The 57,671-nt window shown below is 33.6% G+C and carries 56 protein-coding genes, 5 tRNA genes, 1 pseudogene and 1 other annotated feature (1 of these 63 running past the window's edge); of the genes and pseudogenes, 53 read left to right on the plus strand and 9 right to left on the minus strand.

Going from position 1 to position 57,671, the window contains the following annotated elements:
* Positions 1-73: 73 nt before the first annotated feature.
* From SPD89_RS04795 to SPD89_RS04910, 24 genes and pseudogenes are all read left to right on the plus strand, one after another.
* Complete coding sequence (locus SPD89_RS04795) at positions 74-349, plus strand: hypothetical protein (protein WP_336260828.1); 276 nt, start codon at positions 74-76, stop codon at positions 347-349.
* Between the two features lie 59 nt (positions 350-408).
* On the plus strand, positions 409-3,012 hold the full coding sequence (locus SPD89_RS04800; protein WP_336260829.1) for an ABC transporter permease: 2,604 nt from the start codon (positions 409-411) through the stop codon (positions 3,010-3,012).
* Positions 3,013-3,106: 94 nt separating this feature from the next.
* Positions 3,107-3,808 carry an ABC transporter ATP-binding protein gene (locus tag SPD89_RS04805; protein ID WP_336260830.1) on the plus strand — a complete coding sequence of 234 codons (702 nt, stop codon included), beginning with the start codon at positions 3,107-3,109 and terminating at the stop codon, positions 3,806-3,808.
* A gap of 661 nt (positions 3,809-4,469) precedes the next feature.
* A complete protein-coding gene (locus SPD89_RS04810; protein ID WP_336260831.1) occupies positions 4,470-4,736 on the plus strand; it encodes a YabP/YqfC family sporulation protein in 267 nt (88 codons plus the stop codon).
* A gap of 24 nt (positions 4,737-4,760) precedes the next feature.
* Positions 4,761-5,972: a sporulation protein YqfD gene (gene yqfD / locus SPD89_RS04815; RefSeq protein ID WP_336260832.1), complete on the plus strand. Its 1,212-nt coding sequence runs from the start codon at positions 4,761-4,763 to the stop codon at positions 5,970-5,972.
* Positions 5,973-6,000: 28 nt separating this feature from the next.
* Positions 6,001-6,951, plus strand: coding sequence for a PhoH family protein (locus tag SPD89_RS04820; protein ID WP_336260833.1), 951 nt, complete (start codon positions 6,001-6,003; stop codon positions 6,949-6,951).
* Between the two features lie 45 nt (positions 6,952-6,996).
* On the plus strand, positions 6,997-9,126 hold the full coding sequence (locus SPD89_RS04825) for an HD family phosphohydrolase (RefSeq protein ID WP_336260834.1): 2,130 nt from the start codon (positions 6,997-6,999) through the stop codon (positions 9,124-9,126).
* Positions 9,126-9,587, plus strand: a complete 462-nt coding sequence (ybeY, locus tag SPD89_RS04830) for an rRNA maturation RNase YbeY (protein ID WP_336260835.1) — start codon at positions 9,126-9,128, stop codon at positions 9,585-9,587. Before SPD89_RS04825 ends, ybeY begins: the two co-directional genes overlap by 1 nt.
* The gene (locus tag SPD89_RS04835) at positions 9,577-9,936 is read left to right on the plus strand and encodes a diacylglycerol kinase family protein (protein ID WP_336260836.1); all 360 of its coding nucleotides are present in this window, start codon (positions 9,577-9,579) and stop codon (positions 9,934-9,936) included. The genes ybeY and SPD89_RS04835 overlap by 11 nt, the downstream gene beginning before the upstream one ends.
* A 174-nt stretch (positions 9,937-10,110) precedes the next feature.
* Positions 10,111-11,010, plus strand: a pseudogene (gene era, locus SPD89_RS04840) (GTPase Era); the annotation flags it as partial.
* Between the two features lie 107 nt (positions 11,011-11,117).
* Positions 11,118-11,258, plus strand: coding sequence for a YqzL family protein (locus SPD89_RS04845; protein ID WP_336260837.1), 141 nt, complete (start codon positions 11,118-11,120; stop codon positions 11,256-11,258).
* A 26-nt stretch (positions 11,259-11,284) separates the two neighbouring features.
* Positions 11,285-12,028, plus strand: a complete 744-nt coding sequence (recO, locus tag SPD89_RS04850) for a DNA repair protein RecO (RefSeq protein ID WP_336260838.1) — start codon at positions 11,285-11,287, stop codon at positions 12,026-12,028.
* Positions 12,029-12,113: 85 nt separating this feature from the next.
* Positions 12,114-12,295 (plus strand) — a binding site (T-box leader).
* Positions 12,296-12,999: 704 nt separating this feature from the next.
* Positions 13,000-13,887, plus strand: coding sequence for a glycine--tRNA ligase subunit alpha (gene glyQ / locus SPD89_RS04855; protein ID WP_336260839.1), 888 nt, complete (start codon positions 13,000-13,002; stop codon positions 13,885-13,887).
* Positions 13,880-15,949: a glycine--tRNA ligase subunit beta gene (glyS, locus tag SPD89_RS04860; RefSeq protein WP_336260840.1), complete on the plus strand. Its 2,070-nt coding sequence runs from the start codon at positions 13,880-13,882 to the stop codon at positions 15,947-15,949. The genes glyQ and glyS overlap by 8 nt, the downstream gene beginning before the upstream one ends.
* A 179-nt stretch (positions 15,950-16,128) precedes the next feature.
* Positions 16,129-16,758 carry a helix-turn-helix transcriptional regulator gene (locus SPD89_RS04865; RefSeq protein WP_336260841.1) on the plus strand — a complete coding sequence of 210 codons (630 nt, stop codon included), beginning with the start codon at positions 16,129-16,131 and terminating at the stop codon, positions 16,756-16,758.
* An 11-nt stretch (positions 16,759-16,769) separates the two neighbouring features.
* A complete protein-coding gene (locus SPD89_RS04870) occupies positions 16,770-17,591 on the plus strand; it encodes a pyruvate, water dikinase regulatory protein (protein WP_336260842.1) in 822 nt (273 codons plus the stop codon).
* A gap of 247 nt (positions 17,592-17,838) precedes the next feature.
* The gene (gene dnaG / locus SPD89_RS04875) at positions 17,839-19,638 is read left to right on the plus strand and encodes a DNA primase (protein WP_336260843.1); all 1,800 of its coding nucleotides are present in this window, start codon (positions 17,839-17,841) and stop codon (positions 19,636-19,638) included.
* Between the two features lie 27 nt (positions 19,639-19,665).
* Positions 19,666-20,778, plus strand: coding sequence for an RNA polymerase sigma factor RpoD (rpoD, locus tag SPD89_RS04880; RefSeq protein WP_336260844.1), 1,113 nt, complete (start codon positions 19,666-19,668; stop codon positions 20,776-20,778).
* 172 nt (positions 20,779-20,950) lie between these two features.
* A complete protein-coding gene (gene cccA / locus SPD89_RS04885; protein WP_336260845.1) occupies positions 20,951-21,319 on the plus strand; it encodes a cytochrome c550 in 369 nt (122 codons plus the stop codon).
* A gap of 117 nt (positions 21,320-21,436) precedes the next feature.
* Complete coding sequence (locus tag SPD89_RS04890) at positions 21,437-22,150, plus strand: tRNA (adenine(22)-N(1))-methyltransferase (RefSeq protein ID WP_336260846.1); 714 nt, start codon at positions 21,437-21,439, stop codon at positions 22,148-22,150.
* Positions 22,147-23,253: a Nif3-like dinuclear metal center hexameric protein gene (locus tag SPD89_RS04895; RefSeq protein ID WP_336260847.1), complete on the plus strand. Its 1,107-nt coding sequence runs from the start codon at positions 22,147-22,149 to the stop codon at positions 23,251-23,253. The genes SPD89_RS04890 and SPD89_RS04895 overlap by 4 nt, the downstream gene beginning before the upstream one ends.
* A 21-nt stretch (positions 23,254-23,274) precedes the next feature.
* Positions 23,275-24,591 (plus strand): DEAD/DEAH box helicase, encoded by a 1,317-nt coding sequence (locus SPD89_RS04900; protein WP_336260848.1) that lies wholly within the window; start codon positions 23,275-23,277, stop codon positions 24,589-24,591.
* Between the two features lie 12 nt (positions 24,592-24,603).
* Positions 24,604-25,494, plus strand: coding sequence for a deoxyribonuclease IV (locus SPD89_RS04905; RefSeq protein WP_336260849.1), 891 nt, complete (start codon positions 24,604-24,606; stop codon positions 25,492-25,494).
* Positions 25,495-25,570: 76 nt separating this feature from the next.
* Positions 25,571-25,921: a hypothetical protein gene (locus tag SPD89_RS04910; protein ID WP_336260850.1), complete on the plus strand. Its 351-nt coding sequence runs from the start codon at positions 25,571-25,573 to the stop codon at positions 25,919-25,921.
* 37 nt (positions 25,922-25,958) lie between these two features.
* Here the strand turns inward: SPD89_RS04910 and SPD89_RS04915 are convergent, their stop codons facing one another.
* Positions 25,959-26,282 (minus strand): hypothetical protein, encoded by a 324-nt coding sequence (locus SPD89_RS04915; RefSeq protein ID WP_336260851.1) that lies wholly within the window; start codon positions 26,280-26,282, stop codon positions 25,959-25,961.
* Positions 26,283-26,326: 44 nt separating this feature from the next.
* On the opposite strand from SPD89_RS04915, the gene SPD89_RS04920 reads away from it, so the two are divergent.
* The 10 genes from SPD89_RS04920 to SPD89_RS04965 all read left to right on the plus strand — a co-directional run bounded on the left by SPD89_RS04920 (position 26,327) and on the right by SPD89_RS04965 (position 33,959).
* The gene (locus SPD89_RS04920; protein ID WP_336260852.1) at positions 26,327-26,959 is read left to right on the plus strand and encodes an NfeD family protein; all 633 of its coding nucleotides are present in this window, start codon (positions 26,327-26,329) and stop codon (positions 26,957-26,959) included.
* A 115-nt stretch (positions 26,960-27,074) separates the two neighbouring features.
* Complete coding sequence (locus SPD89_RS04925) at positions 27,075-28,706, plus strand: Na/Pi cotransporter family protein (RefSeq protein WP_336260853.1); 1,632 nt, start codon at positions 27,075-27,077, stop codon at positions 28,704-28,706.
* Positions 28,707-29,047: 341 nt separating this feature from the next.
* Positions 29,048-29,122, plus strand: a tRNA-Asn gene (locus tag SPD89_RS04930).
* A gap of 3 nt (positions 29,123-29,125) precedes the next feature.
* Positions 29,126-29,199 (plus strand) — tRNA-Met (locus SPD89_RS04935).
* A 7-nt stretch (positions 29,200-29,206) separates the two neighbouring features.
* A tRNA-Ile gene (locus SPD89_RS04940) sits at positions 29,207-29,280 on the plus strand.
* Positions 29,281-29,292: 12 nt separating this feature from the next.
* Positions 29,293-29,385 (plus strand) — tRNA-Ser (locus tag SPD89_RS04945).
* 23 nt (positions 29,386-29,408) lie between these two features.
* Positions 29,409-29,481, plus strand: a tRNA-Phe gene (locus SPD89_RS04950).
* A 353-nt stretch (positions 29,482-29,834) separates the two neighbouring features.
* Positions 29,835-30,446 (plus strand): superoxide dismutase, encoded by a 612-nt coding sequence (locus SPD89_RS04955; protein WP_336260854.1) that lies wholly within the window; start codon positions 29,835-29,837, stop codon positions 30,444-30,446.
* 112 nt (positions 30,447-30,558) lie between these two features.
* Positions 30,559-31,782 carry an MFS transporter gene (locus SPD89_RS04960; RefSeq protein ID WP_336260855.1) on the plus strand — a complete coding sequence of 408 codons (1,224 nt, stop codon included), beginning with the start codon at positions 30,559-30,561 and terminating at the stop codon, positions 31,780-31,782.
* 89 nt (positions 31,783-31,871) lie between these two features.
* Positions 31,872-33,959 (plus strand): peptidoglycan D,D-transpeptidase FtsI family protein, encoded by a 2,088-nt coding sequence (locus SPD89_RS04965; protein ID WP_336260856.1) that lies wholly within the window; start codon positions 31,872-31,874, stop codon positions 33,957-33,959.
* A gap of 89 nt (positions 33,960-34,048) precedes the next feature.
* On the opposite strand, the gene SPD89_RS04970 is transcribed toward SPD89_RS04965, so the two are convergent.
* Positions 34,049-34,654: a hypothetical protein gene (locus SPD89_RS04970; protein ID WP_336260857.1), complete on the minus strand. Its 606-nt coding sequence runs from the start codon at positions 34,652-34,654 to the stop codon at positions 34,049-34,051.
* Between the two features lie 24 nt (positions 34,655-34,678).
* Positions 34,679-35,032: a hypothetical protein gene (locus SPD89_RS04975; RefSeq protein ID WP_336260858.1), complete on the minus strand. Its 354-nt coding sequence runs from the start codon at positions 35,030-35,032 to the stop codon at positions 34,679-34,681.
* A 161-nt stretch (positions 35,033-35,193) separates the two neighbouring features.
* Here SPD89_RS04975 and rpmG point away from each other — a divergent pair, with 161 nt between their 5' ends.
* The 3 genes from rpmG (at position 35,194) to SPD89_RS04990 (ending at position 37,282) form a co-directional block, all read left to right on the plus strand.
* Positions 35,194-35,343 carry a 50S ribosomal protein L33 gene (rpmG, locus tag SPD89_RS04980; protein WP_110395404.1) on the plus strand — a complete coding sequence of 50 codons (150 nt, stop codon included), beginning with the start codon at positions 35,194-35,196 and terminating at the stop codon, positions 35,341-35,343.
* 127 nt (positions 35,344-35,470) lie between these two features.
* The gene (locus tag SPD89_RS04985) at positions 35,471-36,040 is read left to right on the plus strand and encodes a 5-formyltetrahydrofolate cyclo-ligase (RefSeq protein ID WP_336260859.1); all 570 of its coding nucleotides are present in this window, start codon (positions 35,471-35,473) and stop codon (positions 36,038-36,040) included.
* 57 nt (positions 36,041-36,097) lie between these two features.
* The gene (locus SPD89_RS04990) at positions 36,098-37,282 is read left to right on the plus strand and encodes a rhomboid family intramembrane serine protease (protein WP_336260860.1); all 1,185 of its coding nucleotides are present in this window, start codon (positions 36,098-36,100) and stop codon (positions 37,280-37,282) included.
* Between the two features lie 3 nt (positions 37,283-37,285).
* Here the strand turns inward: SPD89_RS04990 and SPD89_RS04995 are convergent, their stop codons facing one another.
* A complete protein-coding gene (locus SPD89_RS04995) occupies positions 37,286-38,122 on the minus strand; it encodes a hypothetical protein (protein WP_336260861.1) in 837 nt (278 codons plus the stop codon).
* A gap of 81 nt (positions 38,123-38,203) precedes the next feature.
* Between SPD89_RS04995 and SPD89_RS05000 the strand changes: the two genes are divergently transcribed.
* Positions 38,204-38,398, plus strand: coding sequence for a YqgQ family protein (locus SPD89_RS05000; RefSeq protein WP_336260862.1), 195 nt, complete (start codon positions 38,204-38,206; stop codon positions 38,396-38,398).
* Between the two features lie 67 nt (positions 38,399-38,465).
* Positions 38,466-40,358: an LTA synthase family protein gene (locus tag SPD89_RS05005; protein WP_336260863.1), complete on the plus strand. Its 1,893-nt coding sequence runs from the start codon at positions 38,466-38,468 to the stop codon at positions 40,356-40,358.
* A gap of 385 nt (positions 40,359-40,743) precedes the next feature.
* Here SPD89_RS05005 and SPD89_RS05010 read toward each other — a convergent pair whose 3' ends face one another.
* Positions 40,744-40,923 carry a DUF2759 family protein gene (locus SPD89_RS05010; protein ID WP_336260864.1) on the minus strand — a complete coding sequence of 60 codons (180 nt, stop codon included), beginning with the start codon at positions 40,921-40,923 and terminating at the stop codon, positions 40,744-40,746.
* 173 nt (positions 40,924-41,096) lie between these two features.
* Here SPD89_RS05010 and SPD89_RS05015 point away from each other — a divergent pair, with 173 nt between their 5' ends.
* Positions 41,097-41,732: an MBL fold metallo-hydrolase gene (locus tag SPD89_RS05015; protein WP_336260865.1), complete on the plus strand. Its 636-nt coding sequence runs from the start codon at positions 41,097-41,099 to the stop codon at positions 41,730-41,732.
* 8 nt (positions 41,733-41,740) lie between these two features.
* On the opposite strand, the gene SPD89_RS05020 is transcribed toward SPD89_RS05015, so the two are convergent.
* Positions 41,741-41,911: a YqzE family protein gene (locus SPD89_RS05020; protein ID WP_336260866.1), complete on the minus strand. Its 171-nt coding sequence runs from the start codon at positions 41,909-41,911 to the stop codon at positions 41,741-41,743.
* A gap of 154 nt (positions 41,912-42,065) precedes the next feature.
* On the opposite strand from SPD89_RS05020, the gene comGA reads away from it, so the two are divergent.
* From comGA to SPD89_RS05060, 8 genes are all read left to right on the plus strand, one after another.
* Positions 42,066-43,094 (plus strand): competence type IV pilus ATPase ComGA, encoded by a 1,029-nt coding sequence (gene comGA / locus SPD89_RS05025; RefSeq protein WP_336260867.1) that lies wholly within the window; start codon positions 42,066-42,068, stop codon positions 43,092-43,094.
* Positions 43,051-44,109 carry a competence type IV pilus assembly protein ComGB gene (comGB, locus tag SPD89_RS05030; RefSeq protein WP_336260868.1) on the plus strand — a complete coding sequence of 353 codons (1,059 nt, stop codon included), beginning with the start codon at positions 43,051-43,053 and terminating at the stop codon, positions 44,107-44,109. Before comGA ends, comGB begins: the two co-directional genes overlap by 44 nt.
* Positions 44,110-44,125: 16 nt before the next feature.
* The gene (gene comGC / locus SPD89_RS05035; protein ID WP_336260869.1) at positions 44,126-44,431 is read left to right on the plus strand and encodes a competence type IV pilus major pilin ComGC; all 306 of its coding nucleotides are present in this window, start codon (positions 44,126-44,128) and stop codon (positions 44,429-44,431) included.
* Complete coding sequence (comGD, locus tag SPD89_RS05040; RefSeq protein ID WP_336260870.1) at positions 44,428-44,853, plus strand: competence type IV pilus minor pilin ComGD; 426 nt, start codon at positions 44,428-44,430, stop codon at positions 44,851-44,853. The genes comGC and comGD overlap by 4 nt, the downstream gene beginning before the upstream one ends.
* Positions 44,840-45,175: a prepilin-type N-terminal cleavage/methylation domain-containing protein gene (locus SPD89_RS05045; RefSeq protein WP_336260871.1), complete on the plus strand. Its 336-nt coding sequence runs from the start codon at positions 44,840-44,842 to the stop codon at positions 45,173-45,175. The genes comGD and SPD89_RS05045 overlap by 14 nt, the downstream gene beginning before the upstream one ends.
* Positions 45,123-45,575 (plus strand): ComGF family competence protein, encoded by a 453-nt coding sequence (locus SPD89_RS05050; protein ID WP_336260872.1) that lies wholly within the window; start codon positions 45,123-45,125, stop codon positions 45,573-45,575. The genes SPD89_RS05045 and SPD89_RS05050 overlap by 53 nt, the downstream gene beginning before the upstream one ends.
* A complete protein-coding gene (locus tag SPD89_RS05055; RefSeq protein WP_336260873.1) occupies positions 45,547-45,918 on the plus strand; it encodes a hypothetical protein in 372 nt (123 codons plus the stop codon). Before SPD89_RS05050 ends, SPD89_RS05055 begins: the two co-directional genes overlap by 29 nt.
* A 122-nt stretch (positions 45,919-46,040) precedes the next feature.
* Positions 46,041-46,283 carry a DUF2626 domain-containing protein gene (locus SPD89_RS05060; protein ID WP_336260874.1) on the plus strand — a complete coding sequence of 81 codons (243 nt, stop codon included), beginning with the start codon at positions 46,041-46,043 and terminating at the stop codon, positions 46,281-46,283.
* Positions 46,284-46,325: 42 nt separating this feature from the next.
* On the opposite strand, the gene SPD89_RS05065 is transcribed toward SPD89_RS05060, so the two are convergent.
* Both SPD89_RS05065 and SPD89_RS05070 read right to left on the minus strand, forming a co-directional pair.
* Positions 46,326-47,126 (minus strand): YqhG family protein, encoded by an 801-nt coding sequence (locus tag SPD89_RS05065; RefSeq protein ID WP_336260875.1) that lies wholly within the window; start codon positions 47,124-47,126, stop codon positions 46,326-46,328.
* Positions 47,119-48,768: a DEAD/DEAH box helicase gene (locus SPD89_RS05070; protein WP_336260876.1), complete on the minus strand. Its 1,650-nt coding sequence runs from the start codon at positions 48,766-48,768 to the stop codon at positions 47,119-47,121. The genes SPD89_RS05065 and SPD89_RS05070 overlap by 8 nt, the downstream gene beginning before the upstream one ends.
* A 286-nt stretch (positions 48,769-49,054) precedes the next feature.
* Between SPD89_RS05070 and gcvT the strand changes: the two genes are divergently transcribed.
* Genes gcvT through gcvPB form a run of 3 tightly spaced genes read left to right on the plus strand, consistent with a single transcriptional unit; the run spans position 49,055 to position 52,995 of the window.
* Entirely contained in the window at positions 49,055-50,167 is a 1,113-nt protein-coding gene (gene gcvT, locus SPD89_RS05075; RefSeq protein WP_336260877.1) for a glycine cleavage system aminomethyltransferase GcvT, read from the plus strand.
* A gap of 25 nt (positions 50,168-50,192) precedes the next feature.
* Positions 50,193-51,545: an aminomethyl-transferring glycine dehydrogenase subunit GcvPA gene (gcvPA, locus tag SPD89_RS05080; protein WP_336260878.1), complete on the plus strand. Its 1,353-nt coding sequence runs from the start codon at positions 50,193-50,195 to the stop codon at positions 51,543-51,545.
* The gene (gene gcvPB / locus SPD89_RS05085; protein WP_336260879.1) at positions 51,535-52,995 is read left to right on the plus strand and encodes an aminomethyl-transferring glycine dehydrogenase subunit GcvPB; all 1,461 of its coding nucleotides are present in this window, start codon (positions 51,535-51,537) and stop codon (positions 52,993-52,995) included. Before gcvPA ends, gcvPB begins: the two co-directional genes overlap by 11 nt.
* A 1,558-nt stretch (positions 52,996-54,553) precedes the next feature.
* On the opposite strand, the gene SPD89_RS05090 is transcribed toward gcvPB, so the two are convergent.
* Entirely contained in the window at positions 54,554-54,931 is a 378-nt protein-coding gene (locus tag SPD89_RS05090; protein ID WP_336260880.1) for a rhodanese-like domain-containing protein, read from the minus strand.
* Between the two features lie 508 nt (positions 54,932-55,439).
* On the opposite strand from SPD89_RS05090, the gene SPD89_RS22885 reads away from it, so the two are divergent.
* Positions 55,440-56,537: a ribonucleotide reductase N-terminal alpha domain-containing protein gene (locus SPD89_RS22885; protein WP_442961057.1), complete on the plus strand. Its 1,098-nt coding sequence runs from the start codon at positions 55,440-55,442 to the stop codon at positions 56,535-56,537.
* Between the two features lie 38 nt (positions 56,538-56,575).
* Positions 56,576-57,671, plus strand: the 5' portion of a protein-coding gene (locus tag SPD89_RS05095) for an LAGLIDADG family homing endonuclease (protein ID WP_442961058.1). Its footprint extends 1,457 nt past the window's final position; only the first 1,096 of its 2,553 coding nucleotides appear in the window; the start codon lies at positions 56,576-56,578; its stop codon lies off the right edge, out of view.

Raw genomic sequence — 57,671 nt, forward strand, 5'->3', positions numbered from 1 at the left:
TAGAATACTAGTTACATATAAACGGAACTGGACATCTTGGGAAAAGTGCCTTTTTTAAAGAAAGGGGGAAACCATGTCAAAACCATTGCGGATTATTGGCTCGGTTACTCTGCTCTTTGTTTTAATGTTCGGTACCTTTACAGTAGCACCACAGTCTCAGATTGTAGAGGCGAATACAAGTACTAATGTACAACCTAGCAGTTGTTCTAGCTGGGAAACGTATAAAACGACTTACAAGTGTGTTCACCGCAATCAAACCATTGTAACATATTATGAAAGAAGGTATTGTCCAGGAAAAGGATGGGAGACTCGTGTAAGGACTAAAACGATCAATGGCTGTATGAATTAATGTTCGGAACAGTGATGGGAAGGTTTATTCCTTCCCATCTTTAAACTAGGGGTGAAATAATGTTATGGGTGATGCTTAGAAATTTAACCTATTACTGGCGTTCGACTCTGGCTGTGATAGTAATATTGGTTCTAATCGGACTGGCTTTCAACTATACATTACAAACTTCCGAACAGATAAAGGTAGAAGCAGATGTCCAATTAACAGAGAAATGGCGTACGGGTTATGACCTTTTAATCAGTCCCACTGCAGATAACGATGATAATGGTAAAGAATCCATAGAATTGACTGCAACTGGTTTTAGTTCATCTGATGTATTAGATGGATTGGTACGGCGAGGGGATATGGCAAACCATCAAGAAGGAATATCTTTACAACATTATGAAACGATTAAAAAAATAGAAGGAGTTCAAGTTGCTGCACCGCTCTCGTTTATTGGTTATGTTGAAAACGAAGGAATAAATCTTAATTATGGAATTGAAGAATACGGGTTTTATGATATGGAAACATCGACAAAGGTTTTTGATGGAATCCGTTACCGAGATGTGACACAGGATTTTTCATCTGATATTTCCGTTACCCAGTATGTCAATCCAAAAGATGAAGAGGAAATATTTAATCGTTATGAGGAGATTCTAGAAAAAGGGCAGTGGGGTCCAAGCTCAAGTGGATTAATGACTTTGCTTCGAAGTGATGGGAGCGCATGGTCTATGGTCGCAATCGATCCCATTCAAGAAGCAAAATTATTACAAATGGATGCCGCAATTGTTGAAGGAGATTTTTTTAAGGAACATCAGGAACTAAAAGAAATTAATGGGGTACCTGTTGTACCACTAATTTTGCTAAATCAGCCTTATGACACGATTTTTTCTGCGACAATTAACAAGATTGAAGTACCGACCTTGGATGTTGATCAATTGATAAAGGCGGGTGGTAGAGATTATTTAAAAACATTACCACAAGAAAATGTAGTAGAAATAGAATTAAACCCATTTAGTGAAAAGTATTTTTTTCATATAGGAGAAATTAGTCTAGAGAATGGAGTTTTGAAAGATAGTTTGATGGATGGGTTTATATATACGGATCAGCGTTCAGTTTTAGATTATTCGCCTCTACAATTTCGACAGAAGAAAGTGGAATTATCGAAAGGTGTACCAGTTGTTGAAGCAATCGCACAATCCAGTCGTGGAGAGCAAATAAACTATCGCAATAGTACTTATCTTGATTTAACGAAGGAATTTGGATTTGAAATCGTTGGGAGATTTGACGCTACTTTACTAGAAAATACATTTACAACAAGTGATAAACCTGTTCCGCCAGACTATTACCGGCCGGAAAATGTTTATATTACCCATGATACAAATGGTGCACCCTACGAAGAACCTTACATTTACGAAAGCTCCCCTTATAAAAGTGGATATTATACAGGTGGAATTGATGCAATTACTACATTAGTAGCTGCGGAGTATCTACTTGAAGAGAAACCAATCTCCATTATTCGAGTTATTGTGGAAGATGTTGGTGTACGGAATTCAGAAAGTATGGCAAAAGTGGAGCGTGTTGCACAACAAATTAAGGAGCAAACCAATTTGCAGGTAGATATTATGCTTGGAAGCGCAGATCGCAAAGTAAATGTACTGTTAGATACTTATGAAAATATTCCGGGATATGGATATTTATTGGAAGGGTGGAGTGAAGAAGGAGCTTCTTTTGTCATTGAAGACCGTGTTAGTACAACGACATTACTTCTTACACTATATATTTTAGCTATGGGGTTAATTTGCCTTGGATTGATTTATCGTAATTATACAGAAAATCGAAAGCGAGATATTAGCGTATTGTACACGTTTGGTTGGTCAAAATGGAAAATTGTTCAATCCTTGTTATTGGAGTCTTCCTTCATACTTATTTTTGTTTTGGTGTGCTTTGGGTTTTTACGATTAATCCTTGGACAGTCATGGGGGTCAGAGCAGATGTTGTACGCAATTTTATTTAGCGTTGCATTATCTGTCATTGTAATGATTAGTTTTTATGTTTTACCAATTATTCGTTATATGGAGAGTAATTTACATTTACGTGGTGGAAATCGTTCTAAATCTACTTTTTTATCTACTAAACCTGGAGAAACATTGTGGGTATTAGGCTTTCGAAATATGGTACGTCATCCCATTAGAAGTATAACGAAAGCACTTATTATTATTACAACATTGATTTATGTGACAGTCTTTTTAATTTCTAAAAACCAAGCATCTTCTTTACTCATGTTAACTTTTCTCGGCGAAAATATTGATATAACTCTAGAGCCAAATCAACGGTTATTATTTATCATTGGAATTTTACTTGCGTTATTTAGTTATGTTGCGATTCATATAAACCAAACGGAAGCAAGGATGCGTGAAATTCAGTTATATGAGTCTTGGGGTTGGCAGACTCATCGATGGGCATCACTATATTTATTAGAAGAAATGATGATTAACAGTGTTTCTGTTTGCGTTGGAGTGATCGTTAGTTATATGTTTTTAACATCATTAACAGATGATATTACATTCAGTCTAGTGCAAGTTAATTTGTACATATTAGCAGGGTTGGCAATTAGTCTTTTCATTAGCGCAGGAACTTTACTAATTCGTTCAAAACAATATCAACTAGGAGAATTTCATTAAAGTGCGTTTTCAAAAATGAGGATAAAAAAGCGTGGTGTAACTTTGAACAACCTTTTAATTCTATTTGGATGGTTAAGTGAAAAGGGGGGAAATAATGATTGTTTTAAGGAATGTATCTAAATCCTTTATATCAGAGTCCGAAAGTGTAGATGTATTGCGGAATGTGTCTATATCCGTTCAAGGTGGTCAATTTATTAGTGTGATTGGTCCATCTGGTTCGGGAAAAACAACGTTACTTCAAATAATGGGATTACTAGAAATTCCAACAGATGGGGAAATAATGATTGATGGGCAAAAAGTTAATCAACTTTCAACAAAAGAAAGAAAGCATTTACGACGTAATAAAATAAGCTATGTATTTCAGCAATATCAATTACTTCCAGCATTAACAGCTATTGAGAATATTATGTTACCCGTATTACAGTTTAAAAAGAATCGTGAAGTATTAAAACGAGCCGAGTATTTGCTTGAACAAGTTGGACTATCCCATCGTAGAAATCATATACCTGCAAAACTATCAGGGGGGGAGCAACAAAGAATCGCTATAGCTCGAGCATTAATGACAAATCCAGACATCATTTTGGCAGACGAAATGACCGGAAATTTAGATGAAGAAACAGCAGAAAAAATAATGGATTTATTCCAAAAGATTCACCAATCTGAAAAGAAAACGATCGTTATTGTGACACATAATCTAGATCTAATTAAATATACAGAGGTTTCGTATCAACTACGGAATGGTATGTTAACTAAAATTGAAACGGCTAATTCAATTAGCCAAGAAGCTCGTACATGAAAGACATATTTCAAAAATAAAAAATGCGATAAAGGGAATGGAAAAAACTCTCTAGAAAAATTTCCCCTCAAGTTTCGGTTTGATGGTTATTAAATCCCCGTGTAGCAACACTTACGTATTTCATTTGGCCACTGCCATTAAAAAATTGAAAAATAAATTTTATTACAACATAGTTAATAGTATGGCAAATGTTCCATTTGATCAAAAGCTTTTACCGAAACTTGGGTTATTCATTATTTGTGTCCAATGATTGCCAACTGCCCCCTTTCTTCATTCATGTGTATCGATTCGAAGTGTAAAGCTTCACTTTCTTCCTCAAATATGAGATCGTTTTGTTCAAATTCCTTTAGTAGGAATACTGTACTTTCCTATAAATAGTATGCTAAATTTTTTGCATAATAAATATAGATGTTGAATAGTTTAAATCGGTAGGGAGCCCTTTGATTGTTGCTGCAATCAAAGGGCTCTTTTATCATAATGAACTTTCAAATACTTTATAAAAAATTTTTGTCCGTAAGTCAGTCGCGGTACGGGTTGAGAAATAAGCATATCGTTTTTTATGTTATAAGCCTCTTTAATAATAAGTTTCCAATAAACATGTTCTTATCTTTTTCCTTTCAACATATTTATATGTAGAGAGGAGAAATGTGGAGTGAAATTTATGAAGCGAGTCATGCAACCATTTATTAATAAAAATCTATCACTTCCTTCCGATTCATTGTCTCTTCCAACAGTAACGATTACTGGAGATAAGCGTGTTGCAATTGAACAACATTATAAATTAATCTCATTTACAGAAAAAATAATTAAGCTACAATGTGAAAATGGCATTATTCAAATAAGTGGCGATATGTTGGTGATCAAACTAATGTATCCGAGAGAGATCATCTTAGAGGGCAACATCAAAGAAGTAAGTTTTGAATCTTAATATGTTGTTTTACTAGGAGGCAGTATGAAACGAATACAAGGAAAAAACGTCGTCGGTTATGTGACAGTTAAAGTGAAAGGAAAACGTCCCGAAGTATTTTTTCAAGCATGTACAGATGCTGGAATTCCAGTTTGGGATATAAAAAAACAAAATAACTCCGTATGTTTAGGTAAAATTTATTTAATTCATGTAAAAAGATTAAAAGTACTTTTACAAAATTATCCGTATGAAGTTGAAATAATCAATCGAAAAGGGTATATTAATTTTTTCAGTTATATTTGGACAAGGAAAGAACTCCTCTTGTCAATCCTTCTTTGTAGTGCAATTATTTTCTTTCTTTCTAATATCATTTGGAAAGTCGAAATAAACGGTGTCTCGGTCGATATTGAGGATAAACTCGAAAAAGAATTGGCTTCCTATGGTCTTTACGAAGGGGCATGGATCTATTCACTTGAATCATTGGATATTGTGCAAGAACAAATAGTAAATGATGTACCCGAGTTATTGTATATCGGAATTGAAAAAAAGGGGACAACTTATACAGTTGATGCTGTAGAAAAATTAGTTGTAAAAGAAGAATCGGAACCGGCTCCGCAACATTTGATAGCTGCTAAAAATGGTATAATCCAAAAAATGTTTATTAAAAAAGGTTCTCCTGTTGTAAATATTAATGATTACGTAAAAAAGGGGGATGTTTTAGTATCAGGAGTAATGGAAGAAGCAAAAAATGAGAACGAAGAGGAAAGTTCAGAAAAATTAAAGGAGATTGTGACCTCTGCAGAAGGTGAAGTATTTGCTAATACATGGTATGAAGTAAATGTTACTAGTTCACTTTATCAACATACTGAAAAATTGTCTGGAGATAAAATTACAAAATATAGTTTGAACATAGGGAAGTGGCAACTGCCGATTTGGGGATTTAAAAAGATTCCATATGAGCAAGTGTTTGAAGAAACAGAAGTAATACCTGTATATCTTTTGAAGTGGAAATTACCCTTTAATCTAATTGAACGAACAATTTATGATAAAGAATCGTTTACTCAAATTAGGAGTGAGGAAGACGCGAAAAATATTGCGATTGAACATGTTAAAGAAGATTTAAAATTAAAATTGGGGAAGGACTCTGAAATAATTAAATATTATGTTTTGCATGAAACAGTAGACAATGGTAAAGTAAAAATGAACTTATATATTAGTGTGACAGAAAATATTGCAATTGGTAAACAAATAAAATAATGAAGGAAGTTTAAAAAGGAGTTACGTAATGGCAGAAAACTTGGAGCAGATTGACCTGCAAATAGATAATTCTAACGAAGCAAGAGAGCTATTTGGAAATAGTGATAATTTTTTAAAACGAATAGAAGAAGAACTGCAGGTTTCAATAATAACACGTGGAGAACAAATTCAAGTTTCCGGAAAGCAAATTGAGCTCGTAGAGATGGTCTTAAACAGTCTATTGAATATTATTAAGAAAGGTCTCTCCATTACAGAAAGAGATGTTTTGTATGCTATTAAGCTAGCTAAAGAAGGTAAGATCAATCAATTTGAAACGTTGTTTGAAGATGAAATTACTAAAAATGCAAAAGGTAAACCAATTCGTGTTAAAACATTAGGACAGAAATCCTACATTAACGCAATAAGGAGACATGATCTTGTTTTTGGAATTGGACCAGCCGGAACCGGAAAAACTTATTTAGCTGTCGTAACAGCAGTCGATGCGTTAAAAAAAGGGCATGCAAAAAGAATTATTCTAACGCGTCCAGCTGTAGAAGCAGGAGAGAGTTTAGGATTTTTACCAGGAGATTTAAAAGAAAAAGTTGATCCTTATTTAAGACCACTTTATGACGCTCTCCATGATGTTTTGGGAAGAGATCAAGCGACTCGATTAATAGAAAAAGAAATTATTGAAATTGCCCCATTAGCTTATATGCGTGGAAGAACACTCGATAATGCATTCGTTATTTTGGATGAAGCACAAAATACAACACCCGAGCAAATGAAAATGTTCTTAACGAGACTTGGATTTGGCTCAAAAATGATTATTACAGGAGACATTACACAAATAGATCTTCCAAAAGGTGTAGAATCTGGTCTTCAAGTAGCGAATAGAATGCTTGGAACAGTTAAAGAAATTGCATTTATTTATTTGGATGAATCGGATGTTGTGCGCCATCCGCTTGTTCAAAAAATTATCCATGCATATGAAAACAATTAACATTTACTAAGCGCTATTTCTGGGGAACTGTTGGGGTGAATACATTTGAAGAAATTTTTCGAAACTATATTATTAATTTTCAATCGAAAATCAAGATGGGTTGCCGTTTTTTTACCGATATTAATATTGGGAGTAACCTTTTTTTTATTAGCAATGAATAATGTTTATTCACAGACATATGAGTTAGAACGTTTTGACCGTGCAAAAGAAACAATTCGTTCCCCGATTACGATCGAAAATGAACTCGAGACAGATCGAAAAATAAGAGAAACTGTCTTGGCAGTTGGTGACAGATATACCATTTTAGAAGAAATAACTGAAGATCAAATTAATTATATAGAAGAGATTTTTGATGCAGTAAGTACATTAGTAAAAGAAACGTCTTCCGATAAAGATGCGACTGATCCAAGTCACTTAGGTTATGATGAGATTGTAAATCAATTACAGGAAATACTATCACCTGAAATAACAGATAAAGTGGATGAGCTTGTTTTTATGGATTTAATCCAAATTGAAGAAAAAGAAAGAAATCATGGAAAAGATGTATTTATAAAAGCAGTAACAAAAGTATTAAATGATGGGGTTAGAATTGAAAATATTCAAAGTTCAAAAGAAGAGGTAGCCTCTATTATTAAATATTCCGCATTAAATACAGAAGTCAAAGAAACATTGAACGAACTAATTGACTTTGCAATTGTTGAAAATTCATTTTTTGATGTGGAAAAAACGATGGAAGCAAGAAATGAAGCAGCAAGTAGTGTTGAACCAGTTGTGATAAGATCTGGGGATATAATCGTCCGAGAAGGCCAAATAATCACAAATGAAATATACGAAGATTTAAAATTAGTTGGTGTATTAAATCAAGAAAAGAGTATTTTACCTGGAATTGGCCTAGCTTTATTTATATTGATGATCGTTAGCTTAGTTGGGTATGAATTAAATAGACTTTACCAAAGAGAAGAACTTGATCAAGGTCAAATTCTAGCAGTAATTCTTATTAGTGTTATTATGGCTGTTATAATGAAAGTCGTTAGCCTATATATAGATCAGGTAAATCACCTTTATTTGCTTGTCCCGGTTGCAACGGGTGTATTATTATTAAAAATGCTAATATATGAACGACTGAGTATCGTATTTTCAATCGTGTTTGCCTTTCTTGGTAGCATATTATTTAACGGAGAAATACCTGGAACCTTAAATATAGAAGTGGGAATTTACTTTTTCTTCTTTCAGCTTGCCGGAATTATATTTTTAAGGAATATTAAAGACCGTGTTACGATAATTATAGCAGCATTTGGAATGGCTATAGTAAATGTTATGACGATTGCTATGTATATATTCCTTTCATTTGAAAAGTTTGAAATAATAACATTTTCGATACATGTAAGTTTTGGTATTGGGGCTGCAATATTATCTGCAGTCTTAACAATAGGGTTATTACCATTTTTTGAAACAGGTTTAGGGATTTTGTCAGATGGTAAATTACTTGCATTAGCGAATCCAAATCAACCCTTGTTACGAAAACTTTTAACAGAGGCACCAGGAACCTACCACCACTCGGTAATGGTGGCTAATTTAAGTGAAGCTGCATGTGAGGCAATTGGTGCAAAAGGATTGTTGGCACGCGTCGGGTCTTATTACCATGATATTGGGAAAACTAAAAAACCCCATTATTTTATTGAAAATCAAGTAGCTATTAGAAACCCACATGATTTTATAGAACCTGAAAAAAGTGCCAATATTATTATTAATCACACTTTAGACGGTGCCGAAATGTTAAAACAGCAAAAATTACCAAAAGAAATTATCGACATTGCTGAGCAGCACCATGGCACTTCTCTTGTTAGTTATTTTTATCATAAGGCTAAAGAGAAGGATGAAGATGTAAATGAAGAAGATTTTCGTTATCCAGGACCTAAGCCTTCCACAAAAGAAGGGGGAATTATTTCTATTTGTGATTCTGCAGAAGCGGCAGTTAGATCACTAAAAGAGCCTTCCCCAGAAAAAATTGAAAAAATAGTTGATTCAATCGTTAATAATAAATTAATGGATGGGCAATTAGATGCCACGCCACTAACTTTAGAGGAATTGCATATTATTAGGGAAACGGTTTGTGAAGCATTAAAGGGGATATTTCATTCTCGTATTCAATATCCTACAAAGGAGGCCAACTGATGCATATTGATGTTTATGATAAAACGAATACGTTATCTGAGAATCAAATACAATTGTTAAAAGATGTACTTCAATTTACGGCAGAAAAAGAAAAGATAGTTCATGATGTGGAGTTATCAGTAACCATTGTAACAAATGAGGAAATTAAACATTTAAACAATCAATATCGAAATAAAAATGAACCAACAGATGTCTTATCATTTCAGATGGATAATCCTTTTATGGAACATGAAAATGAAATTAATTATGAACCACTGCAAATAGGGGATATAATTATTTCTATCGAGAAAGTAAATGAACAAGCTACAAGATATAATCATTCGCTTGACAGAGAATTAACTTTTCTTGCTATTCATGGTTTTCTTCACTTATTGGGATATACGCATGATAATAAGGAAAATGAAAAAGTTATGTTTCAAAAACAAGATACTATTTTAGAGGAGTTTAAACTTGGAAGGTAATGGGAAAAGAGGTATAGGGCTGGAGTATGCCTTAAACGGCTTAAAAGAAGCCTTTATAAGAGAGCGTAATTTCCGGATTCATCTTTTTATAGCGACCATTGTGATCATTACTGGATTTTATTTCCGCCTTAAATGGTTCGAATGGATATTTATAATCATCATGATACAGACCGTTCTTATTACAGAGCTAATTAACAGTCTAATTGAACGAATTATTGATTATATAAAACCAGAACTTCATCCCAAAGCAAAAATTATTAAAGATATATCGGCAGGTGCTGTATTAGTTGCAGCTATTACTTCCATTATTGTTGGGTTAATTATTTTTATTCCCAAAATAGTTTTGTAAAGCAATCCGCTAGAATGTGCGGATTTTTTCTTTCTAAACATATAATAGTTCTTTAATTAACAAATAGCGAATTAATGCGAAATTTATCTTTCTTTTAAAAGCTTTGTCGAAATGATTAAAATAAATTTGAATCTATAGTATTATATGTAAAATAACAGGGACAATCAGGAGGATAAAATGGAAAAAGAGCACCATTCAGGATTCGTCACAATTATTGGCAGACCAAATGTAGGAAAATCTACATTAATAAATCAAATTGTTGGAGAAAAAATCTCCATCATTAGTGATAAAATTCAAACGACAAGACATACAATTCACGGGATTGTTTCCGAAGAAGATGCCCAAATTATCTTTATTGATACTCCGGGAATCCATAAGCCGAAACACCGATTAGGTGACTATATGGTTGACGTTTCTATTCAATCACTAGAAGACGTAGATGTGGTATTGTTTATGATCAATGCAAAAGAAGGGTATGGAAAAGGTGATGAATTTATTTTAGAAAAACTTAATAATGTAAAAAGCCCGGTATTTTTATTAATAAATAAGGTCGATCTTATCCACCCCGACGAATTATTTCCGATCATTGATCAATATAAAGATAAATGTGAATTCGAAGAGATAATACCAATTTCGGCTTTAAATGGGAATAATGTCAAGAATTTAATATCTTTAATTAAGCAGCATTTACCTGAAGGTCCAAAATATTACGGGGATGATCAGTTATCGAATAAAACGGAGCGATTTATGTATAGTGAGATTATTAGAGAGAAAGTATTAATCCATACAAAAGAAGAAGTTCCACATTCGATTAATGTAATGATTGAATCACTAAAAGAAAAAAACCACAATAACATGTATATTCAAGCATTAATAATAACAGAACGAAAATCTCAAAAAGGGATTTTAATTGGCAAACAAGGGAGTATGCTTAAAAAAATTGGTCAAGAGGCTAGGGAAGAAATTGAAGCGATGACTGGAAAAAAAGTTTTTCTAGAGCTATGGGTTAAAGTACAGAAAGACTGGCGAAATAGACAGTCATTATTGGCACAATATGGATTTAATAATGAATAACATTGGTAAAATTTAATACTCATTATTGTGGCTGAATAGGAAATTCTAATAGTAAGTTGCATTTTCACGTATTTACAACAAATATAAAAAGGAAAGGAAGGTTTCTTGTGAATAATTTAATTTGGAGTTTATTTCAAAAAACAGGAAACGTTGAAACCTATTTATTGTTGAAAGAGTTAGAAAATGAACAGCTTGAAGAAGAGAAAATTGAAAGCGAAGATATTGCATCATTGCAGACAAGAATGTAGCATATATATTTAAGGAGAAAATATATATGCTGAAACAATTAGAAGGAATCGTATTAAAAACCCATGATTATGGGGAAACCCACAAAATTTTATCAATTTTTACGAAAGAACTTGGGAAAATCTCCGCTATCTCAAGAGGAGCAAATAAACCCAAAAGCAGACTTAGCGCCATTTCTCAAGTCTTTATTCAAGGTGATTTTTTAATCTATGTTACGAAAGGATTAAGCACAATACAACAGGGGCAAATTATTCGCTCACATCGTTATATTAGAGAAGATATTGAAAAAACAGCTTATGCTTCCTATATCATCGAATTAACCGATAAAACCATAGAAAGAACGGAACCTGATCCGTTTATCTATGACCAGTTAGATCGAACACTGAACTGGATAGACGAAAATGAAGCGTTTTTAATTCCAGTAATGATGTATGAGTTGAAGCTGTATAAAAAAGGTGGCTTCGCTCCGGTTACAAGTCGTTGTGTCAATTGTGGCAACACAATCTATCCATTTGCTTTTTCAATCCAAGAAGGTGGATTGCTTTGTGAACAATGTAAACACCTTGACCAGCGAGCGGTTTTTTTAGAAAATGCGATCGCTAGATTATTACCTATTCTTGAAAATGTTGGTATAGAAAGAGTAGGTAATATATCTGTAAAAGATTATAATATTCAATTGTTGCGAAATTTATTAAACAATTATTATGATCAATATGGTGGCTATTCCTTAAAGTCTAGAAAGTTTTTATCGCAATTAGACTTATTTAAATAATGGCTTATTTAAATAATATTCAATTTTTAAAAGAAAATGATAATCGTTGCAAAAATGCGAAAAATTTTGTATGATTTAATTGTATGAAAATGCATCGAAAGAGAAAAGTACGAATTGCACCCTATTTATAGCGAGTCCAGGATAGTGAAAGCTGGATAATAGTACAATGTCGGAAGGCACTCTGGAGCATTTTTAAAGAAAGTGGCTGGATACTTATAAAGTTGAAAGCAAGTAGGGTGGAACCGCGGGCAAAAATCCGTCCCTATGTCTTTTTATAAAAAAGACATAGGGACGGATTTTTTTATAAATTGACTAAATGCGTAGTAGAAGTAAACTGTGCAGTAGTGAAAATTTAAATACTAACGAAATGTAGACAAGTAAAATGCCGCTACGGAAATACACTCCGCTTTCCGTGGGCGGCTGATGAGCCCCTTCGTGCTACGCACTTGTGTCTCACCTAGGCCTATCCTCCCACAGGAGTCTCCGTGTATTTCCTTCGCTGAAAGGATGCATGTTTTTCCAACTAGCGTAGGCAGAATACGTAGACTCTTGCGGGAACAGCAAACGGTTTTCGATGGGACGAACGATAGTGGCAGTCCCACGTGTCCGAAGACCCCGCAGCGGTGGTCTTCCGCAAGGAGGCTGAGGTAGTGCCCGCGGAAAGCGAAGTATTCTGCCGAAGCGGTATTTCATCACCAATTTAGCAAGGAAGTGAGCAAACACTTATTGTATTTCCGTAGCGGTATTTACATCGCAACTTTGTTTGATATTTACAAAGAAAATTACTCAAGTTACTGCACAGTTTATGGAAATTACGATGTATGCCTGTGATTGCATGAAGGTAACTTTGAAGTTTCGATATGTTGTAGAATTAATCTGAATTCAACTCTTGCCAGTTTAATGGAATAATCGTTACTTTGAATCTGCAAAAGTAAATAACGAATAATTAATTATGTATAAGGAGAGACGAAATGAATATTCAAGAAATGATTTTAACGTTACAGAAATATTGGTCTAAGCACGACTGTATTTTAGTACAAGCATACGATGTCGAAAAAGGAGCGGGAACTATGTCTCCAATGACTTTATTAAGAAGCTTGGGACCTGAACCTTGGAATGTTGCTTATGTAGAACCTTCACGCCGACCTGATGACGGTCGTTATGGAGAAAATCCCAATAGACTTTACCAACATCATCAATTTCAAGTAATTATGAAACCTTCACCAGATAATATCCAGGATCTATATTTAGAATCCTTATTTGAATTAGGAATCAATCCATTACACCATGATATTCGTTTTGTAGAAGATAACTGGGAAAATCCGACCCTTGGTGCTTCAGGACTTGGCTGGGAAGTATGGTTAGATGGGATGGAAATTACGCAGTTTACTTACTTTCAACAAATTGGTGGTTTAGAGGCAAATCCAGTTGCAGTTGAACTAACGTATGGAATTGAAAGGTTAGCATCTTATATTCAAGATAAAGAAAATGTGTTTGATTTAGAATGGGTTAATGGTGTAACATATAAAGATATTTTCTTGCAACCAGAATATGAACACTCTACGTATGCATTTGAAACATCTAACACGGATACATTGTTTACGCTCTTTTCCTTGTACGAAGAAGAAGCGAAAGCAACAATGGAAAAAGGCTTAATATTTCCTGCATATGATTATGTTTTAAAATGTTCTCATACATTTAATTTACTTGATGCAAAAGGTGTCATATCGGTAACCGAACGTACAGGATATATTGCAAGAGTAAGAAATCTTGCTAGAAGTATTGCAAAAGCATACATCAAGGAAAGAGAAAGCTTAGGATTTCCAATGTTAAAAATGGAGGAAAAGAATAATGAGTAATCATGTGTTATTTGAAATCGGTGTGGAAGAATTGCCAGCAAGATTTATTGATTATGCTGAAGAACAACTTAAAGACAAAACAGAAAAATGGTTACAAGATAATCATCTTGAATACAAAAAAATTAAAACATTTTCAACCCCAAGACGTTTAGCGATTCAAATTCATGCCCTTGCTTCAGAGCAAACTACAATTACAGAAGAAGTAAGAGGTCCCCAAGAAAAAATTGCTAAAGATGAAAATGGGAACTGGACAAAAGCGGCGATTGGATTTACAAAAGGACAAGGTAAACAACTAGAAGATATATATGTAAAAGAATTAAACGGCATTTCCTATATATTCGTTGAAAATACAACGGAGGGAAAAAGAGCTGAAGAAATATTACCAAATTTTTCAGAAATAATTTCTGCGATTGCCTTCCCACAAACAATGCGATGGGGGAGTGACAGTTATCGTTTTGCAAGACCTATACGCTGGTTAGTTGCACTGTTAAATGATAAGGTTATTCCTTTTGAAGTGGCTCATGTTAAGACTAATAATATTACATATGGGCATCGTTTTTTAGGTGACAAAATGATAATTACTGATCCACTGAAGTATGAATCCATTTTAGAAAATAATTATGTTATTCCAGATGCTAAAAAACGCGAATCCATGATTGTTGAGCAAATAAAGGAACTAGAAAACAAAGAAGGATTTCAAATTGCCGTTCATAATGAACTTTTACAAGAAGTTCGAAACTTGGTAGAATATCCAACTGTATTCTTTGGGAAATTTGCAGAAAATTATCTTGAGCTTCCTTCTGAAACATTAATTACATCAATGGCAGAGCATCAAAGATATTTTCCGGTTTATTCACATGAAGACGGAACATTACTTTCTTATTTTGTTGGTGTTCGAAATGGTGATAAAGAGCATATTGAAAATGTAGTGAAAGGAAATGAAAAAGTATTACGTGCTCGTTTAAAAGACGCTGAATTTTTCTACGATGAAGATAGAAATCGATCAATTGATTATTATTTAGAAAAATTGAAAACGGTTGTCTTTCAAGATAAAATCGGAACAATTTATGAAAAGACGCAACATGTAGTTTCCATAACTGAACAGATAAACCGGAAATTGCAGCAAACAGATGAAGTAATGGAACTATCAAAACGGGCGGCAGAAATTAGCAAGTTTGACTTAGTTACTGACATGGTAAATGAATTTCCAGAGTTGCAAGGGATTATGGGTGAAAAATATGCACTTCATTTTGGGGAAAAAGCACCTGTTGCAGCAGCTGTTAAAGAACATTATTTCCCAATCCAAGCTAATGGAGAATTACCAAAAACAGTAGTTGGTTCGGTTGTAAGTGTTTCAGATAAGCTAGATACAATTATAGGTTGTATCTCAGTTGGACTTACTCCTACTGGTTCACAAGACCCGTACGGTTTAAGACGTCAAGCAATTGGTATTTTGCGGATTCTTTCAGAACAGAGATGGGAAATTTCCGTAGAAGAGTTAGTATCAATTACAGAGAATTTATATGAAATTAACGACACAGAGGTAAAGGATAATATAAATAGCTTTTTAAAAAATCGAGCAGCCTATATTCTAAGTGAACACGGTATTGATCAAGACGTCGTACAGGCTGTATTAGCTAAGGAAATTGGTGTTTTTCATTATACGATTGAAAAGGCAAAAATTTTATCAAGAATGCGCAATGACGATGCATTTAGAAGTATCCAAGAAGCGTTAGTCCGAGTAATGAATCTAGGAAAAAAACAGGAGCAAACAAATATTGAGCAAACATTGTTCCGAACAGACTCAGAAAAAGAGTTATACAACAAGTATGTGCAAGTAAAGGATTCCGTTAATGAAGCAATATTAAAACTAGATGCCGAAAAAGCATTAGTTGAATTAGGTAAATTAACAGAAGAGATTCATTCGTTTTTTGAACATACAATGGTTATGGTTGAAGAGGAAAACATTAAGAATAACCGTCTAGCCCTCGTACATGTCATATCCAATCTCATCGAACAATATGCAGATATGACACTAATTGAATGGAAACAGCATAAATAATAGTGATAAATCGATATTACGTATGAAGGAGAGGTTTTAATTTTAGCAATCCTTAAAACTCTCCTGTTATACCATTAAATAAAGAAACTGATCCTAGTTTAAACATTGTCCTTTTCAATTCTTTCATACTATAATATTTCATAAGGAAAGCATCACATGTACATGTGGGTGGTGATAAAGTGGAGTTATCAGAGCGCCAAGAAAAAATAATTGAAATTGTAAAAGAAAATGGCCCAATTACTGGAGAACAAATTGCCGATAGGTTAAGTTTATCTCGGGCAACATTACGTCCAGATTTAGCAATTTTAACGATGGCAGGCTATCTAGATGCAAGACCCCGAGTCGGTTATTTTTTTACTGGGAAAACCGGTTCGGAATTACTGACTGAAAAAGTAAAAAAATATAAAGTTAAAGATTTTCAGTCTGTACCAGTTGTAGTGAAAGAAGATGATTCTGTCTATGATGCTATTTCATCGATGTTTCTTGGAGATGTAGGTACATTATTTGTCGTAAATGAATCAGGCTGCTTAACTGGTGTTTTATCCCGTAAAGATTTATTGCGTGCGAGTATAGGAAATCAAGATTTGAATACGATTCCTGTACATATCATTATGACAAGAATGCCCAATATTACAGTTAGTAGATCAGAAGATTTGCTTATCGAAAGTGCTAAAAAATTAATCGACAAACAAATTGATGGTTTACCAGTAGTTAAAGATACGCCTGAAGGCTTACATGTAATTGGGCGAATTACAAAGACAAATATTACAAAAGCATTTGTAGAAATAATACTCGATGAACAAGTTTAGAAAGAGGGATAATGATGAATAGCCCATCCGTATATGTATTATCTGATTCAGTAGGTGAAACTGCAGAACTCGTTATTAAAGCTGGATTAAGTCAGTTTACAAATGGTAATTATAAAATCCAACGAATTCCATATGTTGAAGATAAAGTTACAATTGACGAAACGCTAGAAATTGTAAAAGGTAAAACAGCAATAATTGGCTATACATTGGTTGACCCTGAGTTAAGAAATTATATGAATAGCCGAGCTAAAGAACTAAATATAGAAGTTGTAGATTTTATGGGGCCTATGATGGAAGCAATGGAGAGGACATTTAAAAATGCGCCTCGACTAGAACCAGGTCTTGTATATAAGCTTGATAAAGATTATTTTAAAAGAATAGAAGCGATTGAGTTTGCGGTCAAATATGATGACGGTAGAGACCCAAGAGGGATTGCAAGGGCGGATATAGTCCTTATTGGCGTTTCTCGAACTTCTAAAACACCATTATCGCAATACTTAGCACACCAAAGACTTAAAGTAGCTAATGTACCTGTAGTTCCAGAAGTCGACCCTCCAGAAGAATTATTTCGAATCGATAAATCAAGATGTATCGGTTTAAAGATTAGCAGGGACAAATTAAATGAAATTCGCAAAGAAAGATTAAAAGCCTTAGGATTAGGTGACCATGCAACGTATGCGACATTAAAAAGAATTGATGAAGAATTGGAGTTTTTTGAAAAAATTGTTAAGAAAATTGGTTGCGATGTTATTGATGTATCAAATAAAGCTGTTGAGGAAACTGCAAATATTATCTTACAAAAGTGTCGTAAAGAAAATCGCCTAACAGATTAGACATTTTAATATATTTATATTATAATAATATGTTGTACTGTAGATATACGTTTAGAAGTTGGGGAAAATGGGAATATAGTAAGAATAAGTATAAATATTATTAAACATTCCTTCTTTTACATAATGGAATATATAAAGAAGGAAATTTTTTTTCGATAAGTTAAAAAGTTTGTCGAAAGATGCAGGACTTTTTAACGAGAATCTAGAAATTATATATATCAAGTAAATATGAATCTTGGTGGTGGACATGTTTACAGAGATTCCTGAAAAAATAATAGAGAATATTCGTAATGCAAATGACATAGTTGAGGTAATTGAAGAGTATGTTCAATTAAAGAAACAAGGTAGAAATTACTTTGGATTGTGTCCTTTTCATAATGAGAATTCGCCATCATTTTCTGTAACAAAAGAAAAACAGATATTTCATTGTTTTGGTTGCGGTAAAGGTGGAAATGTTATCACATTTCTTATGGAAATAGAAACATTGACCTTTATGGAAGCTATTCAGTTGCTTGCTGATCGTTCAAGTATAACATTACCCGAAATCAATACAAAACAAACATCTATATCAGAAGAAGATCAGCAATTATTATCCGCTTATGATTGGTTATCTAAGTTTTATCATCATCTGCTTCGTTATGCAGAGGATGGTAAAAAAGGTTTAGATTATTTTAAGAATAGAAGGTTGAATGAAAATACGATTGAACAATTCCAACTTGGATATGCTCCAATAAATAGTGATTTTACAGTTAAATTTTTGGAGAATAAAGGCTTTCATCATCAATTACTAATTAAGGCAGGACTTTTAACACCAAGAGATGATAATTTTATCGATCCATTTCGTGGCAGGGTAATTTTTCCTATCGCTAATCATTTAGGACGTACTGTTGGCTTTGGTGCACGTACTCTTCAAGAACAAGGTCCTAAATATTTAAATAGTCCTGAACACGCCTTATTTCAGAAAGGTAAGTTACTATATAATTTTCATTTAGCAAAAAATCATATACGGAAACAAAATAAAGTTATTCTCTTTGAAGGCTACATGGATGTCATCGCAGCATATCAATCAGGGATAAAAAATGTTGTCGCTACTTTAGGGACGGCTTTAACGGAGCACCAGGCTAAATTATTACACAGATATGTAGATACCGTGATTATTTGCTATGATGCTGATACTGCAGGATTACATGCTAGTTATCAAGCAGCGAATTTATTAAGACGAATTGGCTGTGATGTAAAGATTGCTGAAGTAAAGAATGAAATGGATCCTGATGAGTATATAAATACGCATGGTGGTGCACAATTTACGAAACAGGTAATTGAGCCTAGTCATACTTATTTCAAGTTTTTCATGAAGTATAAAAGAAATGATTATAATTTGTCAGTTGATAGTGAACGAATAGCTTATATTGAAGAGATTGTTAAACAGTTGGCTACGATTGAAAGTCCAATTGAGCGAGAATATTATGTACATGATATAGCGAAAGAGTTTAATTTATCGAGTGAAATTATTCAATATGATATTGAGCAACATAAAAAGAAAAATAATTCTTTTTATAGGGATAACTCAAATAGTAATAGTAATACTAATACAAAACCATATAATTATAATAAAGTCAATATGCAACCAGCTTATATAAATGCTGAAAGAAAATTGCTTGCTTTGATGATAAAGGATTCTTCAATATTGGAAAAAGTACAACAAAAAATTGGGGTTGGATTTAATTTAGATGAACATAAAGTGATTTTAACTCACTTATATGCGCATTATGAGGAGAAAAACGACGTAAATGTTAGTGAGTTAATTGATAAGTTAGATGATCACCTCAAACAAATAATCACTGAAATTATCTTTATACCTATAAGTGAAACAATTTCAGAACAAGTAGTAAATGATTATATAAATCAAATCCAATTGGAGGCTACTGACATAACGTACCTTCGCTCACTAAAAGAAAAGCAAAAGCAAGAGAAAGACCCTTTTTCAGCCGCAAAAATCGGATTGGAAATTATTGAAATTGAGAAACAGCTAAAGAATATGAAATAAGATTTTATTAAGGAGGGATGGGGACTCATGACTGAAAACAAATCTTCTCAAACAATGGAAAATGATTTAACTTTAGAACAAGTAAAAGAAGAGCTATTAGAAATTGGGAAAAAAAATGGCGTTCTTGTATATGAGGAAGTAGCGGATCGCTTATCGACCTTTGAAATTGAACCAGAACAAATTGATGAATTTTATGAGTACCTAGAGGAACAAGGTGTTGAAGTAATAGGCGATGCCGAAGATGAGGAAGCATTAAAAGAGGATCTAACAGATGAAGAAAATTTGAGAGATTTAAGTGTTCCACTCGGTATAAAAATTAATGACCCTGTTCGGATGTATTTGAAGGAAATTGGTAGAGTAGATCTTCTGACTGCTGAGGAAGAAGTTAATCTAGCTAAACGTATCAAAGAAGGGGATGAAGAAGCAAGTCGAGCACTTGCTGAAGCGAACTTACGACTTGTTGTAAGTATTGCAAAACGATATGTAGGAAGAGGTATGCTATTTCTTGATTTAATTCAAGAAGGGAATATGGGGCTCATTAAAGCGGTCGAAAAATTTGACCATGAAAAAGGATTTAAATTTAGTACGTACGCAACTTGGTGGATCCGCCAAGCAATTACTCGTGCAATTGCCGATCAGGCAAGAACAATCAGAATTCCAGTTCATATGGTGGAGACGATAAATAAATTAATCCGAGTACAACGACAGTTGTTACAAGATCTTGGACGGGAACCGACACCTGAAGAAATTGGGAAAGAAATGGATTTATCACCTGCAAAAGTGCGTGATATTCAAAAAATTGCCCAAGAACCAGTTTCATTGGAAACACCAATTGGAGAAGAAGACGATTCTCATCTAGGTGATTTCATAGAGGACCAAGAAGCAGTTTCTCCTTCAGATCATGCGGCATACGAACTGTTAAAAGAACAATTAGAAGATGTTCTTGATACGTTAACTGATCGTGAAGAAAATGTGTTAAGATTGCGTTTTGGTTTAGACGATGGCAGAACTAGAACTCTAGAAGAGGTAGGAAAGGTTTTCGGAGTAACGAGAGAAAGAATCCGTCAAATTGAAGCAAAAGCATTACGTAAATTAAGACATCCGAGCAGAAGTAAACAACTAAAAGACTTTTTAGAATAATTTCATAATGATTTCATTATGAAATTGTTTACATATTTTTTACAAATTCTAATCCTTAAATACGTAACGTATGTATTATTACTTTAAACTAAAAGGAAATTCGAGTAGAATAAGGATAGTCTTTATTTCTATTTGGAGTACATAACACAATTACATAAGGAGGAAGTACGTCATGAAAAGAAATATTCTCCCATTTGGAATTATAGCTATCGTAGGTATTTTTATATCGATTATCGTATTCTACGTTGGTGTGCATCAACGTGATGATATTCGACTAGCTGAAGAAAATGGCGGAGAACCAGTTGAAGAACAGGGAGAAGTGGCAACAGATCCTGAAGAGATCTTTTCAAGTTCTTGTGCAAGCTGTCATGGACAAGACCTATCAGGAGGAGCTGGACCAGATTTAACTTCAGTAGGTAGTAGTCTTTCTGCAGAAGATATTCATAATATTATCATGAATGGTCAAGGAGCTATGCCTGGTGGCTTAGTAGGAAATGAAGAAGCCGATGTTTTAGCTGAATGGCTCAGTGAAATGAAATAAAATAGTTAGAGTACGGTAAGCTTTCTGTTTAAACAGAAAGCTTTTCTCGATTTATAGCCATATAAACTAACTTGGATATGAGTTTGTTTTTTCTAAATTTTAATATAGGTGAATGATATGAAGACAGAAATAAAATTATCAAAAAGATTAAAAATGGTCGCCTCTTATTTATCTAAAGGAACTTTTTTTGCAGATATAGGTTCGGATCATGCATACTTACCATGTTATATATGTTTAAAAGACGAAAAATCCCGTGCTATTGCAGGTGAAGTTAGAAAAGGACCATATAAAAGAGCACTTGAAACTGTAGAAGCTTATCAATTAACGAATAAAATTGAAGTACGTCTTGGAAATGGCCTAGATATAATTAATTATAACGATGGCGTAAAAGAATTGGTAGTAGCTGGTATGGGTGGGAGTCTTATTACGCAAATTATTGAATCTGGTAAAGAAAAATTAATAACGATGAATCGTCTAATTTTACAGCCAAACAACGCAGCACATCTTATTCGTAAATTATTACTAGATCTTGGTTATTCGTTAACGCATGAAGAGATTTTAGAAGAAAATAATCATATTTATGAGATTATAGTTGCAGATAAAATTAATAATGAACGATCTCAATGGAATCCCACCGAAATGGAAAAGCAGTTATTATTCGGTCCTATTTTAATGAAAGAGAATTCACCTGTATTTTTCAAAAAGTGGAAAATGGAGAAACAAAAATTGATAAAAGTTATTCATCAGATGAATAATGCTAAAAATATTGATTATGAAAAGCTTGCACAGTATGAAACCCAATTAAAGTGGATGGAGGAGATTTTATCATGAATAATGTTACGCATGGAAATGTCTTTAAGGCACTTGAAGAATGGGCACCGAAACAGTTTGCATATGATTGGGATAATGTTGGTCTACAAGTCGGTTCTTATACGGATGAAACGAAAAAGATATTAGTTACACTTGATGTATTAGAATCAGTTGTAGACGAAGCAATAGCAAATGAAACAAATTTGATTATTGCTCATCATCCGTTACTATTTAAAGCCTTAAAAAATATTGATTTTCAATCAGTAAAAGGGAAAATAATAAAAAAAATTATTAAACATGATATCACCGTCTATGCTGCACACACAAACCTCGATATAGCGAATGGAGGAATAAATGATTTATTGTGTGAAGCGTTAGACCTTGTTTCAACCAAACCATTAGTTGATAAACAAACAGAAAAGATCTTAAAACTAGTTGTGTTTGTTCCTGTTACACATGCTGAAATAGTACGTGAGGCTCTCGGAAATGCAGGAGCTGGTCATATTGGCGAATATAGCCACTGTACTTTCCAGTCGGAAGGCCTGGGTACTTTTAAGCCATTAGAAGGGACAAACCCATATATTGGAAAGGAAAATGAATTAGAAAAGGTAGAAGAATGTAAAATTGAAACAGTAGTAAAAGAATCTAATTTGAATCATGTTATAACCGTAATGAAAAAGGCACACCCTTATGAAGAAGTTGCTTATGATTTATATCCTCTAGAACTTGCCGGTGATTCATTTGGTCTTGGAAGAATCGGTTCATTTGAAGAGCCGATGACTTTGCAGTCTCTATGTAACAAAGTGAAAAAAGCATATCAAGTAAATTACCTTCGAGTAACAGGTGATTTGGATCAACAAATAAAGAAAATTGCTATAATTGGAGGTAGTGGTGAGAAATACATTTATCAAGCTAAAAGAATGGGTGCAGATGCGTTTATTACAGGGGATGTAACCTTTCACCTAGCACAAGATGCTAAAGAGTTAGGGCTTGCTATTATCGATCCTGGGCATTATATTGAACAAATTATGAAAAAAGCGACGAAAAAATATTTAATGAAAAAGTTTTCAACTATACAAATTTTTGAATCAAAAATTGATACAGATCCATTTCAATTTGTGTAATTGAAAGGAGTCCAATATATAATGAATGAAACTTTCGAACAATTAGGACTAAATAATACAATGTTACAAGTAGTGGATAAATTATATTTTAAAAAGCCTACAAATATTCAAGTTCAGTCAATCCCTTCAATTTTACAAGGTAAAAGTATTATTGGTGAATCGCAAACAGGATCAGGGAAAACACATGCTTACTTATTACCTTTATTAAATCAAATTGATGAGTCTAAAGAAGAGGTACAACTTGTTATCACTGCACCAACACGTGAATTATCGATGCAAATTTTTGAAGAAATAAAGACAATTACGGAATTAGCACAAAAAGAACAAAATTGGATCACTCGTCTAATCGTTGGAGGAGCAGACCGACAACGAATGATAAAGCAATTAGAAAGAAAACCTCATATTGTTGTTGGTACCCCGGGAAGAATTTTAGATATGGTTAATGAAGGAGTACTCTCTATTTATTCAGCAACTTCTTTTGTTATTGATGAAGCTGACTTAATGTTAGACTTCCGTTTTATTGATATAATAGATGAGTTGTTGGTACGTAGTAAAAAAGAGGTACAAATCCTCGTGTTTTCAGCAACTATCCCAAAACAGTTAAAACCGTTTTTAAATAAATATCTTGCACAACCTGTCCATATTAAAATTAAAAATGGACTTACACCAGATCAAATGGAACATCGACTAATTGAAATAAAGCATCAAGATGTTGTTCAAAAAATAATGGATATAACAGAAATCATTCAACCGTATGTAGCCATTCTTTTTACGAATAGTAAAGAATCTGCAGATGACCTTGGGAATCAATTAGCGGAGAAAGGTTTAAACGTAGGTGTTTTACACGGGGGTTTAACAAGTCGTGAACGAAAAAGAATGGTCAAAGCAATTTTAGACCTTCGTTATCAATATATAGTGGCCACAGATTTAGCTTCAAGAGGTATCGATATAAAAGGAGCTAGCCATGTCATTAATGTTGAACTTCCTAAAGAGTTAGATTTTTATATCCATCGAGTAGGAAGAACAGCTAGGGCTGGTCTAGCCGGTACAGCAATTAGTTTTTTCAGAGAAGAAGATACTGCTCTAATTGAGGAATTAGAGAAAAAAGGAATTCATTTTGTATTTAGCGATATAAAAAATGGTGAATGGGTAGATGCGAAAAGATTTAATAAACGGGAATTACGAAAAAATATCGCTACTAAATTAGATCAAGAAGCATGGAAACAAGTTAAGAAACCGACTAAAGTAAAACCAGGTTATAAGAAAAAAATGAAGAAACAGCAGGAAAGAATTAAAAGTCGCCTAAAGAGAGAAAAACGTAACAATAATAGAAAATAATGGGGTGGAATAATGGTTAAGTTAGGATCACATGTATCAATGAGTGGGAAAAAAATGTTATTAGGTTCAAGTGAAGAAGCAACTTCTTATGGAGCAAACACATTAATGATTTATACTGGTGCACCACAAAATACGAGAAGAAAACCAATTGAAGAATTAAATATCGATGCTGGGATTGAACATATGAAAGAAAATGGAATAAGTGATATTGTTGTACATGCCCCTTATATTATCAATATTGCTAACACAATTAAGCCAGCAACTTTTGAATTAGGGGTCTCTTTTTTACAAAGCGAGATTGAACGTACAGAAGCCATTGGAGCAAAACAAATTGTATTACATCCTGGTGCGCATGTCGGAGCTGGTGCTGATGAAGGGATTAAAAAAATAATTGAAGGTTTAAATGAGGTCATTACGAAAGACCAAACCGTACAGATTGCCCTTGAGACGATGGCAGGTAAGGGAACTGAAATTGGAAGAAGTTTTGATGAAATAGCGAAAATAATTGATGGCGTAACACATAACGAAAAATTAAGTGTCTGCTTTGATACTTGTCACGTACATGATGCAGGATATCATGTCGCTGCTGGGTTTGATGACGTCTTAAATGATTTTGATAAAATCGTTGGTGTAGATAGAATTAAAGTTGTCCATGTGAATGATAGCAAAAATGAGCGTGGTGCCGGGAAAGACCGTCATGAAAATATTGGTTTTGGACATATTGGTTTTAAAGCACTTCACTACGTTATTTTTCACGAAGAATTCGAAAAAATACCTAAAATTCTAGAAACACCTTATGTGGGTGAAGATAAGAAAAACAAACGACCTCCATATAAATTTGAAATTGAAATGATCAAGGACGGATCATTTGATGAAAACTTGCTTCAAAAAATCATGGGCTAATTTGCAATAAATAACATAAATGAAATAGTCTATAATCCATAAACTATACTTACCTTAAGAAAAGGGGGTAAGCCTTGTGGAAAATCAAAACTTAAACGAACCATCAAAGGAACAAGATCCAGTGAACCCAGTGGACGAGCATGTTTTTAAAGAAGAAACGTCTGCTGAATTTACCGAAGATACAATTAGAGATGATCGTGACCAAGCTAGAGATGAAAACAGAGATGAAGTAAATAATGTATATGGTTGGATCGCGATTGCTTTAAGTGCAATATCCTTCTTTTTTATTCCTATTCTTTTTGCAGGTGCAGGAATAATATTAGGATTTATTGCGAGAAACCGGGAAGCACAAATTTTAGGTAATACAGCGATAGTTATCGGTATCTTATCAATTATTACACGATTATTTATCATGCCACTCATATAATAAATTAAAAGGCTGAAGCTAAATTCTTCAGCCTTTTTTAATAAGTTGGGAAATAATAATACATACCAGGAGTTAATTCAATTGTGGTAACTTCAGGATTTACTGAATTGAAATCATCTAATATATCTTCAATTTTGATTTGATTTAATTTTTCACCATTAAGCTCTTCTGAGACAGACAATATAGTATCACCTGCTTCGACTTTGATTTTCACAACAGGTATATTTTTATTAATACCTTGATCATCCATTGTAGAAGATTCATTCGTTTTATTGTTAGTTCCTTTTTGAATATCATTATACAAACTGAGAATTAACAGTATAATACAAATATAAAGGCAAATTTTTTTAAAGGTAAACATAGAATATACCACCTTAAAAAATTTTGAGTAGGGAGGAGTTTATAATGGAAGCAATTATGTCTTCTGATTGGATTGGTTTGATTATTATTGGATTGGGAACATTATTCTTACTAGGTGAAATTCTCGTAAATATGCGCGGTGTTTTTGCCGTACTTGGAATAATCTTTACCGTATATTATTTTTATATGTTCCTGACAGAACCGACTACCATTGTTATTATGCTTATTATTTATTTTGTTGGTCTATTACTAATTTTTATTGATGGAAAATTAATTAATGACGGCACGTTAGCGACACTTGGACTTGCAGGAATGATACTATCTGTTGCTCTTACAGCCCCGAATTTCTTTGCAGGTCTGTATGCAGTAATAGGCGTAATTCTTGGAGGTGCGTTGTCTTTCACATTTCTGAAAGTATTTAAAAGAAGAAATATGTGGAGTAAAATTGCTTTAAAAGATCGGTTGACAAAAGAAGCAGGCTATTCTTCATTAAACGAGAACTATGTGCAATTAGTGGGCAAAACAGGTACTACATTAACTGATTTAAGACCAGTGGGAACGATTGCTATTGACGGAAAAGATTACAGTGCTATTTCAAACGCCCAATGGATAAAAAAGGGGACAGTGGTACAAGTTACGGAAGTAGATGGAACTCGAATTTTAGTGAAGGAAATCTAAAAATATCAATGTAAATTTAATGTTAAATATCCGAATTACCCTTTACATCTATTAAATATTTCTTAATAATAGGACTGTATGTATAATTAATATGCCTCTCGGAGATGATTAACAATTGACAGATTCAATCGACTTACAATCCATCATTTTTGAATTTATTGGTGGTTTAGGGATTTTTTTATTAGGAATTAAATTCATGGGGGATGGTCTCCAAAAATTTGCTGGTGACAGACTACGTGATATTTTGGATCGATTTACAAGTAATCCATTTCTAGGTGTACTTGCTGGAATGCTTGTTACCATGCTTATCCAGAGCAGTTCAGGAACAACGGTATTAACGGTTGCATTAGTAAATGCCGGTTTTATGACATTACGTCAAGCAATCGGGGTCATTATGGGAGCTAATATCGGTACTACCATTACTGCTTTCATTATTGGTTTAGATATTGGAGAATATGCATTACCAATTATTGCAATTGGTTGTTTTATGATATTTTTCTTTAAAAGTCAAAAAGTAAATGTGATTGGACAAGCTATTTTTGGGTTTGGTGCATTATTTTTTGGTTTGGAATTAATGAGCAATGGAATGAAGCCTTTACGATCTTTAGAAGCTTTTCATGAATTAACGTTAAATATGAGTGATAATCCTATCCTAGGAGTAGTAATTGGGACAGTCTTCACACTTATCGTTCAAAGTTCCAGTGCGACAGTCGGTGTTTTGCAAGGATTATTTTCAGAAGGTGCAATTACTTTAGATGCAGCAATACCGGTTCTTTTTGGTGATAATATTGGGACAACGATAACGGCAGTATTAGCATCAATAGGTACTTCTGTTGCTGCAAGAAGAGCTGCTTTTACCCATGTTACTTTTAATATTATCGGAACAGTTATATTTATGATTTTTTTAGGACTCTTTGTTAGTTATGTAACGTTTTTACAAAATACATTTAACCTAAATCCAGAAATGACGATAGCCTTTGCTCACGGAAGTTTTAACGTTGCAAACACGATTATCCAGTTCCCTTTTATCGGTGCTTTAGCATGGATCGTTACAAAGATAATCCCAGGAGAAGATGTGACAATAGAATACAAACCAAAGCACTTAGATCCAATTTTTATCGAACAATCTCCTACTGTGGCACTAGATCAGGCCAAATCTGAGATTATTCGTATGGGTGAATACAGTGTGAAAGGTCTAGAAGAAACAAGCTTATATGTCATGACGCAACAAGAAAAACATTCTGAGATGGCAATGCAAATTGAAGGTGCTTTGAATAATCTTGACAAGGAAATAACGAATTATTTAGTAAACATTTCAAGCAAGACGTTATCAGAGGCAGACAGTTCCAAACATACTGCGTTAATGGATACTGTTCGTGACATTGAACGAATTGGAGATCACTTTGAGAATATTTTAGAACTGATACAATATAAAATAACAAATAAAATAAATTTAACGGAACATGCACATGAAGATCTCCATGAAATGTTTGATTTAACAATTTCCACAGTAAATCAAGCGATAAAATCTCTTGAATTAATGGATAGAGAAGAAGCGTTAGCGGTAGTTCAAAAAGAAGATCAAATTGATAAAATGGAGAGAAGTTTTCGTAAGAGACATATAATCCGAATGAATGAAGGACAATGTACTGGTTCTGCCGGTATCGTATTTGTCGATATTATAAGTAATTTAGAAAGAATTGGAGATCATGCTGTAAATATTGCAGAAGAAGTTTTAAATGGTTAAAATTCTTGGTTAAAATTCTTTCAAAAAAGTGTTGACAAGATATAATGTGCATGGTATATTATATTTTGTCGTTTGTTTTTTGACTCTTCTTTTAGGCAGTAAAAAGAGTTTGTTGTTTTATTGGACAAACTGATAATTTATCTATTATAATAGCCAATGGACGCATAAAAACAAACAATTATCGTTTTTCTAATTTTAAAGTAGTTCAGTGGTAGAGCAAGCCGGATCTTAATAATCATATTATTTGAATTAACGTGGATAGGCCTGCGAGGAGTGTGACAGCACGACGAGACCACTAAGCGTATCAGTTACAAATAAATTAACCTTTATATTAATCTTATTCCACAGTAGCTCAGTGGTAGAGCAATCGGCTGTTAACCGATCGGTCGTAGGTTCGAACCCTACCTGTGGAGCCATATGGCGGCGTAGCTCAGCTGGCGAGAGCGTACGGTTCATACCCGTGAGGTCGTGGGTTCGATCCCCTCCGCCGCTACTTATAAGGACCCTTAGCTCAGTTGGTTAGAGCTATCGGCTCATAACCGATCGGTCGCAGGTTCGAGTCCTGCAGGGTCCACTTAAATCACTCGGAGGAATACCCAAGTCTGGCTGAAGGGATCGGTCTTGAAAACCGACAGGGGTGTCAAAGCCCGCGGGGGTTCGAATCCCTCTTCCTCCTCCATATAAATTAAATACATAGTTTGAGGCTCGATAGCTCAGTCGGTAGAGCAAAGGACTGAAAATCCTTGTGTCGGCGGTTCGATTCCGTCTCGAGCCATATTAGAAAACTTGGTATTCGTTAAAGAAAACATGCCCTTTCAAAGGGGTATGCTGACGTTAGGCGCAAAGCCTGTTCTTAGTCGGCCTTCATTAGAGCCGTAATGGCGAAAGACAGAGGTGAGGTTGCACGTATACTCTAGAGTGCATGCCTTTAATAGCGAATGCTTTAGCTGCACTTATGCGAGTCAAGAAAGTTTTATATTTTCCTATCTGCCAAATAAACAAGCATATGATAATAGCTTGTTTTTTTATTTCATTTTTATTGAGGACAAAGCTAAAGATTTGCACCTTTTACAAAGCTTTGATAACCTTTACATATAAAGATTATAAAATTAAAGGAGAGGATTACATATGTCAAAGTTTGAATTACCAGAACTTCCATATGCTTATGATGCATTAGAACCTACGATTGATAAAGAGACGATGAATATTCACCACACTAAGCATCATAACACTTACGTAACAAACCTAAATAACGCTTTAGAAGGAAACAGTGATCTACAAAGTAAATCAATTGAAGACCTTATTAGCGATTTAAATGCGATACCAGAAGATATCCGTACTGCTGTACGAAATAATGGTGGGGGTCATGCGAACCACAGTCTATTCTGGAAAATTCTTTCTCCTTCGGGTGGCGGTGCGCCAAGTGGCGAGCTTGCGGATAAAATAAATAATAAATTTGGTAGCTTTGATAACTTTAAAGAAGAATTTGAAAAAGCTGCTGCTACACGTTTTGGTTCTGGCTGGGCTTGGTTGGTTGTTAATAATGGTGAGCTTGAAGTAACAAGCACACCTAACCAAGACTCACCATTAATGGAAGGTAAAACACCAATTTTAGGTCTAGACGTTTGGGAGCATGCATATTACTTGAAATATCAAAACAGACGTCCAGAATATGCAAAAGCATTCTGGGACAAAGTGAACTGGGATGAAGTAACTAAAAACTATAATGACGCAAAATAATTTTAACAGAAGACCAAAGGGGGATTTTCCTTTGGTCTTTTTTATTTAAATTTATTACATATCTCGCTCTTTAGTTGTTCACACTATTATTACTAAAGGAGCGCTTTGATATATGTGGAAGCTAACTACGTATTTTTTAGAAAAGGATGAAATGAACAGAGATCTCATTTTGTTATTAGTAATTGGTGGTTTATATTCATTAGGAATATTTTTATCTAATACTTTTGTAAATGTTTTTTTATGGAGACAAACGAATGATTTTCTGACGATTGCCAATTACAATTTAGCTATATTTATCTTTCAGCCAATCACTTTTATAATTGCAGGTAAACTAGCGAAAAAAATTGATCGTATTATAGTTCTTCGTTTAGGAGTAACATTTTTATCTATATTTTTTCTTACCGTATTAATCATTGGTGATCATGCATCTACCTATAACTTTTTACTTGGTTGTCTCTTAGGGGTGGGATATGGCTTTTACTGGTTAGCATTTAATGTTTTAACCTTTGAAATAACTGAACCTGAGACGAGGGATTTTTTTAATGGATTTATGGGAGGTCTTGAATCGTTAGGTGGCATGATAGGACCAGTACTAGCTGGAGCTATCATTTCAAAATTAAAAACGAATATTGGTTACATGACGATTTTTTCAATTTCATTTGGTTTATTTATCCTTGCAGTTATTTGTAGTTTCTTTATAAAAAGAAGAAATGCGGAGGGGAAATATGGACTTTTAACGGTTATTAGAGAAATGCGGGAAAATAAGAACTGGAATAATGTTATTAAATCTAATATATTTCAAGGTATGCGGGAAGGGCTTTTCGTTTTTATTGTTACGATTTGGATATTTCTAGTAACAAAAAGTGAATTTGCAATAGGTATGTTTAATTTATGTTTAAGCGCCTTTTCGTTTATCTTTTATTTACTCGTAACAAAAATTATAAATCCTAACATGCGAAAAAAAGCTATTTTCATTGGCAGTTTAATCATCAGCTTTTCAGTATATATTATTTTATTTGATTTGACATATGTACATTTAATCATTTACGCAATTATTATCGGGATTGGATATCCGATTATTAATGTCCCATTTAATTCCATGGCATACGATGTAATTGGTACAAGCAAGTACGCGAAAGAGTTAAGAATTGAATATGTTGTTGCACTTGAAATATTTGTCAATATCGGACGTGTTTTTTCAATTCTTATTTTTATAATTTCAATGTCTATTTATAAAAACCCTAATATTATACCGATTCTTTTAGGGATATTTAGTAACACCTACTTATTTATATTTATCTTTATGAATAAAGTTCGTTTAACTTATCAGAAATAAGCAAAATAATTTCCTCGTAATGATTAAATATCCGCCAAGATATGCTATAATTATTTGGGTGAGATTAAAATTACAAGGGGGAATTGCTAATGGTAAATAAGAAAAAGAATGTGTCACGAATTCCCTTACGTATAAACATAATATTTTTTGTCGTATTTATCCTATTCTCTGTACTTGTTGTGCAGCTAGGAGTAGTACAAATTTTACAAGGGGAAAGTTTTCAAAAAGAAATCGATCGGACAATTAAGGATATATCAAGATCTCCTGTTCCAAGAGGAAAAATTTTTGACCGTAATGGAGAAATAGTAGTGGATAACAAGCCGCTTTATTCGATTACGTATACACCTCCGAAAAGAGTACAGGCAGAAGATAAACTTAAATTAGCAGAAGAACTAACAAATTTTCTTATCGTTGATGATAAAGTTCTTAAAAAAATTACTGAACGTAATAAAAAAGAGTATTGGTATTTAAAAAATATAGATAAAGCAGTTGAACGATTAACTGACAAGGAAAAAGAAGAATTGGATGATATTGAACAATATGACCTTATGCTCAAAAGAATTACGGATGAGGAAATCGCTAATTTTACGGATGACCAACTACAAGTGATCGCGATTAAACGTGAATTAGATAAGGCATATTCACTTACTCCAGAAGTGATCAAAAATAAGGATATTTCCGTTCAGGAATATGCGGAAATTGCAGAAAATTTAAGTGAGCTTCCAGGAATTAACGCATCTACAGATTGGGAACGAAAATATGTTTATGGTGATACCCTAAAGTCAATTATTGGCTCAATAACTTCACAAGAACAGGGAATACCTGCTGAAAAAGAGGATTATTATTTAACGAGGGGTTACAACCGAAATGACAGGGTAGGTAAAAGTGGTCTTGAAGAACAATATGAAGATGTCCTTCGAGGTAGAAAAGAACAAGTTCAATATACAACAACAAAAAATGGAGACATCATTGGTTCTGATATTATTGTCCCTGGAGAAAGAGGAAAAGACTTAGTTCTTGCAATGGATATGGAATATCAAGAGTTAGTAGATGAGATTGTTTTAAAGGAGTTAAAGGCTGCTAAAAGTAGCGGAAATCACTGGTTAGAAGATGCATTAGCTGTCGTAATGAATCCGAAAACAGGAGAAATTTTGGCTTTAAGTGGCCAGCATTATGATCGGGAAACAGGAGAATATAAGAGTACACCACATAAAGTATTATATGATGCACACCGACCAGGCTCTACTGTAAAAGGTGCAACAGTACTCGCTGGTCTACAATCTGGAGTAATTAATCCAGGAGATGTATTTTACGACAGTCCAATCCAGATCGCCCAAACACCGAGAAAAGCTTCTTATGCACGACTAGGTGCGGTAGATGATACTGGTGCACTCAAACGTTCTTCTAACGTTTACATGTTCTACATTGCACTACGTTTGGGCGGAGATTTTAGACATCCGTTCCCAAATAATGCTAGTACAAGCGCAAGTGCAACAGAAGGTTTACAAAAAATGAGAAATTACTTTAATCAGTTCGGTTTAGGTATCAGAACAGGTATTGATTTTCCATTTGAATCAACTGGTTTTGTAGGAACCGATCCTAAAGCAGGTAATCTCATGGATAATGGGATCGGTCAATATGATACGTACACAACGTTGCAGCTTGCACAATATGTATCAACAATCGCTAATGATGGGTATCGGGTAGAGCCCCGTTTTGTAAAAGAAATTAGAAACCCATCTAACAATAATGAGCTAGGCTCTGTTGATCAAGTAATTCATCCGAAAGTATTAAATAAAATAGACGTCAACCCTAGTTATATTGAGCGTGTACAAACTGGTTTTTGGAAAGCATTTAATGAATCTGGTGGGACTGGTCATAAATATTGGGCTGGTACAAGTTACCGTGCCGCAGGAAAAACGGGAACTGCGGAAAATGAAGTGTATCTAAAACGGGATGATGGAACTAGCTATAAAGCGGCAGACGTGGAAAACTTATCGTTGGTTGGTTATGCTCCTTATGATGATCCAGAGGTCGCATTTGCAGTTATCGTTCCTCAATTAGGTAAAAATACTGGCAATCAAATAAACCACAAAATTGGTCGAGGACTTTTAGATACTTATTTTGAATTAAAAGAGAAACGCAGTTCAGAAAAAAATAAAGATGATGAAGAATAAATAATAATTTTATGGTCTAAATAGGGATAATCCTGTTTAGACCATTTTATATAAAAAAGAACAGGCAAGAGAATAATCTCCTACCTGTTTTAATCCTTGGGATAAGTAGTAACTGTTTCCGCAAGTTCTTTTATATTCATTTCACTGGTTACTTCAAATGTTCCAAGTTGAATATAAGGGCTATAATCATTATCTTCTAGATATTTAATAAATTTGTCACGCTCATCCTTTTTGAGGATTTTTTTATCTACTAAAGTATCGGCAATATCTTCTGTTACATCTCCTTTTTTAATAGTAAATTTAACTTTTTTCACTTTATCTTCTTTTTTCTTTTTTGTTTCTTTTTCCTTGTCGTCTTTCTTTTTCGTGTCCTTTTCTTTTTCTTTTGACTTTTCTTCTTCTTTCTCTTTCTCTTTATCTTTTTCTTTATCCTTCTCTGCATCTTTCTCTTTCTCTGTTTTAGCTGAAGCAGTTTTGGATTCCTCTTCCTTCATACTATCAACGTACATGGAAAATGAAATAAATTCGTCTTCAGTAATGACTCGGTATCCATTTTCTTCCACTTGTACTATCAAATCTTCAACTGCAACATTTTCAATCGATTCTTTTGAACTGTCATTCAAGAAATAAAAACCTAAAGATAGAATACCCGCAGTAAATAACCCAATTGAAAAAAAGCGTATTGGTAATCTCATTATGATTATTATTCTCCTTATTATCTAAATATTGGACTTAAGAATAGTTTGAACGTCATGACTTGTTAAATCTGTTTGTTCTGAAATATCTTCTGGAGAATAGCCTTGTTGATGAAGGTGATATATTTTTTGTATCAACAAAGGCTTATCTTGTAACGACTCAGGAACTTCATTGGTTGTTGATTGATCATTATTCCCGGTCAATAACCCCTCTTCAAGAACTTTAAGTTTTTTCTTCATTTGATATGTATCTTGCATCGTAGTAATTGAAAATTGTTCAAGTTGATCTTCTAACTCCTTAAATTTATCAGACATGAAAAAAGAACTTGCGAATAAAACTAATGCTATTACAACGACTGATACAAGTAAATAAACCATTTTTTATACCTCCTTGCAATCTACTTTAACATTATACTATGAAAATTACTATTTTGGCTAAGAAAATATAAATAGATTTAAAATTTGCGTGAAAATAGCGTATCTGTTATCATTATTACGGGTAAATTATATATTGACTTATTGAATTTGGAGGGATAGAAATGCGTGTTAATATTACACTTGCTTGTACTGAAACAGGAGATAGAAACTATATTACTACAAAAAATAACCGTAATAATACAGAGCGTATTGAATTAATGAAATACTGCCCACGTTTAAAAAAACATACATTGCATCGTGAAACGAAATAATTTAAAGTGTGGAAACTCTTACCATATTAATGGCTAGGAGTTTTTTATTTTAATTGTCTTTCTTATAGTCCCTTCAAGCGATTTCCAAAGACAGATAAGGTACAATATATATGAGGTGTTTTTACAAGTGGATAAGAAGCAAATGCGTAATAATATGATTGAACAATTAGCTAACTTAGATCATGAAGAAAAATTAGCAATACAACTTAAAATATATAAGCATTTATATACATCCAAACTATGGAAAGAAGCAAATATTATTGGAATTACTTGGTCAACAGCTTATGAATGGAATACTGAACCTATCATTATGCAGGCGTGGAAAGAGAATAAAATCATTTGTATTCCGAAAAGTTATCACAATACGAAAGAAATGGAATTTTACTGTATCAAGCAGAAAAAGGACGTAGAAATTGGATATGGAGGCATTTTGGAGCCTCGTGTTGATAAAACGAAAAAGATCTCTAAAGATAGTATTGAATTATTAATTGTGCCAGGTATCGTATTTAATCGTTCAGGTTATCGAATAGGGTTTGGCGGAGGGTTTTACGATCGTTTTTTAGTTGGTTTCACACAGAATACTTTATCACTAGTTAGTAATATACAATTAACATCTTTTGAATTTTCTGAGCCACATGATATTCCAATTAAGTTTATGGTTACGGAAAATGGAATTTTAAAATCAGCAAATAAATGAACGTGTTTTTGCATATAACGATTCGAATTTTGATATGATGGATACAGGAGGTGTCTTATGTATATCACAGAGCAATATAATATGTACCGTTTAGCATATGATCTCATTACGACAGATAAATACGAAATTTTGCATATGAATCCTCAAACAGATGAACTTTGGCTCGAAAAGTATGAACGCAATGTATCTAAAGTAATTCGTTTCATACATAAAGGATTTGATTGGAAAAACCATTTAAAAACAGATATTGCATCCGTTTTTCAACGCGTCAAAGCAATGAAGCGTTTTTTTGTTGGAAGAAATATTGAAATTTATAATGTTTATATAACTTCTCATGAACCTGTCGATGATTGGCAATTATTAAAAAAACCAATGCAGTTAAAAGAGAAAAAGCCTTTAAAAATGAAGGTTTTCTATTTAACTGAAGATAATTTTATAAAAGAAAAAACTCGTCTTTTAAATCAAATTAATTCACAAGCTCAAAATGAACCTGAACTTCCTTCTTTAAACGATCAAGAGAAAGAAGTGTCATTATACAAAATTAAAATGAGCAACTTGTTACACGAAAAGAAAAAGCAATATGAGAACGTGTTCACATTTGGTAAGCCACGTTTTACTTATATTTTTATAGCATTGAATATATTTATGTTTTTAATGCTTGAATTAAATGGCGGCAGTTTAAACATAGAAACTTTAATTCAGAGTGGAGCAAAGTATAATCCTGCCATTGTCGAAGGAGAATGGTGGAGGATAGTTTCTTCAATGTTTTTACATATTGGTGCACTACATCTGTTTATGAATATGCTTGCTCTATATTATTTAGGAACAGTAGTCGAAAGAATTTTCGGTACGGCACGGTTTGTTATTATTTATTTTTTAGCCGGTATCGGTGGTGGATTGACTAGTTTTGCTTTTAATGTCCATGTGGCTGCAGGAGCTTCGGGTGCGTTATTTGGTTTGTTTGGTGCATTATTATTTTTTGGCATAATTTACAAACGATTGTTCTTTCAAACAATGGGTAAAAATTTAATTTTCATTTTAGCAATAAATCTTGTATTTGGTTTTTTAGTTCCACAAATAGATATGGGCGCACACGTTGGTGGATTAATTATGGGATTTATTGCCGCATCTATAACATATGTCCCTAATAAAAAGAACATTTTTGTGCAAATTGTTTCCGTCGTGCTTTATTCTCTTATCGCAATTTATTTAGCTTTGTACGGTTTACATGTGCATATATAACATTTAAGAAATCTGTTGAATAAGTTTTTGGTTTTTATTATTTAATTCAAATATAACCAATAGGTGATCGTTATTCTTTGCCAATAAAATTAATGGCATATAATGTTCATCTTGTCGATTTTTTTCTTCCTTTAATAATAGGATATAATTTTTATATAACCCTTCCCAAAGTTGTCCGATAATTTTTTTAGTTTCGGCCTCTGTACGTCCAGGTAGGGGCTTATTTTCATATTGTGCGAGTTCTGTTAAAGGGATACTGTCATATTCTTTTATTGCAATATCTAATTGATTGATCAGTTTGGTCCAGTGATTATCTAATTGTTGATGCGTCATTTTGTTGAGGTCTCTTTCCCATTTTCTCTCATTCGCATTACTTGGTTCGTGAAATGAATAAATAGTATTACTATCTCTTATAAAATACAATTGATTACTTGTCATTTTTTGAATACTGGAAATCTGATCGTTTGGATAATGGATTTCTCCGTGGTGAAATGATATTGCTTGTAGAAGGCTGCTGTTTGACTGTATAAAGTGTTTACTTAAATCAAGGTGATCAACATTTTGTCGCCACTTATTTAAAACACCTTTAAATTTTCCATTTTCATAGAGCAACGAAACATCTTGTCGTAAATAGGCGACATCACTACTTGTTGATTCGACAGACCACTCTATTTCATCAGTACTTTTTAAAAAATTGATGTTTGTTTCAGCATTGTCGAAAAATACATTGTCATCTAGCGGAAAATATTTCATTGTCGTTACCGAAAAATTACCTTTTAGTATAAAAAATAAACCAATAAATGATATGATAAAACAAGAATAAATAATATACTTATGCATGTCCAACACCCTTTAAAAATTCTTTTGTATCATTATATGATGAAGGATTTGACTTATTCTTTACAAAAGCGTGGTGAAGAAATGAAGACAGTTTTAGACGTCCGAAATTTATTAAAACAATTTGGGGTATTTATTTACACCGGAGACAGAATTAGTGATCTAGAATTAATGCATGCAGAACTAAATAGTTTATATGAAGTAAAGTTGATTGATGTAATGACTTATAAAAACGCAATATTCATTTTAAAAAAGGAAATCTCAGATTTAAGTACATAATAAGGTTTAAAATTTTAAAAAAAGGGTAAGAAAAATACTACTATATAGTAACTTAGGAGGCTTAGTCATGGATACTAGGCGGAGGAATTTACCGCTTTTTCTCCTTGCAAGTTTTATATTTGGGTTAAAGACATATATTGTTTACCGTTTTTTATTCCAAATTGAAATAGATAATGCCTTGCAAGAGTTTATTATTTTTATTAACCCATTCATTGCATCTATAATTTTTTTGGGGTTAAGTATTTGGATTGAACGTCCAGAGAGGCGTCTAGCTTTTATTAAATATAGTGCTTTAATCGGTACATTGATCATTTACTTCAATCTCTTGTTTTACAGATCATTTACTGATTTCCTAACTATTCCTCAACTATTTCAAACAAGCAACTTCTTGGATTTATCAACCAGTATTATAACACTAATTAAAATATACGATATACTACTGTTCTTAGATGTTTTCATCATTTGGTTTTTATGTAAGAAAGTTGATGTTAATGATATTAAAGCAAATAGCAGAAGAACAAAATCTTTCGCTCTAGTAATATTCTTGTTACTGTTAACAGGTAACTTCTTGCTTGCTGAAGTGGAGCGTCCACAATTATTATCAAGGGGATTTGATCGAGAATATTTAGTTAAAAATATCGGGATATTTTATTTCCATATTTATGATGTTTTCGTCCAATCTAAAATGAGGTCTCAGCGAGTGCTAGCAGATGATAATGATGTTTTAACGATTAGCAAATATATTAATGATGAAGTTAGAAATGATAAAAAATCCGAACTTTTCGGTGTTGGTAAAGGGAGAAATGTCATTTTCATCTCAGCTGAATCTGTTCAGTCATTTGTGATTAATAATCAATTACATGGTGAAGATATTACACCATTTTTAAATAGCTTAATCAATCATGAAGACACGTTTTATTTTGAGAATTTTTATCATCAGACATCCCAAGGAAAAACTTCCGATTCCGAATTTTTAACTGAAAACTCTTTATATCCATTATCAGGTGGAGCAGTATTTTTTACTCACGCCCAAAACGATTATCATGCCATGCCAGAAATTCTAAAAAGTGAAAACTATGAATCGATTGTTTTTCATGCTAATACAAATACTTTTTGGAATCGTAATCAAATGTATGAAAGTTTTCATATTGAACAATTTTATGATAAAGATTTTTATGACGTAACAGAAGTAAACGAAATTGGTTGGGGTTTAAAAGACAAAGAGTTTTTTACTCAGACGATTCCTTATTTAAGGGAGTTGAATCAGCCATTTTATGCAAAGTTGATTACCATTACAAATCATTTTCCATTTGAGTTAGATGAGGGAGATCGTTCGCTTGAACCGTATGATTCTAATTCAATTACATTAAATAATTATTTTCCAACAGTAAGATATACAGATGAGGCAATAGAACAATTATTCCTTCAATTAAAGGCTTCAGGACTATACGATAATTCAATAATTATCATTATGGGAGATCATGATGGTATTAGTGCGAATCATAATAAGGCTATGGCAAGTTATCTCGGAAAAGAAGAAATAACGCCTTATGATTATTTACAATTACAACGTGTACCTTTGTATATTCATATTCCGGGTTATGGAAAAGGAGAGATTATGTCAAAAATAGCAGGTCAAATTGACCTTAAACCTACAATACTCCACTTACTAGGAATTGATACATCTCATGACATTTATTTTGGTAATGATCTTTTTCACGATGACCGTAAAGGTTTTATTGTCCAGCGAAATGGCAATTTTATTAGTGATGATTATATATACACGAACAACACTTGTTATGATAGGAAAACTGGTGATATTATTGCGGTTGAAGGGGAAGGAAGGGAAAAGGAAACTCCATGTAGTCCTATAAAAGAAAAGGTTAATCAAGAGTTGGAGTATTCAGACCAAATAATATATGGTGATTTATTTCGATTTATACAATTTGAGGAAAATTAATCGTAATAAAGAACAAAGGCGGAAGCGCCCGTTTAGCGGCGTATGTGCTGGACTTGAACCGTAGGAGATAAAAGATACATGCCCCCGCAAAAGGAGTATACCGACATTGGCCGCAAAGGCCGAAGTTAGTCTGGCCTTCCTTTACCTATTGATTCGATGTTGACTTTCGCCCAAGGACATAAGGGCGACTAATCCTCTGTCTAAAGCCAATCGGCAAGTCTTCTTTATCGTATCGTAAGGTGAAGAAAACACACACTAGCCGCTGGGCTCTGGAGCTGGACGTGGCTATTTTTGTAACGAAACCTATCCACAGCTATAGAATTTACTAATTTCCTAAGCATTAAAAAAGACTGTCATCTTAATGGAGACAGTCTTTTGGTCATTATTACGGACATATACCAGCATCGGTTAGGGTACATACAATCGTCATAATTGAAAAAAATCCAAAGCTTAATGCGGCTACCGCTGAGAAAGCTAATGCAAAATAGTTTTTAAATTTAACTTGTCTTAGAACGGATACGACACATAGTAAAGCAACGATTAGTAGAATGATTGCTAAAATCATTTTGGTTACATCCTCCTTATGTACATGTTAAAATGAAAAAAGGTTGCTCATATGTATAATATAATATTACTTCTTAACTATAATTCATTTTATAGTATCCCCAGTAATTTGTCGAGTTATATTCCTTTTTAGAAATCGAACAATTTATTAACAAAATTGTATGGAGGTATAAAATGATAATTGAAACATTTTCTTTAGGACCTTTAGGAACAAATTGTTACATCATAAGTAAAGAACAAAACTGTTTAATTGTCGATCCGGGGGGTGATGCTGAGATTATTGAAAAATATATAAAGGATCATGAACTTAAGCCACAAGCAATTTTACTTACTCATGCACATTTTGATCATATTGGTGCAGTAGATGAACTAAGGAAAAAATATGAAATTGACGTTTACTTACATGAGTACGAACAACATTGGCTAGAAAATGCAACATTAAATCGTTCAGCATTCTTTTTAAATGGAGGGTTCACCACAACGAAACCAGAAAAATTATTAACACCTGGAAAACTAACGATTGGTTCTTTTTCTTGTGATGTTGTACATACACCAGGACATTCTCCAGGGAGTGTGTCGTTTATATTTAATGATCAAAAATTTATAGTAAGTGGCGATGTTTTATTTAACCGTGGTATCGGACGAACTGATTTGCCTGAAGGTAGTATCGATCAGCTTGCAAACAGCATTGTTACACACTTATATACACTTCCGGATGATACGATTGTTTATCCTGGTCATGGCCCATCAACTGTAATTGGAGACGAAAAAAGAAATAACCCATTCACATTACAATTTTATCGGGAATAACACTACTGTTATTGTTTTTTCATCAACAATTTAATGGTAAATGGGAAAAGACCGAACCACTTGTTCCTAACAACATAATTGGTCTTTTCTCTTTTGTTTTTCTTTCTTTCATCTTTTGTTTGATTCATGTACGTAACGAGTTGTTCCGTCATAAATTTAACATATTCATTGTGAGACAATTAGAATCATTCCTTTTTATAGTTTAACTATATTGTTTGAGTATTTAAATATATTATACATTAGTTTATTACGAAAAAAGTTTGAAATTTTCTTACTATTGGTGTAGAATAATGGAGAATAAAGAAAATAGGGTTGTAACAAGGAGGATGTATATTGTCAAATCCTGCAACAACCTTTGTAACACAACTTTTAGAACAAGCTTGTTCTACCGACGCCTCAGATATTCATTTTTATCCACTTCCAAATAGAGATAAAATTCACATCTATTTCCGTGTTTTAGGTAAACGCCAGCGCATAAAATCAATCAATTATTCCGTATATCAAAAGATTCTTACGTATTTCAAATTTACTTCGGGTATGGATATCGGTGAAAATCGTTTACCCCAAAATGGAACGCTTCCTTTTCAAAATAAAAATAAGCAAAATTTTTCCTTACGACTTTCGACACTCCCACTTATAAAAACAGAGAGTATGACAATCCGAATATTACCACAAGAAAAAGAATTACTTTTAGAACAGCTTTTTCTCTTTCCCTCACAAAGTAGAAGAATGAAAAGTTGGCTTTCTCATCCTTCAGGAATCATATTATTTACTGGTCCTACAGGGTGTGGAAAAACGACAACAATGTATGCATTATTGGAGTCAGTGTTAAAAGACCATTCATTCCAAGCAATTACTTTAGAGGATCCTGTAGAAAAAAAGCTAGATGATGTTTTACAAGTTGAAGTAAATGAAATGGCAGGGGTCTCTTATCAAACTGGACTTAAAGCTGCTTTGCGACATGATCCTGATATATTAATGATCGGGGAAATTAGAGATCAAGAAACAGCTGAATTTGCTTTTCAAGCTTCTTTAACTGGTCATTTAGTATTAAGTACTTTACATGCAAAAGATGCTCAAGGAACAATTGAACGACTTATTGATTTGGGGATCCAACGAACAGATTTAAATCAAACGTTAATTGCGGTCGCTGCCATTCAATTGTTGCCGATAGAAAAGCAAGGAAAAAGTAATCGACGTGCTGCAATTGTTGAATTGTTAGATGGTAAACTTTTAGAAGAGACAATAAAAGGGAATGGACAAACACAGATGAATAACTTTCATACATTTAATTATTTAAAGGAGAAGGCTTATTTGTATGGATTCATATCGAAAGAAGTTTATGACGGGAACAATTATTAAGCGCAAGTTAAAGGAACAGACACAACTTCATTTTTTAAAACGTCTCCATCGCCTATTAAAAAATGGTTATTCACTTCTAGATGCACTAGAAGTAATGCAATGGGATAAAGAAATTTGTAATTTATCAGAAATGTTAGCTGAAAAGATAAAAAAGGGGCTTCCCTTGGATGAAGCGATGGAAAAACTTGATTTTCATAAAGTAATTGTCAGCTATTTATACTTTGTCAGGGTGAACGGTAACTTAATATCCAGCCTCGAAAAATGTATCCATTTGTTCGAACATCGAATAACATATATACAAAAATTTTCACAGGTTATTCGATATCCAATAATTCTCAGTACTTTTTTTATAGTTCTGCTTATTTTCCTAAAAAATTCCGTATTACCTTCCTTTTTAGAACTGTTTAAGTCAAATGCCTCATCATCAAAGACAGTTCATTATTCCATCATCTTAATCGATTTTGTTAGTACCATATTCATCATATTAGTTCTGCTTTTATTATTAAGCAGTATCATTTGGTATTTTTATAAAGGAAAAGTCCCAATTGAACAGCAAATTAATTTTTATAAACGGATTCCAATAGTGAATTCATTTTTGAAAATGCAAACATCTTATTATTTCTCATCACATTTAGCGATGTTTCTTCAGGCGGGTTTTCCAATTAAGGATACGTTAAAAAATTTGAGTAAACAAGAAAGAATCCCAATTATATCTTTCTATGCGACATTATTGACAGAACAGTTAACCAACGGGTCATACATCGATTCTTTGCTTAAAGAATTACCATTTATCGATAATCAACTAGCCAATCTTTTTAATAAGACTACAAATGCAACATCTTTGGCAACTGACCTTACAATTTATGCAGAATTTTCGGCTGAAGACATGGAGCGGAAAATTATGCGGATTATTATATTAATACAACCTATTTTCTTTGTTCTATTAGCTTGTTTTATAATCTTAGTTTACGTAACAATTATGTGGCCTATGTTTCAATTAATTCAAACAGTATAGGAGAGAGCAAAAGTATATGACAAAAAATGAAAAAGGTTTTACATTGATCGAAATGTTGATTGTGCTCACAATTATTACAGTGTTAATCATACTCATTGTTCCAAATTTGACAGATAGAAGTGAAGCGGTTCATGAAGAGGGCTGTGAGGCTCTTAGAGAAACTGTACAAGCTCAAGTAAGTGCATATCAGCTAGAAAATGGGAAATTACCATCAAGTTTATCAACCCTAGAGAGAAGTGGTTTTATATCTAAAGATCAACAAACATGTAAAAATGGTAAAAATCTCACATTAACGGGCGGCAAAGTTAAAATAGCAAAATGAAACAAATAAATGGATTTACAATGGTCGAAATGCTATTTGCTTTGATGATTTTATCAATCCTTACTTTACTTGTCGTTCCTAGTATTGTTAGAACTGTTGAAAAGCAGGAGACGAACCATTTTTTCGCTGTATTAGAGTCGGATATTTTATATATTCAAAATCAGGCATTAGGAACAAGGGATAATGTTCGAATCGTTTTCGATGAGGAATATTATGTCGTAATAAGTGAAGGGAAGACAGAGGGAATAAAACGACATTATCCAGAACATTTAAAATATAATAATAAAATTAATAACCGGGTTGCATTCAATAATAATGGAACCATTATTAATCCGACAACGTTTAAATTTAAAGATAGGAAAAATACTTATCATCTTGTATTTCCTTTAGGCAAAGGCAGGCATTATATTGAAGAACGATAAGGGGTTTACTTTAATAGAAGTATTGGTTGCTATGAGCATTATTTTAATGCTTGTAGCGACGATAGTTCCCATTAGCACATTAGTTCAAATTGAAAAGAAAATATTATTTGATCGAAGAGTTATCTTATTAGCTTTACATGATGAATTACAAGCCACCATTTGGGATGATGAAAGGACTCAAAATAAACAATTAAGTATTAATCATCAATCTGTTGAAATTACCTATACGGTTAATAATAAATTAATAAAGGGATGTGCTTCATGGGAAAATGAAAAGAAGAAAAAGGAAACGGTATGTCTCTACGGATATCAGGAAAAGTGAGAACGGAGCGACTTTTTTATCGATTTTAATAACGTTCGTTATTGTTATGATCACATTGCCATTACTTGTTTATTTACTTACTTATGTACAGCCAGTTAAACATAACAATGAATTGTCAGTAAACCAATTTTTTATTTTTTTGAGAAACGATGTTTTAACTTCGGAACAGGTTTACACCGACGACGACAATAAAATGTATTTTCTCTTACCTACAGATGAGGTTGCTCACATTGAACAATACCAAAATGTTATTAGGCGGCAAGTAAATGGCAGAGGGCATGAAATATATCTTCGAGATATTGATTCTTTTACTTTACAACCGATTTCATTCGGAACACAAGTAACTATTGTGACGAAAGAAGGTAGGGAATATGAGAAAAAAATCGCTCATTATGAGTGAATCTGGTTTTTATTTACCACTTTCTATGGTGGTAAGCATGATTGTTTTATCAGCCGTCATTACGTCCGTATTAATCTATAAAAATGAAACGAAAGTATCTTATATGCTCAAAGAACAAATAGAAGTTGAAACCCTAATTCAAATGGCAAGAGCAAAATTTAAAGAAGAGGAAGTGTATAAGAATAGGAACAGCGGGCAAATTACTTATGAGTTTCCAAGTGGAACTACCATAATCCAATATGAAAAGATTGATACACATCAATTTACTTTACAATTTGATGTTACAACAAATGAACATTCTTATTTTACAATTCATAATAAATTAAATCTGCAATCAGAGTAAATTTATCAATATCAAAGTAAATTGTTAAATTTTAAGTAACTCAACATACGATTAATTTACTTTATTTGCATCGTAGTTTATAATGAAATTGTATTAGGTTACATAAAAGGAGGGGAAAAAGCATGGATCGTATGTTTCGTGTGCTTGCCTTTTGGACAGGTATATTTACTATAATGTTTTATGTTGGTGAAATGTATACTACTTCAGTTTTATTCCTAGTTCAAACGGCTTTTTTCCTAACGCTTAGTTATCTGAAGCTATCAGAACGAATGTATATGTATTTGTTCGGTGCGTATTTAACAGTGTTTATGATTGGGTTTACATGGTATACAGAATTTATTATGGTACCTGGATTCGGTCACTAAACGAAATCCTCTACAGGGCTATTGGCCAAAGTAGAGGATTTTTCATTTTTTTATGCTATTTGCAAAGCTATGTCTTAAATAAATGATACCACCGTTAACAATTTCATAAGTGATTTTTGGTTCTAATCTAGCAGTGATATCTTCTAGTTCTTTTTCCATTTCATCTTTATTGTCTTCATCACTTTCATAAAAGTGGTGGATCATCGCTATTTCTTCTTCTAGAAGTTTTAATGATTCAACTGCCCAGTCATGTTCTTGTTTCATCACATAATCATGTATATACTTTTCTATCCGTAAAAATCCACTGTTCACTTTAATCAGTGGTGAAATTGTATAGCAATGATCAGAAATTGTAGGTGCAAATTCAACATTTTCGAGTTGTTCCATCATATCAAGTATGAGAGTACCATTAATCAAATTTAATCCGATTGAAAAAAGCTCTTCCTTTTTTTGTTTTCCTTCATACATAATACAATAATTAAGCAGGAGCCAAGGATGAAGCATAGTATTGTTACTTACATTTACTTCTTCAAATAGATGAATAATCTTAGCTGTTTTTCTTAAATAACGATATATTTGCTCTAGTCTTGGACTTCCAAAGTGGATCCATTCTCCTTCTTTTTCCATTTTATTGGGATCTAAAATAAATGTTAGTTTTTTTGGCTGACCAACGTTCCCAGTAGCCTCCATATATTGCCAGTAGAAGGGGCGGTTCATCAATGCTTTATCCATCTCGATTGTTAGTTGTACAGCTAGTTTACCCTGTTCTATTTTGTTCACTTCACAGTGATTAGCAGTAAAGAAGTTTATTAAAAATTTTTCTATATCTACTTGTTTATCCATAGTTTTCCTCATCCCGTTTATCATCACTCAAATCATGTATGACCGAAACGAAATTATCCAACTTAATCTTCATTTCACCAACGGAAGTTGATCGATCCATAATCTGCATGAATTCATTTTCCATACTATCAATTTGTAAAGTTGCTAAAATCTTGTCTAATTTACCTATAACGCGTTCAAATACATCAATTTTTTCGTACAATAATTTCATAATATGTTCTTCAATTGTGTTTTCTATTGCAAAATTATAAATGTGTATATTATGATCTTGTCCAAAACGGTGAATTCGACCTATTCGTTGTTCTAGCCTCATTGGATTCCAAGGCAGATCATAATTAATAATATATTTACAGAACTGTAGGTTTATTCCTTCTCCACCAGCTTCTGTTGCTAGGAAAACTTGGGCGTTATTTTTGAATAATTGCCTTATCCAATCTTTTCTTCCACGTTTTAACCCTCCCCTAAAAGCAACGGATGTAATATTATGCTGTTGTAGATACCATTGTAAATAATATTGAGAAGCACGATATTCAGTAAATACAATAATCTTTTCATCGCCAATTTCTTGAATTAATTCTACTAATTTTTTTGCTTTCGTATGGTGAGGAAGCATAGCAATTTCATTCATAATCTCTTCACTCGCCGCTTTAATTTGTTCATTTTTACTATTTTGTAAAGACAAATAACAAGCCTCTCTAGATGAACACAATTCCCGTAAAAACGTAATTTTGGATAGACTTGTAAATGAATCGAACAAGTCATGTAGTTGATCGTAAACTTTTTGTTCCTCTTTTGAAAATGTTAACCAGACAGAATGAATATTTCTTTCAACATCTTTTAACAAAGTGTCTTTTCTAAGGTTACGAACCATCACTTTTTGAATAAGTTTATTTAAATAAGTATCTTCAAGATTGTCGACAGTCTTCTTACCAAATCGTTCAATAAAAGATTCATAACTACCTAAATAACCAGGTTTTAATATCGAAACTAAATTAAACACTTCTATAATTTTATTTTGAACAGGTGTTGCTGTTAAGAGTAGGCAGTATTTTTTCTTTAACGATCTTGCGAAACTGTAGTTTAATGTTTTATGGTTTTTTAATTTATGTGCTTCGTCAATAATAACCATATCAAAATTTAACTTCAATATATTCTCACGGTGTGGATCTCGTTTTGCCATATCAATAGAAGTGACAAAAATTGGATGGTCATCCCAATTATAATTTTTTCGATAACTCGCTGCCGGTATATAAAATTTTTCATGTAATTCAGTGATCCACTGATTCACTAAAGAGGCAGGGACTAATAACAAAGCATTTTTTACTAATCCTCTAATCATATATTCTTTCAAGATTAATCCTGCTTCGATCGTTTTACCAAGACCAACCTCATCTGCTAAAATGGCTCGACCATTCATCTCCTGGATAACTGTTTTTGCAGTATCCACTTGATGGTCTAAGAAATTAACATGTGGTAGATAGGAAAGAACTTTCAATTCATTAAAATCTTTTGCTATCGTAGCTTTTTTCATTTGGTAATTAAGTTTAAAAAGCTCCCAATCTGTTAAATTTTTATTTTTTCCTATTGCTTTATTCATTTGATCGAGAAACGCTTCATCTTTATTGATAATGATATTTGCCATACGAATCCCCTTTTTTGGCAGATAAGAAAGTATAAAACTTTCATACTGCATAAGTGCAACTATAGTTCTCGCCAAGGCTTGGCGAGAAGCCAAGTATTCTAAAAATCAGGTTTATGTAAAATAGGATGTTAAAAAAAATAAATAAAGGGTAATACATATAGTATGAACAAGTTTGTCCGATTTATAATCTTCTTATTTTGGGAAAATGTTCAATAAAAGTAAAGAATAGTTCATAGATATGCTAATGAAGTCAAAAATTTTATAATCCTCTAAAGGAGGGATTTATATGGAGCAGTTAAAACGTACTCCTTTGTATAGAGAATATAAGGAGAATGCTAAGTTTATTAACTTTTTCGGATGGGAACTACCTGTTCAATTTACTGGAGTTATTCACGAACATGAAGTAACACGAACGAAAGCGAGCTTATTTGATGTTTCACATATGGGGCAAATAGTTATTAAAGGGGCAGGAAGTAAGAATTTCCTTCAATATATGGTCACGAATGATGTAGCAAAATTAGTACCAAATAAAATACAATATACACCCATGTGTAATGAAAAAGGAGGTACCATTGATGATTTTTTAATTTATATGATCGCTGACGATGAATATCTACTTGTCGTTAATGCTAGTAATATCGAAAAAGATGTCACTTGGTTAAAAAAGCACGCAGTACATTATAAGGATGTCTCTATCATTGATAAGTCAGATACGTACGCATTATTAGCTTTACAAGGACCATTTGCTGAGAAAATTTTACAAAAGCTGACAGATGAATCACTTAAAGCATTAAAATATTTTTCCTTTTCCCCTAATACGCAAATAAAAGAACTTCCGGAGCAAGTGATTATCTCTCGTACCGGATATACAGGAGAAGATGGTTTTGAAATTTATGTAAAAAAACAAGTAAGTCGTAAACTTTGGAATCTATTATTAGAAACGGGTAAGGAATTTGGTTTGGAACCAGCTGGACTCGGGGCAAGAGATACACTTCGTTTTGAAGCCTGTTTACCGTTATACGGACAAGAATTATCTGAATGGATTACACCTATAGAGGCTGGACTCGCTTTTGCTGTCAAATTGAATAAAAATAGTGATTTTATAGGAAAACAAGTATTAAAAAGGCAGATGAAGAATGGAATTAATAAACAAATTGTCGGTATAGAAATGATTGAAAAAGGGATTCCAAGAATAGGCTATTCTGTTTTTAATGAACGGGAGAAAGAGGTAGGAACTGTCACTTCAGGTACGTTTTCGCCAACATTAAAGAAAAACTTAGGGTTAGCTCTTATTGATGTGAAAGAAATTAGCATAGGCAGTACGGTATGGGTGGAAATTCGTAAACGAAAAGTAAAAGCGATGATAGTTAAAACACCTTTTTATAGACGTGAAAGATGATCAATAATCGAAGGAGGAGGAAAAGATGGGGTTTAGGTATTTGCCGATGACAGAGGAAGATAAACAAGCAATGCTCAAGAAGATTGGGGTACTTTCAACGGATGTTTTTTTTGCTGATATACCGGAGGAGGTTCGGTTCAAAGGAGAGTATCAGTTACAAGAAGCTTTAAGTGAATATGAGCTAAAAAAGGAAATGAGCCGATTAGCCAATAAAAATATAAGTTTAAATGAATATAGTTCTTTTTTAGGTGCTGGAGTGTATCAACATTTTATTCCGTCGGTAGTTAACCATATTATTTCACGTTCTGAATTTTATACTGCTTACACACCTTATCAACCAGAAATTTCTCAAGGCGAACTGCAAGCAATCTTTGAATTTCAAACAATGATAGCTGAACTAACAGGTATGGAGATCGCTAATTCATCTTTATATGATGGTGGAACGGCGCTTGGAGAAGCAGTCAATTTAAGTTATGGGCATACCAAGCGGACAAAAGTGCTTGTTTCAAAAACGGTTCATCCAGAATATATCGATGTTATTCATACGTACGGAAAAGGATTTAATCTAGAAATAATAGAAATAGATCATAAGGATGGAATGACCGATGTAGATAAGATAGAGCAATTATTGGATGATAATACAGCAAGTGTCATTGTTCAGTATCCAAACTTTTTCGGTTTAATTGAACCTTTAAAGCAAATAAACGAACGGATAAAAAAGAATGAGGGCACTTTGTTTATTACATCAAGTAATCCACTTGCATTAGGTTATTTAGCTCCCCCTGGTGAATTTGGCGCAGATATAGTAGTAGGAGATACACAAGTATTTGGTATACCTACCCAATTCGGGGGTCCACACTGTGGTTATATGGCTACTAAAAAGAAATATATGAGAAAAATACCCGGCCGTTTAGTCGGTCAAACTACAGATGAAAATGGCGTCCATGGATTTGTATTAACATTGCAGGCAAGAGAACAACATATTCGACGTGATAAAGCCACGTCCAATATTTGTTCTAATCAAGCATTGTATGCATTAGCAAGCTCAGTAGCAATGAGTGCCCTAGGCAAACAAGGTGTCCCAGAAGTGGCGTATAGAAATATGCAAAAAGCACGATATTTAAAACAAGAAATCGAAAAAAGATCTATTCCCATTCCATTTAAAGGATCTTTTTTTAATGAATTTGTCATTAATTTAAAAAAATCAATTAAAGATGTAAATAATAAATTACTAGAAAAACAAATTATTGGTGGATATGATTTAGGTTTACTTTCTCCTGAATTTAAAGGACATATGTTAGTTTCCGCAACAGAAATAAAAACGAAAGATGAGATAGATCATTTTGTAAAAGAATTGGGGGATATCTATGAACAGTAAAACATTTCCACTTATTTTTGAACGTTCAAATCCGGGGAGAAAAAGCTATAGTATTCCATCAATAGATACGGAACAGGAAGTAAACGATATTGATCCTATTTATATTCGAAAGAAACCTGCTAGACTACCTGAAGTTAGTGAGCTAGATCTGATTCGGCATTACACGGCATTATCAAAACGAAATTTCGGTATTGATTCAGGATTTTATCCATTAGGATCTTGTACGATGAAATATAATCCGAAAATTAATGAAGATGTCGCACGTCTTGACGGATTTGCCAACATCCATCCCAATCAGCCTGTAAAAACTGTACAAGGAGCACTTGAAGTAATGTTTTATCTCCAGAAATCGTTAGAAGCAATAACCGGTATGCACGAAGTTTCCTTACAGCCAGCTGCAGGAGCTCACGGAGAATGGACTGCGTTAATGATGATTCGTGCGTTTCATGAAGAAAACGGGGATTTAAAACGTACAAAAGTGCTAATACCCGATTCTGCTCATGGAACCAATCCAGCATCTGCAACCGTTGCTGGTTTTGAGTCTGTTACGGTAAAATCGAATGAAAATGGCTTGGTTGATCTTGACGATTTAAAACGTGTTGTCGATGACAATACTGCTGCGCTAATGCTGACAAATCCAAATACATTAGGTTTATTTGAAACGGAAATAATTGAAATCGCAAACATTGTCCACGATGTCGGTGGAAAATTATATTATGACGGAGCAAACTTAAATGCGATAATGGGGTATGTTCGGCCCGGAGACATGGGATTTGATGCCGTTCATTTAAATTTGCATAAAACATTTACTGGTCCACATGGCGGCGGGGGACCTGGGTCAGGCCCAATTGGTGTAACAAAAGAATTGGCGCCATTTCTACCAAAACCTACAATAGTAAAACGAAATGGGGCGTATGATTTTGAGTATAATCGACCAAGAGCCATTGGGCGGGTAAAACCTTATTACGGGAATTTTGGAATTAATTTAAGAGCTTATACGTATATTCGATCAATGGGAGCTGAGGGGCTAAAAAAAGTCAGTGAATATGCTGTGTTAAATGCTAATTATTTGATGCGTAGGTTAGAAGAAGAATTTGAACTTCCATATCCTGTACATTGTAAACATGAATTTGTTTTATCTGGTCGTAAGCAAAAGCAATTAGGTGTGCGAACATTAGACATGGCAAAACGAATACTTGATTATGGGTTCCATCCGCCGACAATTTATTTTCCGCTTAACGTAGAAGAAGCACTAATGATAGAACCTACGGAGACCGAATCAAAAGATACATTGGATGAATTTATTGAAGTCATGTTAGAAATAGCAAGAGATGTGAGAGAGAATCCGGAAATCGTTCAAGATGCTCCCCATTATACAGTAGTAAAAAGAATGGATGAAACAAGAGCGGCTAGAAAACCAGTGCTAAAATATGATGGATTTAACGAATAATTGCGGTACTAGTAGCAACTAAACTTTCCATAAAGATAAAAGAAAGGCTTCAGAACGTAACTATATAAATGCACAGGATTTTTAGTACGTGGTTGAAGAATACTGTGACATAACTATTTATCACCGTTGGGGAAAAGTGACTCTACCTCCACTCCGGAATGTGAGTCGATTAACAACATGTAGAGTCGTCCAGATCTAAGAGGTCGATCTGCAAGACGGGCATGTTTCGATAATAATCGTGCCCGTTTTGGGTAAGAGTCGTGGAAAACGGGCATGTTTTGATCTTAATCGTGCCCGTTTTGGGTGAGGGTCATGGAAAACGGGCATGTTTTGATGTTAATCGTGCCCGTTTTGGGTGAGAGTCATGGAAAACGGGCATGTTTCAATGTTAATCGTGCCGGTTTTGGGTGGGGGTCATGGAAAACGGGCATGTTTCGATGTTAATCGTGCCCGTTTTGGGTGAGAGTCGTGTAAAACGGGCATGTTTCGATAATAATCGTGCCCGTTTTGGGTGAGGGTCATGGAAAACGGGCATGTTTTGATGTTAATCGTGCCCGTTTTGGGTGGGGATCATGGAAAACGGGCATGTTTTGATGTTAATCGTGCCCGTTTTGGGTAAGAGTCGTGGAAAACGGGCATGTTTTGATGTTAATCGTGCCCGTTTTGGGTAAGAGTCATGGAAAACGGGCATGTTTCGATGTTAATCGTGCCCGTTTTGGGTGGGGGTCATGGAAACGGCGAGTCTTTTTCAAACATGTTGAGTCGATTTGAAACATGTCGAGTCTTTTTCCAAGATGTCGAGTCGATCCGTATCGATTTATTAATAAGCAGAGCCTTACGTCGCAGTTTATGGATATTAGTAATTAAAGTTAAAAGAAAATCCGAACTAGTTTGATCTTCAAAATGAAATGAAGTTTGCACTAGTTCGGATTTTTTCTATAAGTGCATGTTCAAAACTCCCATGTCTTATTAGACACCGCAATGAATGAAAATGGGGGTGTGGCGTTTAATAATTAATTACTTTGTTTATTATAGATACTACAGAGCTTGGTGATCGTACATTTCTATGACGAACACTTCTACCAGAGGAAACAACATTTTCGATGATTAGTATTCCTCGCATTAAGGGATGCCCTGGCGGAGCGTCTAGTGGAAGAAAGTATCCATAATGTCCAGATTTCCATTTTGGTAGTTAATAAGCTCAAGTCCAATCAAAAAACAGAATGGGGAATAAAAAGCATCATATAACAAATTAATCAAATAAATTTTTCCAAAAAAAGTAATTTTACTATTTAGGGAGGATGCTTTTTTGTGTCAAAATTGAGCTTTTCTCCCATTTTCGTATAAAAAGGAGGATAAAAAGGACCAAGAAGTTCGATGCGGCGCAGTTTCGAGCAGCGGAATGTATGCATTTAGATACATGAGCAAAGATCTGGCACGCAGAAAAAGTGATTTCCCTTTTTCAAGGAGCAGAAAAACAAGCATTCGTGCGAAATTTGCAGTGTCATTTTTACCGGACTTTTTGAACATCCTCTATAAGTAACAATCTTTTACAGTATTATTTTTTCCGGTCAATCTTACCGGTCCATTTTTTAAATCCACCTTGTAAAACATTTAAATCTACATATTTATTTTTGTGTAAAATTTGAGCCGCTCGAGCAGAACGAGAAGTGTTTTGGCAATATAGATAGACTGGTTTATCCGGTCTGATTGCTGACATACTTTGTTTTAACTGAGTGAGTGGAATATTTCTCGCACCTCTTATATGACCTTTATCAAATTCTTGAGGCTCACGAACATCGATTAATTGTGCTTTTCGATATCCTTCTATAAATTGTTCTTGTGTTAACAAATTCATAATTTTACGCTGCCTAAAGTATGTGAAAGCATAGTACCCTATTAAAAGCACCAAAATGATTATCAAATAAATTAACATTATTAGTCCCCCACAACAATTCTATATATATATACACATATATTATATGTACAAAAAAAAGAATTTACAAATAGTATCGTTTTTTTACTTTTTTATCCTTATTTTTGAATAACTTAATCTACAAAAAATCCTATCATATCAGGGATTCTACAAGTTGACAAAAAACTCACCAAAATTAAAATATACAATATATAGTATATAGAAATTAAAATAAGCACTATATATTGATTTTTTTATGTTTTTTGTGTACTATTAGTACTATAAGTGCGTGTTCAAAAAGGAGGATAAAAAGGATCAAGAAGTTCGAGGCGGCGCAGTTTCGAGCTGCGGAATGTATGCATTTAGATACATGAGCAAAGATCTGGCACGCAGAAAAAGTGCTTTCCTTTTTCAAGGAGTGGAGAAACAAGCATTCGTGCGAAATTCGCAGTGTCATTTTTACCGGACTTTTTGAACATACTCTATAATAGATATGGAAATTTTAATGTAAAAGTAAGGAGCGAATATGATGTCGTTAATGATTGATGCTGATACTAAAATCAATGTACAAGCTTTAAACGAAGATATAAGATTATTTCCGCAAGTGCACCCAATTACATCTGATATGAGTGTAACACATGAAGGTGTTTCTCGTCTCGTTATGTTGGATCGTTATGCGTTTAAAGATACAGAAAAAAAGACATTAAAAGAGGGAGATTTTGTCGTTCTTACTGTAAAATCTGACCCCAAATTTCCTGCACGTGGATTTGGTTATGTTAAATCAATAGATTGGGAAAGAAAATCGGCTAACATTAAAGTTGCAGATGAATTTACTAATCTTTTAGAGGAAGAAACGGAAATAGAAAAAGGTATTGTTACTCGTAGCCTCAATGTTATTGATAAACCTTTAGAAATCTTTTATGAACAAATAGCAATGCGAAATGCTGCTGGATTAGCTGCAGTTGAAAAGACAGATGAGAATAGAAATAAATATTTCAATTTATTTTCGAAAGAACTATCTAATTTAAATTTCGTACCAGCAGGTCGTGTACTTTACGGTGCGGGTTCAGAAACGGAAGTCACTTACTTTAACTGTTACGTTATGCCGTATGTACAAGACTCCCGTGAAGGAATCTCTGATCACCGTAAACAAGTAATGGAGATTATGTCACGGGGCGGTGGAGTTGGAACAAATGGTTCAACATTAAGACCGAGAAATACACTAGCTCGTGGTGTAAATGGTAAATCGTCTGGGTCGGTATCTTGGCTTGATGATATAGCAAAATTAACCCATTTAGTAGAACAAGGTGGGTCAAGACGTGGTGCACAAATGATCATGTTAGCAGATTGGCATCCAGACATTATAGAATTTATAATTTCCAAAATGCAAAACCCAAGAATTTTACGTTATTTAATTGAAACTACGAATGACGAGCAAATTAGACAACTAGCTAATGAAAAATTAAGGTTTACACCATTAACAGAAACAGAAAAAGATCTTTATCAAGGAATTTTAAATTATAAAAACATGCCCGGACTCGGAGGTTTCACTAAGTCAGCAATAAAAGAGGCGGAAACTAAACTAGAAACTGGTGGAAACTATACTGTACATAACTCTGACTTTTAACAGGCGCAAACATCTCCGTCTGCCTGACGAAAGAGTTTATGGAAGCAGTAGAAAATGATGACGAGTACGAACTACGTTTTCCAAACGTTGAAAATTACTCAGAAGAAGAAATGAGAGCCTACAATGAAAAATGGCATGAAATTGGCGACGTGCGTGAATGGGAGAAACTTGGATATAGCATTAGAACGTACCGTAAAATTAGAGCTAAAGATCTGTGGGACTTAATAAATATCTGTGCTACTTACTCAGCGGAACCAGGAATTTTCTTTATTGACAATGCAAATGACAAGACGAATGCGAAGGCGTATGGGCAACAAGTTGTTGCAACAAACCCATGTTTTCATCCAAATACAAGGATTTCAACAGAGTTCGGATTAGTTACAATTGAAGAATTGTATAAGAAAATGGGCAAAAAACATTTCAAAGTTGCTACAGATAATCGGCTAAAAGAAAAAATTCAAGTAGTTAATGGTAGCTCGTATGAAATTCCAGGTGTTACGATGAGAACCGGTACTGTATTCCCAACTGGAACTAGACAAACATTAAAAGTTCACTTGAAAAATGGGCAAGAATTGCAAGTAACCCCTGAACATAGAATTTATACCAATCAAGGATGGAAAGAAGCGAAAGATCTGCAATTAGAAGATGTTGTTTATATTCAGTCAGGTAGTGGAATGTTTGCAAATAAAGATTTGATTGGTAAAAATATGGCACTATTTCTAGGCTGGTTAACTGGGGATGGTTGGCTGGCTAAAGACGGTAGAGTGGGAATGGTCTTTGGGAAAGATGATACTGAAATTATTAATGAAATTCTTGATGCAGGAGAAAAAATAAGTGGATTACGTCCAAAAATCCATGAAAGAGAAGATGGTACGTTCCAAATTTTTTATAATAGAAAAGAATTCACAAACATATTAGAAAACCATGGTGTGAAAAGATGTAAAGCTCCCGAAAAAAGAATTCCAGAGGCGATATTTACAAGCAGTTATGATGAAGTAGTAACATTTATGCGTGCATTATTTTCGGCTGATGGTACAGTTTACACAACGGATCCTGTTCGTCGTACAGTAAGATTAACATCAGCATCCAAAAAACTACTTCAGGATGTTCAACTTATTTTATTAAATTTGGGAA

This window comes from Pseudogracilibacillus sp. SO30301A, assembly GCF_037072025.1.
Taxonomy (GTDB): domain Bacteria; phylum Bacillota; class Bacilli; order Bacillales; family Amphibacillaceae; genus Pseudogracilibacillus.

Bases quoted from the DNA above. Each gene is read 5' to 3' on its own strand.
- cccA (WP_336260845.1), top strand. From the start codon at position 20,951: ATGAAAAGAAATATTCTCCCATTTGGAATTATAGCTATCGTAGGTATT.
- SPD89_RS04810 (WP_336260831.1), top strand. From the start codon at position 4,470: ATGAAGCGAGTCATGCAACCATTTATTAATAAAAATCTATCACTTCCT.
- SPD89_RS04965 (WP_336260856.1), top strand. From the start codon at position 31,872: ATGGTAAATAAGAAAAAGAATGTGTCACGAATTCCCTTACGTATAAAC.
- ybeY (WP_336260835.1), top strand. From the start codon at position 9,126: ATGCATATTGATGTTTATGATAAAACGAATACGTTATCTGAGAATCAA.
- yqfD (WP_336260832.1), top strand. From the start codon at position 4,761: ATGAAACGAATACAAGGAAAAAACGTCGTCGGTTATGTGACAGTTAAA.
- SPD89_RS05010 (WP_336260864.1), bottom strand. From the start codon at position 40,923: ATGATTTTAGCAATCATTCTACTAATCGTTGCTTTACTATGTGTCGTA.
- rpmG (WP_110395404.1), top strand. From the start codon at position 35,194: ATGCGTGTTAATATTACACTTGCTTGTACTGAAACAGGAGATAGAAAC.
- SPD89_RS04955 (WP_336260854.1), top strand. From the start codon at position 29,835: ATGTCAAAGTTTGAATTACCAGAACTTCCATATGCTTATGATGCATTA.
- SPD89_RS05060 (WP_336260874.1), top strand. From the start codon at position 46,041: ATGGATCGTATGTTTCGTGTGCTTGCCTTTTGGACAGGTATATTTACT.
- SPD89_RS04915 (WP_336260851.1), bottom strand. From the start codon at position 26,282: ATGTTTACCTTTAAAAAAATTTGCCTTTATATTTGTATTATACTGTTA.
- SPD89_RS05005 (WP_336260863.1), top strand. From the start codon at position 38,466: ATGGATACTAGGCGGAGGAATTTACCGCTTTTTCTCCTTGCAAGTTTT.
- SPD89_RS04805 (WP_336260830.1), top strand. From the start codon at position 3,107: ATGATTGTTTTAAGGAATGTATCTAAATCCTTTATATCAGAGTCCGAA.
- glyQ (WP_336260839.1), top strand. From the start codon at position 13,000: ATGAATATTCAAGAAATGATTTTAACGTTACAGAAATATTGGTCTAAG.
- rpoD (WP_336260844.1), top strand. From the start codon at position 19,666: ATGACTGAAAACAAATCTTCTCAAACAATGGAAAATGATTTAACTTTA.
- SPD89_RS22885 (WP_442961057.1), top strand. From the start codon at position 55,440: ATGTCGTTAATGATTGATGCTGATACTAAAATCAATGTACAAGCTTTA.
- dnaG (WP_336260843.1), top strand. From the start codon at position 17,839: ATGTTTACAGAGATTCCTGAAAAAATAATAGAGAATATTCGTAATGCA.
- gcvPB (WP_336260879.1), top strand. From the start codon at position 51,535: ATGAACAGTAAAACATTTCCACTTATTTTTGAACGTTCAAATCCGGGG.
- gcvPA (WP_336260878.1), top strand. From the start codon at position 50,193: ATGGGGTTTAGGTATTTGCCGATGACAGAGGAAGATAAACAAGCAATG.
- SPD89_RS04895 (WP_336260847.1), top strand. From the start codon at position 22,147: ATGAATAATGTTACGCATGGAAATGTCTTTAAGGCACTTGAAGAATGG.
- SPD89_RS04820 (WP_336260833.1), top strand. From the start codon at position 6,001: ATGGCAGAAAACTTGGAGCAGATTGACCTGCAAATAGATAATTCTAAC.
- SPD89_RS04905 (WP_336260849.1), top strand. From the start codon at position 24,604: ATGGTTAAGTTAGGATCACATGTATCAATGAGTGGGAAAAAAATGTTA.
- SPD89_RS04795 (WP_336260828.1), top strand. From the start codon at position 74: ATGTCAAAACCATTGCGGATTATTGGCTCGGTTACTCTGCTCTTTGTT.
- SPD89_RS05015 (WP_336260865.1), top strand. From the start codon at position 41,097: ATGATAATTGAAACATTTTCTTTAGGACCTTTAGGAACAAATTGTTAC.
- SPD89_RS04970 (WP_336260857.1), bottom strand. From the start codon at position 34,654: ATGAGATTACCAATACGCTTTTTTTCAATTGGGTTATTTACTGCGGGT.
- comGC (WP_336260869.1), top strand. From the start codon at position 44,126: ATGACAAAAAATGAAAAAGGTTTTACATTGATCGAAATGTTGATTGTG.
- SPD89_RS04975 (WP_336260858.1), bottom strand. From the start codon at position 35,032: ATGGTTTATTTACTTGTATCAGTCGTTGTAATAGCATTAGTTTTATTC.
- SPD89_RS04920 (WP_336260852.1), top strand. From the start codon at position 26,327: ATGGAAGCAATTATGTCTTCTGATTGGATTGGTTTGATTATTATTGGA.
- SPD89_RS04990 (WP_336260860.1), top strand. From the start codon at position 36,098: ATGTATATCACAGAGCAATATAATATGTACCGTTTAGCATATGATCTC.
- SPD89_RS05000 (WP_336260862.1), top strand. From the start codon at position 38,204: ATGAAGACAGTTTTAGACGTCCGAAATTTATTAAAACAATTTGGGGTA.
- comGD (WP_336260870.1), top strand. From the start codon at position 44,428: ATGAAACAAATAAATGGATTTACAATGGTCGAAATGCTATTTGCTTTG.
- SPD89_RS04960 (WP_336260855.1), top strand. From the start codon at position 30,559: ATGTGGAAGCTAACTACGTATTTTTTAGAAAAGGATGAAATGAACAGA.
- SPD89_RS05050 (WP_336260872.1), top strand. From the start codon at position 45,123: ATGAAAAGAAGAAAAAGGAAACGGTATGTCTCTACGGATATCAGGAAA.
- SPD89_RS05055 (WP_336260873.1), top strand. From the start codon at position 45,547: ATGAGAAAAAAATCGCTCATTATGAGTGAATCTGGTTTTTATTTACCA.
- SPD89_RS04870 (WP_336260842.1), top strand. From the start codon at position 16,770: ATGATGAATAGCCCATCCGTATATGTATTATCTGATTCAGTAGGTGAA.
- SPD89_RS05090 (WP_336260880.1), bottom strand. From the start codon at position 54,931: ATGTTAATTTATTTGATAATCATTTTGGTGCTTTTAATAGGGTACTAT.
- comGB (WP_336260868.1), top strand. From the start codon at position 43,051: ATGGATTCATATCGAAAGAAGTTTATGACGGGAACAATTATTAAGCGC.
- glyS (WP_336260840.1), top strand. From the start codon at position 13,880: ATGAGTAATCATGTGTTATTTGAAATCGGTGTGGAAGAATTGCCAGCA.
- SPD89_RS04800 (WP_336260829.1), top strand. From the start codon at position 409: ATGTTATGGGTGATGCTTAGAAATTTAACCTATTACTGGCGTTCGACT.
- SPD89_RS04995 (WP_336260861.1), bottom strand. From the start codon at position 38,122: ATGCATAAGTATATTATTTATTCTTGTTTTATCATATCATTTATTGGT.
- SPD89_RS05070 (WP_336260876.1), bottom strand. From the start codon at position 48,768: ATGGCAAATATCATTATCAATAAAGATGAAGCGTTTCTCGATCAAATG.
- gcvT (WP_336260877.1), top strand. From the start codon at position 49,055: ATGGAGCAGTTAAAACGTACTCCTTTGTATAGAGAATATAAGGAGAAT.
- SPD89_RS04900 (WP_336260848.1), top strand. From the start codon at position 23,275: ATGAATGAAACTTTCGAACAATTAGGACTAAATAATACAATGTTACAA.
- SPD89_RS05065 (WP_336260875.1), bottom strand. From the start codon at position 47,126: ATGGATAAACAAGTAGATATAGAAAAATTTTTAATAAACTTCTTTACT.
- recO (WP_336260838.1), top strand. From the start codon at position 11,285: ATGCTGAAACAATTAGAAGGAATCGTATTAAAAACCCATGATTATGGG.
- SPD89_RS04890 (WP_336260846.1), top strand. From the start codon at position 21,437: ATGAAGACAGAAATAAAATTATCAAAAAGATTAAAAATGGTCGCCTCT.